Genomic DNA, 56,526 nt, shown 5'->3' on the forward strand with positions numbered 1-56,526 from the left:
GCCCGACAAGGTCGTGATCGGCGTGCCTTACGACACTCCCATCCTCGGTTATCGAAACAACACCGCGAACACGTTGCGGCTGTGGAAGGCCGAGGCGCCGGAGTCGTTCGATTTCTCGACCTTCAATCGCGGCGACTACGGCGGCGCGGTTCGACAGAAGGTCTGGTCGGAAACGTTGAGCAAGGTGCTGTATCCGAACGACGAGCAGATCCAGGGCAAGACCCTGCGCCTGGAGCAGCAGTATTTCTTCGTGTCGGCGTCGTTGCAGGACATGATGCGGATCATGCGCGGACAGAAGGTGCCGCTCGAACATTTCCACGAGAAGTTCGCCGTGCAGCTCAACGACACGCACCCGGCGATCGCGGTCGCCGAGCTGATGCGCCTGCTGGTGGACGAGCACGTAGTGCCGTGGGAACAGGCCTGGGACATCACCTGCAAGACCTTTGCATACACCAATCACACTTTGTTGCCCGAAGCGCTGGAATGTTGGCCGCTCGAGCTGTTCAAATCCGTGCTGCCGCGGCATCTGGAGCTCATCTACGAAATCAATGTCCGTTTCCTCGACGAGGTGCGCATTCGCTTTTACGGTGACGAATCGCGTCTGGCGCGGCTGTCACTGATCGACGAGCATGGCGAGCGTTACGTTCGCATGGCGCATCTCGCGTGCGTCGGCAGCCATGCCATCAACGGTGTGGCGGAGCTGCATTCCGAGCTGCTCAAGCAGGATGTGCTGCGGGATTTCTACGAACTGTGGCCCCACAAGTTCGGCAACAAGACCAACGGCGTGACACCGCGTCGCTGGATGGCGCTGAGCAATCCGCGGCTGACCAGCCTGATCAGCGAGGCGATCGGCAATTCCTGGCTGAAGAATCTGGATGAGCTGAGCAAGCTGGCGCCGCTGGCCGATGACGCGGCATTCCGGCAGCGCTGGCGCGAGATCAAGCATGCCAACAAGGTCGACTTCGCCGAGTTCATGAAGGCGCGCAGCGGCATCGATATCGATCCCGCGTCGCTGTTCGACGTGCAGGTCAAGCGCATCCACGAGTACAAACGCCAGCATCTCAACATCCTGCACGTCATCGCGTTGTATCACCGGCTGCGCTCGGATCCGAACGCGGACCTCCAGCCGCGGACGTTCATTTTTGGCGGCAAGGCGGCGCCCGCCTATCACATGGCCAAGCTGATCATCAAACTGATCACCTCGGTCGCCGATGTGGTGAATCGCGATCCGGCGGTCAGGGATCGGCTCAAGGTGGTGTTCCTGCAGAACTTCAACGTCACCAACGGTCAGCGCGTGTATCCGGCGGCGGAGCTGTCCGAGCAGATCTCGACGGCCGGCAAGGAAGCTTCAGGCACGGGCAACATGAAATTCTCGATGAACGGCGCGTTGACCATCGGCACGATGGATGGCGCCAACATCGAGATTCGTCAGGAAGTCGGCGCCGAGAATTTCTTCCTGTTCGGTCTCACGGCCGAGCAGGTCGCGCAGACCAAGGCGCGAGGCTATCGGCCGCTGGAGCACATGACGCCTGAGCTGCAGGAGGTCATTTCGCTGATCAACAGCGGCTTCTTCTCACGCGGCGATGTGCAGATGTTCCGTGCGCTGACGGACGGGCTGCTGTGGCACGACCCGTACCTCGTGTTCGCGGACTTCGAGTCCTACTCCGACTGTCAGCTGCAGGTGAGCCAGGCATATCGCGATGTCGATCACTGGACGCGCATGTCGATCCTGAACTCCGCTCGCAGCGGCAAGTTCTCATCGGATCGCACGATTCGCGAATACTGCGCGGATATCTGGCGCGCGCCGTCCGTGCCGGTGCGGCTGCTGTCTCAGGAAGACGTGAAAGTCGGCTTCATGCAGTGAGCAGGCGCAGGGCGAACAGCACCCACATCACATACAGCACGATGCTGCTGGCGAAGAACAACTGGAAGCGTCGGATGACGACGTTGCTCGTGAGGTGCACATACGTGTGCGCCGCACGCAGCACGACGTAGCCCCAGGCGCACGCCAGCAGCAACACCGTCGTGAGCTGTGTGATCGCGAGAAAGCCGCACAGCGCATAGAACAGCACGGGCACTTCGAACAGATTGCGGAAGTGGTCGGAGGCCGCCACGTTCTGCATCGTCTCGTGCATCTGCCGGGCGGTCGCCACCTGCTGCGGGTGAATGCGCCGGGCGCGCATCTCGGCGATGCGGTCTCGATACAGCTTGATGAAAACGAGACCGGTGAGCAGGGCGAGGGCGGTGGGTGGTAACAGAATCGCGTGCTGGATCTGCATGGCTCCCTCCACCGCCTTTGGTTCGTTACATCACTTTGACGGGGATGCCGGCGATGCGCTTCTTCCATTCCGCCGGGCCGGTCTCGTGCACCGACTCGCCGCGGGCATCGACGGCGACGGTCACCGGCATGTCCTTCACGTCGAATTCGTAGATCGCTTCCATGCCCAGATCGCCGAACGCGACCACGCGGCTGGCACGAATCGCTTTCGAGACCAGATACGCCGAGCCGCCGACGGCCATCAGATACGCCGCCTTGTGCTTGCGAATGGATTCGATCGCTTCAGGACCGCGCTCGGACTTGCCGACCATGGCGATCAGGCCGGTCTTGCCGAGCATCATCTCGGTGAACTTGTCCATGCGCGTCGCGGTCGTGGGGCCGGCGGGGCCGACCACTTCGCCCTTCACGGGATCGACGGGGCCGACGTAATAGATCACGCGGTTCTTGAAATCCAGGCCCGGCGGCAACGGCTCGCCTTTCTCGATCAGCGTGCTCAAACGTTTGTGAGCCGCGTCGCGACCGGTCAGCATCTTGCCGGACAACAACAAACGCTCGCCCGGTTTCCACGACGCCACGTCCTCGCGCGTGAGCGCATCGAGATTCACTCGACGCGAATCCGCGGATGCCTGGTAGGTGAGTTTCGGCCACAGTTCCAGATCCGGTGGATCGAGCTTCGCGGGACCTGAGCCGTCGAGCACGAAATGCGCGTGACGAGTCGCGGCGCAGTTCGGAATCACCGCGACCGGCAACGACGCGGCGTGCGTCGGATAATGTTTGATCTTCACATCGAGCACGGTGGTGAGGCCGCCGAGGCCCTGCGCGCCGATGCCGAGCGCGTTGATCTTGTCCATGATCTCCAGGCGCAGCGCTTCGAATTTGTCCTGCGGACCGCGCTCGCGAACTTCATGGATATCGATTTCTTCGAACAGGGATTCCTTGGCCATCACCATGGCTTTCTCGGCGGTGCCGCCGATGCCGATGCCGAGCATGCCCGGCGGACACCAGCCCGCGCCCATCTGCGGCACGGTCTTCACCAGCCAGTCGACGATGGAGTCGGACGGATTCAACATCACCATCTTGGATTTGTTTTCCGAACCGCCGCCCTTGGCCGCCACCGCGATGTCGAGCGTATCGCCCGGCACGACTTCCATATGAATCACCGCGGGCGTGTTGTCCTTGGTGTTCTTTCTATCGAACAACGGATCGCCGACGATGGACGCGCGCAGCGTGTTGTCCGGATGGTTGTAAGCGCGGCGCACGCCTTCGTTGATCATGTCGCTGAGCGACATGGTGGCGTCGGCCCATTGCACGTTCATGCCCACTTTCACGAACACGGTGACGATGCCGGTATCCTGACAGATCGGGCGATGGCCCTCGGCGCACATGCGCGAATTCACCAGGATCTGTTTGATCGCATCCTTCGCCGCCGGGCTTTCCTCGCGCTCGTAGGCGGCCGCCATGGCCTGGATGAAATCGGGGGAGTGGTAATAGGAGATGTACTGCAGGGCGTCGGCGACGCTCAGGATCACATCGTCTTGCTTGATGGTCGGCATGGTGCGGTGAGCTGTTCGATGGGGGATCGAGAGGGGGCGGAATCTACCATTCGTGCCCCGGACCGGCCACCACGCCGGCCGCGAACGCAGGCATCACCTTATGCGAAGGCCGGCCAGCTCCCGGATGCGGCTCAGATAAGCCTGCTCGTCGGGCGGCCGACCGGCCCGCTGCGCTTCCCACAGGGCCTCGGCCAGGCGTTCGATGATTTGATGTTCCGCGTCGTGGGGCGAGCTCAGGCGCGCCGCCAGGGCCTCGAACGCGGCCCGGATGCCGGGCGGGCGATCGGTACCGATCTGGTCCCGGACCGCCAGGTGCAGGCCCATGTGCAGGAACGGGTTGGACTGGCCGCCCTCGGGCCGGTAGTCGCGGTCGAGCACGTTGTCCGGGTCTTCGAGCGCCGCCTGATATTCAGGATGGAGCGCGACCACGTCGGCGATCTGCGCCTCGAGCGGTTCCATGGGAATGCCCTCGCGCTGCTTGCGCCAGGCGTTGATGTACATCTGGCGCAGCTGGTCGCGGGATTGGGTGTCGAAGATCGGCATGCGTCGATTCTAGCGGGTTCAGGGCAAGGTGACCCGATACAGCGGGCCGCTGGAGCCTGTCAGGGAATAAGCGACGCCGTCGGCAGCGTGTCCAGCCACTCGGGGTCAGATGAGATGGCGCCGTGTCAATTCCGTCGACATCCGCCATAACTTCGTTGCCATCGCCCGATCGGTTTGTTGTTTGCTCTGAGGCGCTGGATTGCAATCGGCGAAGTATTCGCCATTGACCTGAGCCAATGACGGCTGAGTGGCGACATAACAAACCGTCGCTGCCCCTTGCGTCGGCGACTTCAGATTCGGTGGCGTCGCGCTCGCGGGCAGGTCGCGCCGGATGTTTGTATCCACCGGTCCCGGCGTCAGGCAGTTGGACGTCGCGCGAGTCCTGGCGAGGCGCTGGGACAGCTCCAGTGAAAACAGGCCGTTGGCAAGTTTCGAATGCGCGTAGCCGCGGCGATACCAGTCGCGGCCGGAGAGATCGTTGAACTGAATGCCGCCTTCGGGCGCGTCGCGATGATTGCCGCTGCCCACCACGACCACGCGGCCCTGCGCGGCCGACGTGACACGATCGAGCAGTCGCTGGGTGAGAATGAAATGGCCGAGATGATTGACGACGAATTGTTTCTCGATGCCGTTCACCTGCTGCCAGTCGCCGAGAATGATGCCGGCGTTGAGGATCAGCATGTCGATGTTGACGTTCAGGGTGCGAATGACATTGGCGCAGGCCACGACGGAATCGAAGTCCGTCAGTTCCAGTGCGACCGGCGTCGTTTTGCCGCTGACTTTGCCGCAGGCTTCTTTGCCCTTTTCGAGCGTGCGAGCCGTGCCGATGACATGAGCGCCGCGGCGTGCGAGGACGCGCATGGTTTCGAAGCCGATGCCGGAGTTGCAGCCGGTCACAACGGCTGTTTTGCCGGTGAGATTCAGGCCGGCGGTGACTTCGTCCGCAGTGGAGTCGCGGTTGAACTCACTGTGCGGCGTCTCGGCGTCAGCGCCGATGGGCAGTTGAACGGCGATACCTGCGAGCGCGGCCCGGTAGATGAACGTACGTCGCTGCATCAGGCGCGTTTCTTTCGCAGCTTCCGAGTGAGCTTGGCCTTGGTCGCGGCGACCGTCGGTTTCGTAACCGCGCGCTTGGGTTTGGGCGGCGCGAAGATACTGCGCTTCTCCGGTTTGGTTTCCGGGGGCGTCTTCTCTTTGTACTCACACAAGTCGAGGATCACGCACTCCGGGCACTTCGGTTTGCGTGCGATACACGTGTAGCGTCCGTGCAGGATCAGCCAGTGGTGAGCGTCGTGCGCGAACTCGGGCGGCACGACTTTCACCAGATGATCTTCGACCGTGCGCACGTTGTCGCCCGGTGCCAGGCCGGTGCGGTTCGAGACGCGAAAGATATGTGTATCGACGGCGATGGTCGGATGGCCGAATGCCGTGTTCAAAATCACGTTCGCGGTCTTGCGGCCGACGCCGGGCAGCGCCTCCAGCGCCTCGCGTGATTCGGGAACCTCGCCGCCGTGCTGCTCGACCAGGATGCGACAGGTCGCGATCACGTTCTTGGCCTTGGTGTTGAACAGACCGATGGTCTTGATGTACTTCGACAGGCCTTCGACACCGAGGTCCAGGATGGCTTGCGGCGTGTTCGCATGTTTATACAACTCGCGCGTGGCGAGATTGACGCTCTTGTCGGTGGCCTGCGCCGACAGGATCACCGCGATCAGCAGCTCGAACGGCTTGGAATATTCCAGCTCGGTGGTCGGCTTGGGATTGGCGGCCTTGAGGCGCTCGAACATCGCGACGATTTTTTTTCGGTTCATGATTTCGTGGAATGGCGGGCGGCTGTCCAGTTGCGCGCGGCGATCAACAGGCCCAGGGAGATGAAGGCGCCGGGCGGCAGCATCGCGAGCAGGAAGCCCATGTCGACGCTGAACACTTTGACTTCGAGCCGGTCCGCCCAATGGCCCAGCAGTGCGCCGGCACCACTGAGCAGCGAGCCGCGGCCGACGAGTTCGCGAGCGAAGCCCAGCGCCATCAAGGTCAGTGCGATGCCGAGCGCGATGCGCAGGCTGCGGATGAGCGCCATGCCGCGATCTGCGGCTGGTGTTTGTATCTGATCGATGACGACGATGTTGACCGCCAGTAACGGCAGGAACACGCCGAACGACGCGCCCAGGTCGTGAAACCAGGCGCGCATGAAGAGCTCAGCGGCGGTGACGAGCCCGGCCGTGACGAGCAGGCTTGCGGGAAGCACGATGGCGTCGTCGAGCCAGCGACGGATGGTATTGAGCAGCAGCGTCGCCAGAGGAAATATTGCGAGCACCAGGACGCTGAAGGCGAGCGCTTTGACGACCGTGTCGCTGACCGCGAGCAAGGGGCACAACGCCAGGAGTTGCAGCGTGCTGCTGAACGCGCGGTCACGCACTGAAGATGAAGGTGCTTTGCCCGTCGCGCCCGGCGTCACGATGCTGTCGTTAGATGATGGCGTGCCCGTCGCGCCCGGCGTTTCGCTGCTGATGTTGGACGATGGCGTGCCGGTCGCGCCCGGCGTGACGATGCTGTCATTGGGTGGCCGCGTGCTCATCGTGGCTTGCCATCCTGATACAACCGGTCCTCGTTGCCTTGATAGAACTCCAGCGTGCGACGCACGGCCTTCACGATGGCTCGCGGCGTGATCGTCGCGCCCGTGAACGCGTCGAAGTCGCCGCCATCCCGGCGCACCGTCCAGCGTTGCTGTGGCGGCTGGGTCAGTGACAGGCCGCGAAACCTGTCGAGCCAGCCGGCATCGCGATTCTCGAACGCGTCGCCGAGCCCCGGTGTTTCATTGTGACGAATGACCTGCACGCCGATCAGCTGACCGCCCGGCGCGATCGCCACCAGCAATTCCAGCGGGCCGCGATAGCCGTCGGGCGCGACGGAGCGAATGGCTACGGCCACTGGCAATCCGTCCTTTCGCAGTCGATAGGCAACGACCGGGGCTGCGCCCAATAAATCGGGTGCGGTGACTTCAGTAGTATCGGTGAGCGGGTCGTTGTCGTAACTCTCCGGAGGGACGAGAGCGTCCAGGTGCTGTTTGATCCACGCCTGTTGATTGTGAGCGATGCGGTCACGGGTGACGTTGGCGAAGATCACGAGGCCGACCGTGAGCACGACCGCGATGACGACGAGCGCCGCCGTCGGCATCACGATGTTGCGCTTGTCAGCGGGCGTGGCCATAGACGCGTGGAATCGTGTAGCGGTCGATGAGTGGCACCGACAGATTCATCAGCAACACCGCGAAGGCGACCCCGTCGGGATAGCCGCCCCAGGTGCGAATGACGTAGGTCAGCACGCCGATGCCCGCGCCGTAGATCAACCGGCCGCGATCGCTGGTGGCCGCCGAGGTCGGGTCGGTGGCGATGAAGAATGCGCCCAACAGGCTCGCGCCGGACGTGAGATGAAAGATCGGACCGGCGTACGCGCCCGGATCGACCATGTACATCAGCGACGCGCAAACGACGATGGCACTGAGCATGGCGACCGGGATGTGCCAGCGAATGATGTGCAAGGCGTACAGAACGATGCCGCCGGCCAGTGTCGCCAGATTGATCCATTCCCAGCCGCGTCCGCCGAGCGCACCGAAGACCGGCGCCGCCTGGGCCTCGGCCATGGTCATGCCCATCTTCAAATGGGTTCGTAACGCATCGAGTGGCGTGGGCGACGTCACCGCGTCCCAGGTGAGTCGCGATGGGAGCGAGCCGGTGAGAATGGTTTGCAAGGTCTCGCCGATGGAAAGCCTGGTTTGTTCGATGTCCATGCCTGAAGGCGGCAGCCATTGCAGCAGCTGCACGGGAAACGAAACCAGCAGCACGGCGTAGCCGACCATCGCGGGATTGAAAGGATTGCGCCCGAGCCCACCATATAAATGTTTCGCCAGCAGAATGGCGAACGCCGTGCCACTCACCACCAGCCACCACGGCGCGAGTGGCGGCAGGCACAGCGCCAGCAGTACCGCCGTGACAATGGCGCTGCCGTCTTTCAAGAAGGGCTCGATCGGCTTCTGTCGAAGCCGCAACGCCAGCGCTTCCGTCAGCAGCGCCGTCGCCGCTCCGAGTGCGATCTGCACCAACAAGCCCACGCCGAAGAACACGACGTGCAACGCCACCGTCGGCACCAGCGCATATAAAACGATGCGCATGACCCGCCCGACGCTGTCGTGAGCGACTACATGCGGCGCGGGTGCGGTGGGAAAAGTCATGTGGAGGAGGGCTCGCCTTTGGGCCGTCGCTTTTCCGCCAGTTTCGCACGATGTTCGGCTTCGAGGCGCGCCAGGCGTTCGTTGCGGGAGTGGAAGCGGGCGCGGGCGGCGTCGGCGGTGAGGTGAGCGTCGAGCTCGCGAGCGAGCAGGGGCTTGGCCTCACGGAAACGTTCGGCGAGCGGGATCTGGCTCGGGCACACGTAATCGCAGCAGCCGCATTCGATGCAGTCGAGCAGGCCATGACGTGAGAGTTGCTCGCTGTCGAACGGTTGCAGGTACCAATGCAATTGCTGAGGCAGCAGGAACGCGGGGCACGCCTGCGAGCAGTTGCCACAGCGAATGCAGGGCATCTCCGGACCGCGCGGCTGCAGATCGAGCGCGGAGGCGGCGATGATGCAGTTGGTCGCTTTCACGACCGGCAGATCGTCGTGAGGCAACGAGGTGCCCATCATCGATCCGCCCATGATCAATCGTGACATGCGTTCGGTGTAGCCACCGCTGTCGGCGATGAGGCTGGAGAACGGTGTGCCGATGCGCGTTTCCCAATTGCCGGCTTCGCTCACGCCGTCGCCCGTGACGGTCACGATGCGACTCACCAACGGCTGTCCATCGCGAATCCAGCGGGCGATGGCGGCGGCGGTACCGACGTTCTGGCAAACGACGCCGATGTCCGCGGGAAAACCGTCGTGAGGCACTTCGACGCCGAACACCGTCGCAATCAGTTGTCGCTCGCCACCGGCAGGATAAATGGCCGGCACGACTTTGATTCGAATCCGGGCATCGGCCGCCTTCTCGATGGCGAGTCGTAACGCGGTCTGCGCTTCCGGAACGTCGTCTTCGATCGCGATCGTGCAGTTCGGCGCGCACAGCGCGTGGAGCAAGGCCCGCGCCCCGAACACGATGTCGTCGGCGCGCTCGCGCATCAGCATTTCGTCACAACTGATGTAGGGCTCGCACTCAGCGCCATTGAGCAGGAGCTGCGGGCCGTTCTCGCACAACGAGCTTTCGAGCTTGTTCGCTGTTGGAAACGCCGCGCCACCCAATCCAACGATGCCACCACGCGCGATGTGCTCACACGCTTCGGCGGGTGATATTTGTTCGAAGGAAACAACGGCCGCGGCATTGTCGAAACGCTCGTCCCGGCCGTCGTTGGCGATCACGATGCTCATCGTCGGCGCGCCGAGGCGATGCGGTGCCGGCCTCGGTTCAATGGCAAGCACTTCGCCCGACACGGGCGAGTGCAACCACGCACTGATCCCAGGCGCGGGTTGCGCGATCGGTTGAAACATTCGAACGCGATCCGCGGGTTTCACCAGCGGCAGGGCAGGCAGGCCGGAGTGCTGGTCGAGCGGAATCACATAACGCTCGATCAGGCGCGCCGCACGAACCGATGCCTTGGTGGAGCGCCGTTTGTGCGCCTCGATGCGCAGACCGCCGGTGAGGAGCTCCGTCGTGGTCATCGTGCGGGCGCCGGCTGCATCACGATGCAATCGACCGGGCAGGGCGGAATGCACAGCTCACATCCCGTGCAGTCCGCGGCGATCACCGTGTGCATGTAACGAGACGCGCCGACGATGGCATCGACGGGGCAGGCTTGAATGCACTTGGTGCAACCGATGCAGGACTCTTCTTTGATGAAGGCAACCGCAGGATAGTCGGGGACGACGCCGTATTCCTTGCCGACCGGTTTGGGCGCCACGCCCATGAGGCTTGCCAGCGCTTGCGCCGTGCGCTCGCCGCCGGGCGGACATTGGTTGATATCGGCTGCGCCTTGCGCAATGGCTTCAGCATACGGGCGGCAACCCTCGAACGTGCAGCGACGACATTGAGTCTGCGGCAGCAGGGCGTCGATGCGATCGACCAACGCGATCTCCCTGGGCGCGCCGCGCGTGGCGACAGTCGCCACGCCCGCCAGCGCGGCGAGAATGATGACTGTGAGCAGCGCGGTAATCATTCCTGAATCAGCCCGGTGAACCCCATGAACGCCAGCGCCATGATGCCGACACTGACCAGCGCGAGCGGCGCGTCCCGAAACACGCTGGGCACCTCGGCATGCTGTAAACGTTCGTGCATGGCCGCGAACGCCAGCATCAGAAATCCCAAGGCTGCCGCCATCGCGATGGAGAATGACACGGCGTCGACGATGTTCTGCATCCGTGCGTCCACTATCAGGGCGATGCCGAGGACGGCGGAGTTGGTGGTCACTAGCAGCGTGAAGCCGGGACGTTGCGGTTGCAGGCGACTGTTGCGTCGGAGCACGAATTCAACCAGCGGCACCACGGCCACGGCGACCACCACGAATACAAACGTTCGCAGATAGCCGAGCTCATTCGGGTCCAGCAGCCAGTTCGACAGCGCCCAGGTGATGGTGGCGACGGCCGGCACGGCGAGCAACGATGCGATGGCCAGTCCCTGCGCGCCCTTGAAGGTACTCGTGACGGCCTCGAAAGGCCGCCACGAGGGCATGCGCGTCAGCGCCATCACGTTGACCAGGACGGCGCTGAGCAGGATGAGCAAGAGCGCTGACATGGTTTCAGCGAGGCCGCCGCGTTGCTATTTCACCTTCATGCCTGCGGTCGCGCCGCTGTCGGGCGAGAGCAGGAAGATATCTTTGCCGCCCGGGCCCGCGGCCAGCACCATGCCTTCGGACGTGCCGAAGCGCATCTTGCGCGGCTTCAGGTTCACCAGGACCAGCGTGAAGCGCCCGACCAGCTGCTCGGGCGCGTACGCCGAGCGAATGCCGGAGAACACGGTGCGCTGACTGTCGCCCACGTCCAGCGTGAGCTTCAGCAACTTGTCCGAGCCCTCGACGCCTTCGGCCGCCAGGACCTTGGCGATGCGCAGGTCGATCTTGGCGAAGTCTTCGATGCCGATTTCACCGACCGCCTCGTCGGCGGCCGTTTTGGTTTCAACCTTGGCGGGCGTGGTGGATGCGACGGTCGTGGCTTTCGCGGCGGGCTTCACTTGCGGCTCGCCGGTATCGAACAGCGCTTCCAGCTGTTTCGGGTCGACGCGCTGGAGCAAATGTTCGTACTGACCGATCTCATGACCCGCCGGCAGCCACTGATGCTGACCCCAGCGCATCTGCTCGTCGGTGAGGCGCAGGAAGCTCTGCACCTTGCGCGCCGTTTCCGGCAGCACCGGTGTCAGCAGCACGGTGAGGTACCAGAAGAAGTTCAGGCTGGTCGAGCAGACCTGATGCAGGCGCTGTTCTTCGCCCGGCACCTTCGCCAGTTCCCACGGCTTCGCCGAGTCGATGTATTGATTCACGCGGTCGAGCAGCGCGCCGATCTCGCGCATCGCCTTGCCGAACTCGCGGCCTTCATACAGTTCGCCGATGCGATTCCAGCATTCGCGGTCGCTGACGAAGTCCTGCTGCAACTGTTGAGCGGCCGGGTCGAGCGCACCGAGCCTGCCGGCGAAGCGTTTGGTGATGAAGCCGGCGCAACGGCTGGCAATGTTCACGTATTTGCCGACCAGGTCCGAGTTCACGCGCGCGACGAAGTCCTCGGGATTGAACTCGATGTCCTCGACGTACGCGTTGAGCTTGGCGGCGAGGTAATAACGCAGCCACTCGGGATTCATGCCGAGATCCAGGTAGCGCACCGGGCTCAAGCCGGTGCCGCGCGACTTCGACATCTTCGCGCCACCGATCTGGATGAAGCCGTGCACGTACACGTTGTCTGGAATCTTGCGACCCGCGAACTTCAGCATCGCCGGCCAGAACAGCGTGTGGAAATAGATGATGTCCTTGCCGATGAAATGGATCTGCTGGACATCGTCCGCGGTGATGAACTGCTCGAACGTGCGCGGCTCGCCGTTCGCCTTCGCCTTGCCGGTGGTGAAGTAGTTCTTCAGCGACGCGAGATAGCCGACCGGCGCGTCCAGCCATACATAGAAATATTTGCCCGGCGCGTCCGGAATCGGAATGCCGAAGTAGGGCGCGTCGCGCGAGATGTCCCAGTCACCCAGTTCTTGCTCGCCCTTGCCGCTGAGCCATTCGCCGGCCTTGTTGGCGACCGAGGGCTGCAAACGTTTGGTCCACTCGGTGAGGAACTCCACACAGCGCGGGTCGGACAGCTTGAAAAAGAAATGATCCGAGGTCTTGCGCACCGGCGTGGCGCCGGACAGCGTCGAGTAGGGATTGATCAGATCGGTCGGCGCGTAGACGGAGCTGCAGTTCTCGCAGGCGTCGCCGTACTGGTCCTTGGCGTGACAGTTCGGGCACTCGCCTTTGATGTAACGATCGGCCAGGAACATGTTCTTCACCGGATCGAAGAACTGCTCGACCGGCTCGTGATAGATCAGATCGTTGGCCCTGAGGGCGCGATAGATCTCCTGGGACAGCTCGGTGTTCTCGGGCGAGTGGGTCGAGTGCCAGTTGTCGAAGCTCAGCAGGAAGCCGTTCAGCGAGCGCGGGCGGCCGGCGGCGATGCGCCCGACCAGCTCCTCCGGCGTGATCCGCTCGGCCTCGGCCTTGAGCATGATGGGAGCGCCATGCGCGTCGTCCGCGCCCATCCAGTGGACCTTGTGCCCCTGCAAGCGCTGGAACCGCACCCAGATATCGGCCTGGATGTACTCCATGATGTGACCGATGTGGAACGGTCCATTGGCGTACGGCAGGGCGGTCGTGACGAAATAATTACGAGGTGCGGCAGTCATTTAGCGCAAATCGGGCGGCGGCAAAGGGCGGAAATTATGCCACGGAAGGCGGCGGGCGACGCGTCGCCTTGGCTATGCGGTAACGCCGCCCTCTGTTCATGCCGCGGCGCTGGCCCGGAGGAACGGGTCGGCTTGGCTATGCGATAACGCGGCTATTCTTGAATGGTGCCGCGCTGGCCCGGAAACAAGTCTTTGCGGGCGACGCAAGGACCGGTCCCTTGGCGGCCTTGCGCGGGCGCCAAGGGCGCCGTGCAAGCAAGGCAGTGAGAAAACCTCCGCGGCTGGGGCGGGCCGCCGCGCGGCGTCAGCCCACGTCCTTGTACTGCTCGAACTTCGCCTTGTTGATGGCCTTCTGGTAGGCGTGTTTGCCGCTGATGACGGCTTTCTCGAGCAGGTCCTGGATGGCGCTGTCCATCAGGCGCATGCCGAAGGCGGCACCGCTTTGCATGGCGTTCTCGAGCTGGTCGAGCTTGCCCTGGCGGATCAGGTTGGCGACGGCCGGGGTGTTCACCAGGATTTCGTGGGCGGCGACGCGGCCGGGCTTGCCGGCGCGGGGGATCAGCTGCTGCGAGATCACGCCTCGAAGCGAGGTTGAAAGCATGGCTCGTACGTGCGACTGCTTATCCGCGGGGAACGCATTCACGATGCGGTCGACCGTCGGCGCGGCGCCGTTGGTGTGCAGGGTGCCCATCACCAGAATGCCCATCTCGGCCGCGGTCACCGCGATGCTCATGGTTTCGTAGTCGCGTAACTCGCCGACCAGAATCACATCGGGATCTTCACGCAACGCCGAGTGCAGCGCTTCGGCGAACGACGGGCTGTGCGTGCCGATCTCGCGCTGGCTCACCAGGCAGTTCTTGCGTTGATGCACGAATTCGATGGGGTCTTCGATGGTCAGGATGTGACCTTTCAAGCGCGCGTTCATGTCGTCGATCATCGCGGCCAGCGTGGTCGACTTGCCCGAGCCGGTCTTGCCGGTCACCAGGATCAGGCCATTGTTCACTTTGCACAGATTGCGGATCGCATCCGGCGCATTGAGCTGATCCAGCGTCAGGGCCTTGGACGGAATGGCCCGGCACACGCAGCCGAATCCATACAAATGCCGCATGACGTTGACGCGAAAGCGCGAGACGCCGGGAATGATGTACGCGAAGTCGGCGCCATGTTTTTCTTCCAGGCGCAGCAGCGCGGCGCGCGGCATGATCTCTTTCAATGTTTCTTCGACGAACTGCGGCGCCAGCGGCTCGGGCCGCAGGTTGTGCAGCTCGCCGTACAGCCGGATGCGCGGCGGATCGCCGGCGATGAAGTGCAGGTCCGAGCCGTTCTTGCTCAGCACTTCCTTCAGGAATTCGTCGATCTTACGCGGCACATACGTGCTCTGCGTGGCGGCGACTTGGCTGGATTCTGTACTCATTTGATACTCGGGATCGGGCATCCTGCCACGACCCTGGTGCGAGACTGGCAAAAAGGCGTGACTTTTTGCCGCTCGCCGCCGCCTGTGGCGGCGGGGTACATCCATGTACCCACAGGGGTAGTTGAATGCCGCTGCATGGTCAGCCCGGGGCCAGATCGAGCTTGGGCAATACGCTGGTGTCGGTGACGAAGCGCGCGAACAGTTTTTTATCGTTCGCGTACACGTAGGCGTCGTCGGGATCGATTTCCTTGGCCTGCACGTTGGCGAGCAGCGACTGATCGAGCATCTGCATCCCCAAGTCCTTGCCCATCTGCAGCTGCGAGGGAATCTGGTGGGTCTGGTCGGTCTGGATCAGCTTGCCGATCGCGCGGGTGACCACCATGATTTCGCAGATCGCCTTGCGGCCGCGCTGGTCGGCGGTTTTCACCAGCACCTGCGTGACCACGGCGATCAGGCTGTTCGCCAGGAACGCCTTGGTCTGTTCGCGCTCGTCGGCCGGCAAGGCGTCGACGACGCGGTCGATGGTCTTCACCGCGCCGGTCGTATGCAGCGTGCCGAGCACGAGGTGGCCGGTTTCGGCGGCGGTCATCGCCCAGCGGATGGTATCGGCATCGCGCAACTCGCCGACCAGGATCACGTCGGGATCTTCACGCATGGCGGCGCGCACGCCTTCGGAGAAGGACGGCAGGTGCGTGTTCAACTCACGCTGGATGACCTGGCTTTGTTTGCTCTTGTGCACGAACTCGATCGGATCTTCCAGGCTGATGATGTTTAGCCGGCGGGTCGAGTTGAGGTAATCGATCATGGCCGCAAGCGTGGTCGACTTGCCGGTGCCGGTGGAGCCGGTGACCAGGATCATGCCCTGGTGGTTGTCGCACAGCTTCTTGACGATGGGCGGCAGCGACAGCCGATCGATGGTCGGCACGTCGGACGGAATGGCCCGGAACGTCGCGCCCACGCCGGTTTCCTTGCGGAATACGTTGACGCGGAAACGGCCGCCGTTGCCCGAGACGTACGAGAAGTCGACGTCATGGCCCCGGCGCAGCTGTTCCTGATGCGCGCGACTCATGATCTCGACGATGTAGCCTTCCAGTTCGGCCTGGCTCAGGTCGCGGAATTTGATCGGCAACAGGTCGCCATGCATTCGCAACATGGGCGGCAGGCCGACCGCGAAATGAATGTCGGAGCACCCTTGATCGGTGCCGAGCTTGAGAAAGGCGTCTATTCGGGCCATGCAAAGAACTTGAGGTCCGTGGCGGGCGGGAGCCTACCGTGTAAGGGCGGGTCGCCGCCACTCAGATTCAGACCAACGGGCCGTGGCGGGCGATCAGTGGTCAGGCCCGCGCCGTCAGAAATCCGGCGCGAGGTCAGGGAATCGCTCAGGCGAGCGCTTGTTCCAGCGCCAGCCGCAGCTCGTCCATGCTCTGGAAGCGCTTGGTTTTGTCCACCGCCATGGCCTTGCTGACCAGCTCGGACAGCGGCCGCGGCAGCTGCGGGTTGACCTCGATGGCCGACTTCGCCTTGCCCTGCACGTGCTGGTACATGACCGACATGTGGTCGCCGCGGCTGTAGGGCGGCACGCCGGTGATCATCTCGTACATGATCACGCCGACGCTGTAGATGTCGGCGCGGTCGTCCACTTTCTTGCCGAGAATCTGCTCGGGCGCCATGTATTTCGGCGAGCCGATCACATAGCCGGTCTTGGTGAGCTGCGTGTCGCCTTCCTTCTGCGCGGCGGCCACGCCGAAGTCCACGATCTTCAGCAGCCCTTCGTTGTTGATCAGGATGTTCGCGGGCTTCAAGTCACGATGCACGATGCCGGCGTGGTGGGCGACCGTCATGCCGGTGCAGATGTCGATGCCGTACTGAATCGCGCGCGGCAGGGCCAGCGGCTTCTCGTTGACGATTTCGCTGCCCAGCGTGTGCGACGGGAAGTACTCCATGGAAATGGCGTAGTTGCCGCGCATGTACAGGAAGTCGTAGATGCGGATGACGTTCTTGTGCGTGATCTTGCGCGAGTAGCGCAGCTCGTGCACGAATCGTTTCATCATCTCTTCGTCCTGCGCCACGTTCGGGTTCAGGAACTTCAGGATCAGCCGCTCCTCGACCACCGTGTCTTCCATCAGCAGCACGGTACCGAACGCGCCCTTGCCGATCTTCTCGATGAACTTGTAGCGGCCTTCGACCACGTCGCCCGGCTTGAGCGTGCCGATGTCGAGCTTGGCGGTGGCGGCGGCCGATTCCTCGGCCTTCTTGATCACCTGTTCGACGTCGCCGCGCTCGATGAGCAGCGTGCGCGCAGGTTCCGCGCCCATGGTTCGACCCGCACCACGCGCCGGCTCGGTGCCGGTGCGGCCGGCCTTGATGGCGGCGGCGACCGCGGTGCTGGAGTAACGCAGATCGATATCTTCGATGGCGCGGATGGCGGCATGCTCGATCGTTGGATCGGCGGCGTTGGAGCCCGCGGCCTGGATGTAACTGCGCACGGCATCGGCGCGCTTGTCGTCGGCGAGACGGGCGAGCGCGTTGATGGCCTCGACCTTGATCTCTTTCTCCGGCCGATCCAGCAGATGCACCAGCGATTCGATCACCCGCGTGTCGCCGAGCTTGCCGAGGGCGCGCGCGACGGTCGGCAGTGAGCGCGTGTTGTCTGTTTTCAGCAGATCCATCAGTGCCGGCACGGCCTTCTTGCTGCCGATTTCGGCGAGCGCATCGACGGCGCGTTCGCTGACCCACCAGTCCTTGTCCTTGGTGGCTTCGATCAGGAAGTTGATGGCGCGCTCGTCCTTGGTCTGATTCAGGATCTCGATGGCGGCGCGACGCACGTCCTCGTCTTCATCGCGAATCAGCTCGATGACGGCGTCGACGACGCGCGGGCCGCCGATCTTGCCGAGCGCATCGGCGGCGCGGGTGCGCACCCACCAGTCGTCGTCCTTGATGACCTGGAGCAGATGTTTGATGTCGTTGGCGGTGCCCAGATGGTTCAGCACTTCCACGCCGGCGCGGCGGGCGTACTCGTTCTCGTCCTTGAGCACCTCGATCAGATATTTCATCGTGTCCGGATCGTTCGCGCGCACCACCACGTCGATGGCGCGGTTGGCGACTTCCAGATCCGGGTCGCGCAACAGCTGACAGATCGGTCCGATGTTGAGCGGGCCGTCCATCTTCGACAGCGCGTTCAGCGCCGCTTGCCGAATCATCTTATTCGGATCGCGCAGCTGAGTCTGAATGGCCTGCGACACCTCGGGGCGGTTGAAGCGGGCCAGGATGTTGATGATGTGGATGCGCGCGACCGAGTCCTTGCCCTCGACGCGGCTGATCAGCTCGGGCAGCGCCGACTCGTCGGCCAGCTCGCCGACGATCTTGAAGAGCGCGGCCTTCTCGTTGGCTTCCTGGCTGTAGGCGTGCTGCAGCAGGTCGCGTACGGTGAAGCGGCCTTTCTGGCCGGCGATCACCTCCAGAATGGTCGGCTTGGGCATGTCGTCCCGGCCGAGCAGCTCGATCAGCAGGGCGGCGCTGTAGTTGCGGCTCGCGGCCAGCGCCTGGCCGATGGCCTGGATGGTGCGCGGGCTGCCCTCGACCATGCCCTGGACCAGGATGGGAAAGCTCTTGTTGTCGATCAGCTGGGTCAGGAGGTCGACGTAGACGGCCGTTTCCTTGCGATCGGCCACGGCCAGCGCGTCCAGGATCTTGGGAATGGCTCCGGGGCCGATCTTGACGAGCTTCTGTAGCGCTTTTTGCGAGTCGGGATGCAGCGGGTCCCCAATCCCGCGGATCTCGACGATCAGGCGCTCGGCTCTGAGATCGGAAAAAAAACTCATCTAGAAATCCGGTATCCGTTTCTTAGTAGGCGCAGCTGCCGTGCGCACTGCATATTGCCGCGCATTATGCCACGGCTGACGTGCAGCAAGTTCAGGTCGGGCATTTCCCCTCCAAAAGGACCATTCCACCATCGGCCGAAAGCCTCACGGCCTGGGCCCTGTTCCGGGGGGCAATCCGCTACAATCCGCGGCCCGCCGCCTTGCCCCGAACGGCTATTTCGATGAGCTCCAACACCACTGTGCACGAATCCGAGCTGCGCCAGCTACTGGGCGCGTACCAGGACCCCTATCTCGGTCTGACGCTGGAGCGCGCCGGTAGCCTCAAGACCGTTCAGGTCGCCAACGGCGACGCGGTCGTGGGCGTCGAATTGGGCTTTCCGGCCGGCCGCTATGCATTCGAGCTGGCCGCGGAGCTGGAGCGGCGGGCGCGGTCGCTGAGCTGGCTGAAACAGGTCAAGGTCAATGTCGGTTCGCGCATTGCTTCGCACAGCGTGCAGAACAACCTCAAGCCCATCCAGGGTATCCGAAACATCATCGTGGTGGCGTCCGGCAAGGGCGGCGTGGGCAAGTCCACGACCGCGGTCAACCTGGCGCTCGGGCTGGCCCATGATGGCGCGGCGGTCGGCCTGCTCGATGCCGACATCTACGGGCCGAGTCAGCCGCAGATGATGGGGCTGGCGGACCAGAAACCCACCAGCCCGGATCAGAAAACCATGATCGCGCCCGAGGCTTACGGCATCAAAGTGATGTCGATCGGGTTCCTGGTGGACGTGGAGCAGCCCATGGTCTGGCGCGGCCCCATGGTCACGCAGGCGCTGGTTCAGCTGCTGGAGACCACCCGCTGGGGCGAGCTGGACTATCTGATCGTCGACATGCCGCCGGGCACCGGTGACACGCAACTCACGCTGTCTCAGCGCGTGCCGGTCAGCGGCGCGGTGATCGTGACCACGCCGCAGGACATCGCCCTGCTGGATGCGCGCAAGGGGCTGCGAATGTTTCAGAAGGTCGCGGTCCCGGTGCTGGGCGTGGTCGAGAACATGAGCACGCACGTCTGTTCGAACTGCGGCTTCGAGGAACACATCTTCGGTGCCGGCGGGGGCCGCCGCATGGCCGAACAATATGGTGTCGAGCTGCTGGCCGAGCTACCGCTCGATATTCGAATTCGCGAGCAGGCCGATGGCGGCAAGCCCACCGTGGTCACCGAGCCCGACAGCAAGCTCGGCCGAGCCTATATCGACCTCGCCCGTCGCACGGCCGCGCGCCTGGTGGTCGCCGGGTTGCAACCGGCGGCCGCGTTTCCCAATATTTCGACCGAAGATACCTGAGCTACTATTCAAACATGAGCATCAAGTCTGATCGCTGGATTCGTCGCATGGCCGCGCAGGGCATGATCGAGCCGTTCGAAGCGGGGCAGGTTCGTACCGCCAATGGCGGCAAGATCATTTCTTATGGCACTTCGAGCTACGGCTACGACGTGCGCTGCGCGAGCGAGTTCAAGATCTTCACCAACATCAATTCGACCATCGTCGATCCGAAGGACTTCGATTCCAAGAACTTCGTCGATGTGATCTCGGACGTGTGCATCATCCCGCCGAACTCCTTCGCGCTGGCCCGCACCGTCGAGTATTTCCGCATTCCTCGCAACGTGCTGACCATCTGCCTCGGCAAGTCCACCTATGCCCGCTGCGGCATCATCGTGAACGTCACGCCGCTCGAGCCGGAATGGGAAGGCCACGTCACGCTCGAGTTCTCCAACACCACCAATCTGCCCGCGAAAATCTACGCCAACGAAGGCGTCGCGCAGATGCTGTTCCTCGAGTCCGACGAAGTCTGCGAGACCTCGTACAAGGATCGCGGCGGCAAATATCAGGGCCAGAAGGGTGTGACCCTGCCTCGCGCCTGAAGTCATGGCCTCCAGTCGTTCGGGGCGCCGCGGGTGAGACTGGCATCGGCGATCTCGGAAGGAACATTCGAGTGGGCCAGTGTTTGCACCACTCGGCCGCGTCCGACCATCGCGCCCGCGATGGCGGCGATCAGAGAAATGAGCATGGCGCCGAAAGTGATCCACGCGGCCTTGGTTGCTCCTTTTTGCGCCCGGTCCGCCATCGCCGGTAGCTGCGCGCGAGCACGTTCCATCATCTGAGCCGTGCCATCGCGTACCGCGGCGGCGGCGGCCTCCGGATTGTCCCTGGCAGCTTCGACTCGCTGCGACACTTCGGCCAGGCGTGCGCGAACTTCCTGCTCGGGCATGCCGGTCGCGGCGGCCAGCGTGCTGGCTGTACGCGGGTCATCGAGCCGCTGACGGATTTGCTGTACATCGCCGGCGGACAGATCCTCCATGCCCGCGACGGTGGCGCCGATCGTCTGACCGATGCCGCCGAAGAGACTGGATATTCCGCTCGCGACCAGTTGCACGCCGCTGCCCGCCAGCCAGAGCACGACTAGAAAACTCAGCACCCACACCAGCGCGCCTTCGAACGCGCCGGCGGCGCGATCGAACACCATGCCCAGGCGTGTCGCTGCCATTCCGCCTACAAACAGCGCGATCAATAGCGACAGGCCGCTCCATATCGCGGCGCCGGTGCCGAGCGTGCCGGCCTGAGTCCGTCCTGGATTGACCGCCGCGATGCCGATCGCGAGACCCAGTGCCGTAAGGAATAACAAGGTGCCCATCACGGTCAGCACACCGGCCCAGATGCCGCCCCAGGAAATCTTGAATCCTGCGACGGGTACGACATCGAGATGTTCGTGAACGATGGTGGCCATGACGCGATCTCCACAAGCGCTGTGTCTGTGCAATGGGTCGCAATCAAACAAGTTCCACCGGTCCGACTAGCGTCGGGATGTGCCGCGGCCGGGGTTCCGGCTGTGATGGCGGACGACCAGAATTCTTACGTCGTTGCCAACGATGCGGAATAGCAAGTGGTAGGGAAATCGAGGCAGGTTAACGCGGCGCAGATCGCGTTTCAGGAGCCGGTAGCTGCGCGGTGCCTCGCAAGCTTTCAGGAAAGTTGCGCGAACCTCGGCGTGAAATTCCTTGGCCAGATTGAGGCCGCCAAGATTTTCGTAATGTTTGATGATCTGAATGATGTCAGATGCGACGTCTCGATGAAACGTCAGTTGCATCAGCGACGGCGGTTGTTGATCGCGGCGTCCAGATCGTCGAGGGAGATGGTCTGTTGGATACCATCGTTGAGTTCCGCGTCGCGCCGCAGCGCTTCAGCGATTCCTTCGTCCTGATCCGTCAGCACGGTGGGCAATGAGGCCAACAGATTGGCGACGAGCCGCGTCCGCTGCTCGTCGGGCAGCTTCATTACGATGCTCGTCAGCTCGTCCATTGCGATGGCCATGGGGCCGAGTATAGATCACCTGATCTGGAGCGCCAGTGCGTTTTTCGGCAGCTCAAATTGATGCTCCGCGCGCAACGCGCGCGGAGTTGCCGCGGCTATTGCGAGCGGCGGCCGGTTTGTTGCCAGCGGCCGGGATTGAGGATGACTTCACCGGCCTTGCTGAATCTCACTAACAGGGGATAGCGGCTCGGGACAGTGAATTCGTTCTGGGTGACAGGTTGCAGCTCGATGGCGTCGGTGCGTTTGATGGCGAAGACGTCGCGAGGGCCGGTGGCTTGGGCGAAGAGTTTGTGGTCGCGCGTGGTGATGCGGAGTCTGGCGAATTCGCTGAACGTATATTCGCCGACGTAATTTTCCAGCTCGCTCGCGGCAAGCCTCAGTCGCGGGCTCGCCTTCGGGGCCGCGGGCTGTTCGGGGACGGAGGCGAGGATGGCGTCCCACATCACATCGGCGGCGATGACGCCGATGTCCACCGGCGTGACGGCCGAGCCTTCTTTCTTTTCCAGCTCGCCGGTCGACACGGCATATAAAACATCGCCGTCGAACTCGGTCGCGAACGGTTGAATGCCGCGCGCCATGGACGTGTGAACCTGCACGGCGAGGCGGTTCAATTCCGCGTAGCTCATCTTTTGATTCACCACCAGCAGGCTGATGGTGGTGTTGGCCCGCTGGTCCTCATCGAGCGCCTTGCCAGTCCAGCCGGGCTTGCGGCTGTCGGGCGAGCCGTCGGCGAGATCGAAGGCGGACAGGTTCTTGGGCCACGAAGCATCGCGGAAGCAGGCGGCGATCGAGCCGTCGCGTCTGGTGATCACGCCCATTGCATTCACCACCGTGAACGCGGCGATTTTCAGATCACCGATTTGTTTGAACGCGCCGCCCTGGCCGGAGTGAGCGTTGCAATTGAAGTAGCCGCCACTCTTCGCCATGCGGCCGGCGCCATACGCGCCGAGTGGAAACACGCCAGGGCGCGCGGCACGAAAGGCGGCCTGGGCGAGTTTCTTGTCGGGATAGACTTCGTTGAGGCGTCGGTCGCCGAAGTCATAAATGATGGAACCGACCGCCAACGCCACATTGCCCCAGCGCGCGTCCCGCAAGCCGTCGTCTTTGAGTGCGGTGGCAACAGCGGTGGTGGATTCCAGTCCATACCACGAGCCGCCGGACAGCACGATGGCGTCGAGCTTCGGCACTTCATAGCCCAGCCGCAGATAATCCGAGTTCACCGTGCCCGGCCCGCCGCCGCGCGCGTCGATCGCGACCAGCGAGCGCTTCTGAAAATGAAACACGGTGACCCCAGTCGGGCCTTCCTCGTACTCGCCGGTGCCGACACGAATGGTCGGCCAGTCGAATTCGAGCGTCTTGCCGGCCGCGTTAATGACCGGCGTCAGATCCTGCTCGGCCATTGCCGAAGAGTTGCCGCTGAGGATAGAGGCGCCAAGTGCCGCCGTAAGCGCGAACCGGATGAGGTGGTGCATGCGTCGTGACCGAAAACCAGGTGACGACATTCAATCACGCCAGCAACGGGCGGGGGATGACTACGAGATCAACGCCGGTGACGAATCGTCACCAAGCCATGCCATCGAGCCTCATCGCAGCGGCCAGGCCCAGTGCGCGCAGAACAGCTGGAAACCAACGGCTGCATGATGAGGCGCAGTTCCAGTCGACGACGCGTCACCAGAAAGCCAATGGCCGCGTTGTGAGGTGGCGTTCCGAGCCGGCGGGGCGTCGCAAACAAATCAGTGGCGTTGATGCGAGCCAGTAACTCCGGGCCCGCGAAGCGCCACAATAAAATCCAGTGGCTGCGTTATGAGATGGGCAGGCGAGCCGGCGTCATTGCACCGACTGCAGCACCATCACCGTCTCGACCTTGCCTTTGCGGATCTGCTCCGCGCGGACGGCGAGATATTCCATCTTGGGGACCATCCAGAAGCGCGAACGACGATCCGAGCCCTGGCGGGTGCTTTCGTAGATGACGGCGTCGAGCTTGCCGAGCTTGGTGTCGATCTGGGTTGTGTCTTTCTTGGCGTAGTCGTAGCGCTTGATGCGATTGTCGTCGATCAAGGGAATGACCCCGATCGGCTCGCCTCGCAGCAGCGAAGTGACCACGTCGATCTGGATGGACAGACGATCCTGCGTGCCGGACTCCAGCGTCAGATCGATCTTTTCGCCTTCGATCACGCCGGTCGCGACATTGCGGTCCCAGTCGAATTTGAGGTGGCCGTCCTTGTCGGTGCTGGACTTGCCGTCCTCGAATTGCCATTCGAGCGGGCGCACGCCGTCCGGTCCGATCTCCATGACGGTTTTTTCCATCGCCGCGCGGCTGATGAAAAAGCGCGCGAGCATGGAAGGATCGGCGGTGGTTTCGTATGTATAACGGCCGGTCGCGTCGTCCCGCGACAGCTTGAGTGTCAGCACGCCGGCGCGCATGCCGCGATAGCTGACTTCGTAGACGGCCGTGAAGGGTTTGGGAGCGATGGCCTCGGACCTCGCCGCAGTTGCCAGCAGCAGTGTCGCGATCACAAACGTGGTCAACTGAGCCAGTCGCCGCATTCAACACCTCGTCAAGCGCCCGCGGTGTGAATTACCGGAGCTTCCAACGGTTGGCCATCGAGCCAGGGGCCTTGCTCGCGGAGCTCGAGGCGTCCGCGGGCAAACCAGTCGATGGCTTCCGAATAAATCCTGTGTTCTTGCTGCTGAACTCGCGCTGAAAGCGTGCTTTCGCTGTCACCGGGCAGGACTTTCACCCGCGATTGAATAACGAGCGGCCCCCCGTCAAGTTCCTCCGTGACGAAGTGCACGCTGCAGCCGTGCAGGAGATCGCCCGCTTGGAGCGCACGGCGGTGGGTGTGCAGGCCTCGATAGAGAGGCAACAGCGAAGGATGAATGTTGAGGATGCGATCGGCGAACGTCGCGATGAAACCGGGGCTGAGAATGCGCATGAAGCCGGCCAGCACGACCAGCTTGGGCTCGAAGCTCTGGACGAGTGTGGCCAGCGCGGCGTCATAAGTCGGCCGGTCCGCGAACTCGCGAGCCGACAGCGAACGAGTGGGAATATTCATCGCGGCGGCAGCTGCAAGACCTGGCGCGTCGGCCTTGTCGCTGATCACAGCGCGAACTTCGACGGGAAGCTCGCCGTTCGCGGCGCGCTCCGCGATCGCGAGCATGTTACTGCCGCGACCGGAGATCAGAATGACGATGGGTAATTTCTGCTGCGGCTGGCTGCCGCCGACGGCGGTCATCAGCTGCGAATGACCACGCCGGCATCGCCACGGCGCACTTCGCCGATCACCACCGGCTTCTCGCCATGTTCGGTGAGCGAGCGCATCGCCTTGTCGGCATGTTCGGCGGCCACGCACACCGTCATGCCGATACCGCAGTTGAACGTGCGATACATTTCGGCGGCCGGAATGCTGCCGGCCTTTTGCAGCCAGTCGAACACCGCCGGCTGCTGCCAGGTCTGCGAGCTCAACAGCACTTCCAGGCCATTCGGGATCACGCGAGGAATGTTTTCAGTCAGGCCGCCGCCGGTGATGTGCGCGAAGCTGCGCACCGGCACGATCTTCGCCAGTTCGAGCAGCGGCTTCACGTAGATGCGCGTCGGCGCGAGCAGGGCGTCGTACAACAGGCCGCCATCGATCTTGGTGGTCGGCGTGGCCTTGGCGGTCTTGATCAGTTTGCGGATCAGCGAATAGCCGTTGGAATGCGGGCCCGAGGAGGGCAGGCCGATGATCACGTCGCCAGGACGTGTATTGCGGCCGTCGATGATGCCGTCCTTCTCGACGATGCCGACGCAGAAGCCGGCGAGGTCGTAGTCGCCCTCGGCATACATGCCCGGCATTTCCGCCGTCTCGCCGCCGATCAGCGCGGCGCCGGCCTGAATGCAGCCCTCGACGATGCCTTTGATCACGGTCTCGGCGACATCGACGCTGAGCTTGCCGGTGGCGTAGTAGTCCAGGAAGAACAAGGGCTCGGCGCCGCCGACGACGACGTCGTTGGCACACATCGCGACCAGATCGATGCCGATGGTGGCGTGACGCCCGGTCTCGATGGCCAGGCGCAGCTTGGTGCCGACGCCGTCGGTGCCCGATACCAGTACCGGCTTCTTGTAACGGTCCAGCGGGATTTCGAACAGCGCGCCGAAACCGCCCAGGCCGCCCAGCACCTCGGGGCGCATCGAGCGTTTGACCGCGGGCTTGATGCGCTCGACGAGTTCGTCGCCAGCTTCGATATCGACGCCAGCGTCTTTGTAGGTGATCGGCTCGGAGGGTTGCATGGTCCGGAGGAATCGGTCGATGGGGGGTGTGTTATTTTACACGTCGTTGCCAAGGCGTGGGACTCGCCGTTCAGTATGGGCGTTGCAGGATGGGCTGCGAGAAAGATGAGTAGGACCAAGGCGTTGATCCGCTGGCTGTCATTGTGCATGGCATGGGCGCTCCTGGCGTCCGCGCTGCCCGTGGGCGCCGTGACGCTCGGCAACCTGTACGAAACCGATCAGCCGGTGCTGAACAACGCGCGGGAAGCGGCGTTCGTGGAGGCGCTGAAGACGGTGGTGATCCGAGTCAGCGGCCAGCGCGATGCCCCGGCGAAACTGGGGTCCGCGCTGAACGATCCCCGTAAATATGTCCAACGCTTCGGCTTCACCGAGAACAACGTTCTGCAGGTGGGTTTCGACAGCGTGTCGGTGGACAGGATGCTGCAGGACGCGGGCCTGCCGATCTGGGGCCGGGAGCGGCCCGCCACCCTGGTGCTGTTGAATGTGATCGATCCCAGCGGCTACAGCTACTGGATCAGCGGCGACCAGCCCAATACCCAAAAAGACCTGGTCGAAAAAGTCGCGCGCGATCGCGGTCTGCCGCTGAAGTGGCCGGCGGTGGCCCCGCAGGGCATCGATGAGGCAACCGCGCTTCAGGAAGCCGAGCGCTACGGTGCCAACGCGGCGCTGCTCGGTCGCTCGCAAGGCGGATCGGTGCGCTGGACGATTGTGTCGAGCGAGGGTTCGTCACAGGCCAGCGGTGGCATGGATGAAGGGGTGCATCTGGCCGCCGACACGTTTGCTCGCGTGTTCGCCGCCTCGGGCTCCTCGCTCGGGAATGTGGTGGTCGAGGTGTCCGGCATCGGCGATCTCGACGCGTATGCGAGCACGCTGAACTATCTGGAAGGCATGACCCTGGTGCGCGCGGTTGCGTTGGAACAAGTGTCCGGCGACACCATGCGTTTCAAGCTCGCCGTGCGCGGTGACGCGGCCACACTGCGTCGGGCCATCGCGCTCGACAGCCGGCTGGTATCGCAAGACGAAGGCGCGGCACCCGCCGGTGGGCGTCTCTCGTTCCGATATCGCCCCTGAGCCTTCCTGCAACCACAGGCACGCGTCCATGCGGCACATTCCCAATGCACTGTGCATCTTGCGCATGCTGCTGGTCGTGCCCATCGCCTGGCTGCTGAGCGCGGGCGAATATCAGCTCACGCTGTGGATCTTCGCGCTGGCCGGCTTCACCGACGGCCTCGACGGCTTTCTCGCCAAACGCTGCGGCTGGATGTCGGAGCTGGGCAAGGTGCTCGATCCGCTCGCCGATAAAATTCTGCTGGTCAGCGTGTTCATCATTCTCGCGGTGCTCGGCATCGTGCCGGTGTGGCTGGCGGTGACGGCGGTGGTGCGCGATGTGACGATCACGGCGGGCGCGATCAGCTACAACGCGCTGTATGGTTATCCGCATGGCAATCCGACGGTCATCAGCAAGATAAACACGCTCTGCCAGATCGTGTATCTGCTGCTGGCGGTGGCGGCGAAGGCGGGCAACTGGCAGCCCGACATCGCACTGATGATTCTGGGCGCGCTGGTGTTCGTGACCACCGTGGTGAGCGGCCTCGACTACGTCGTCACGTGGTCGCGCAAAGCCCTCGACGCCAGCCGTCAGCAACGCGGGCTCGCCGGATGATTCAGTCCCCGCAGTTATCGCTGGGCATTCGACTGCCGGACAGCTCGGTGTTCGAAAGTTATTACGCCGGGCGCAATCGACCGGTCGTCGATGCGCTGCTGGCTTTGCAGGGAGGCGAGCGCCCTCGCGCGCCGACGTGCACCTGGATTCATGGCGCGACCGGCACCGGCAAGACGCACCTATTGCAAGCTGTTTGTGCTCGCGCGAGCCGCGATGGACGCACGGCCGCTTATCTCCCGCTGCTTGAAGTGATCAATCTCGGCGAGGAGTTGCTGGCGGGATTCGGTGAGCTGTCCATCGTCTGTCTCGACGACGCGCAGGTGCTGGCTGGTCGCGAGCAATGGGAGCGCGCTTTGTTTCGTTTGCATGTCGAGCTGGACGAGCGCGGCGGCAAGTTGCTCGTCGCGGGGACGGCGCCGCCGGCGTCGTTGCCGTTCAAGTTGCGCGATCTGGGCTCGCGACTGAATGGCGGATTGGTGCTGACGTTGCAACCGTTGGAAGAGTCCGAGCAGATCGCGGCGTTGCAGTTGCGGGCGCAGCTGCGCGGTCTGGAATTGCCCGACGACACCGCGCAGTTCATGTTACGAAGATTGCCTCGTGACATGACGCATCTCTATGCCGTGCTCGATGAGCTCGACACGGCGTCGCTGGTGGCACAGCGTCGCTTGACCGTGCCCTTTGTGAAAGAAGTGCTCGACCGGCGCGTCGCTTCTTAAGCCTGTCCGCGCGTAAAGCGCAGATACGCGATCAACAAAACAAACAACACAAAAGCGACGACCAGGCACAGCGCCGCCCAGACGCGTCCGGCGGGATTGGCGACGGCTTCAGTGATGGCCACGACCAGAAAAGGCGTGACCGCCAGCGTCATCCACGCATAGGTGCGTCGGTGACCTCGCAGCAGGCGGGGCAGCGCGATCAACAAAGGCAATGTCAGCACAACGATGAGCGCGGCGTCGCCGACGGAAAACCCCGTCAGGACGCGCCAGGCGATCAGCGCCGCGATCAGAATGCCGATGGTGACGACGACCGCGAACCGGGCTCGCGCGATCAAGGCTTCGTTGCTCAAGACGGATGCGCTCAACGCTCGGGAGACAGACGGACCGCGAGCTCGGCGACGCGTTTACCCAGCAGTGATGCCAGCAGCCGTTCGTCGTCGGTGAGCTTGCCGGGGCTGAGCCCCGCGACGTGACTGGCACCGTATGGCGAGCCGCCGGAGCGAGTGTGGGTCAGCGCCGGTTCCGTGTAAGGCAGGCCGACGACATACATGCCGTGATGGATCAGCGGCAGCATCATGCTGACGAGCGTGGTCTCCTGACCGCCGTGCATGGTCTGCGTGGAAGTGAATACCGCGGCGGGCTTGTTGGCGAGCCCGCCACTGGCCCACAACGCGCTCGTGCCATCGAGAAAGTATTTCAGTGGCGCAGCCATGTTGCCGAAGCGGGTCGGGCTGCCCAACACCAAACCGTCACACTCGCGCAGGTCATCGTGCGTGGCGAATGGTGGGCCGTCGCTCGGCACGGCCGGCTCCAGTTGCTCGATCACCGTCGAGACTTGCGGAACCGTGCGCAATTTAGCCTTCGCGCCGGGCACGGACTCGATGCCCCGGCACACTTGCCGGGCCAGCTCGGCGGTCATGCCTTTGCGTGAATAAAACAAAACCAGGATTTCAGCCATGCGCGCGGATGCTCCAGAAAACCTTTGGCTGCGCGCGTGATGTGGGTGGAATGCAACGTGGGGCTCGCAGCCGGGGCGCGTGCATTGTATTCAGCCGCTCCTTGACGGTGTAGGGCGCGATTGCTACGGTCAATTGAAAAAATCGCCATGGTAAGTCAGTCATCCCGCCGTAGTTTGACGTTACTCGTGCTCTGCATGGGCCTGGCCGCGTGCGCGGGTGCTCCTGTGCAGGAAATGAGCAATGCCCGCCAGGCCATCAAGGCCGCGCGCGATGCCTCGGGTCCCGCCGCTCCTGCTTCCCTGATCGAGGCCGAGTCTTTATTGAATCGCGCCGAGGACAACCTGCAGAAGCGCGCTTACAAACAAGCCCGCCGTGATGCCATTGCCGCCCGGGGCAAGGCCGCCGAAGCGCTCAGCTCCACCCGCACCGTCGACGACCGCAACGGCGCCAGCTGAGCCACCCCACAGGGTTATCATCCGGCGATGACCACTCTCATCGCACGTCGCTGCTTTGTGTCCGGCCGGGTTCAGGGCGTGTTCTATCGTGCCTCGACCCGTCATAAGGCCACCGAGCTGGGCTGCGCCGGCTATGCGCGCAATCTGCCCGATGGGCGGGTGGAGGTGCTGGCGGTCGGTGAACCGCAGTCGGTTCAAGGGCTGCTGGACTGGCTCTGGCGCGGTTCGCCCGCCTCGGAAGTGAAGCTGGTGGAAGTTCAGGAACTGGCGCTCGAGTCGCTGGACGACCTGCCGGTTGGCTTCGCCCAGCGCTAGCGGTACTGCCAGCGGTTCGCCAGCCGGACCAGCACCAGGTCGGCGTAGTTGCGGCGGCCGACGCTGCCGTTGTAGCGGGCCAGCGCCTTGGTGTAGTCGCCCTTTTCCCGCTCCAGGTAGAACTTCAGGATGGTGCAGCCCATGCGTACGTTCTGGGGCGTACGGACCAGCTCCGCATTGGTCATGCCCAGTTGATTGGGCCAGAACGGCATCACCTGCATCAGGCCGACCGCGCCGGCCGAGGACACGGCCCAGCGATCGAAGCGGCTCTCCACGTCGATCACGGACATCACCAGCCCGGGGGGCAGTTCCAGGCGCCGGGCCTCGCAGAACACGTGATGCAGGATTTCGGCGCGCTCCTGCTCGTCCCTGACCACCTTGATCAGCTTCGGCTCCATGGCCGCCAGCCAGACCTTCTTCTCGAACTCGTCCTCGAAGCAGGGGCTCTCGGTCAGGGTCTTTTGCAGGAATCTGCCGAGCGCGGGGTCCTGCTGCCGGTCGGCCCAGGCGGGCAGGGCAAGCAGGCTCAGCAGTGTAAGCAGCAGGCTGCGGAGGGCAGTCACTCTTTGACCGTGTAGGTTGTGCGCGTTGCGGGCCGCACAATATCATGCGCGCAAACTGCGATGGATCGAGCGCGTCACACCAGCCATCCTATTGGTTGATAAGGGCCAGGAACCTGGCGCGCGGCGACACATTCATTCTGCATCGGCCGCCCCAGGGACAGGCCTGAACCAACCGGAAACACATGAGCGCCGAATACCACAGCAGCGACGTCGAGCAGCCGGCCGAGACCCGGCGGCCTAGCCGCGGCGTGTACTGGCTGCCCAATCTGTTCACCACCGGCACGCTGTTCGGCGGCTTCTACGCCATCGTCGCGGCCATCGACGGCAATTTCTCCAACGCCGGCATCGCCATTTTCGTGGCCATGGTGGCCGACGGCCTGGACGGGCGCGTGGCCCGCTGGACCAATACGCAGAGCGACTTCGGCAAGGAGTACGACAGTATCTGCGACATGGTCGCCTTCGGCCTGGCGCCGGCCATCGTCGTGTACCAGTGGGGCATCGAACGGATCTACGACTACGGCAAGTTCTGGGGCCGGTTCGGCTGGCTCGCCTGCTTCTTCTACGCGGTCGCCGCAGCGTTGCGCCTGGCGCGCTTCAATACCCGCTCCGCCGCCGACAAGCGCTACTTCGAGGGTTTGCCCAGCCCGTCCGCTGCGGCCACGGTCGCGAGCTTCATCTGGCTGGTCAGTGAATTTCCAGTCACGGGCGTGGTGGCATTGTCGCTGGCGTTCGCCATCACCATCTGTATCGGCGCCTTGATGGTCAGCAAGTTCTCGTACTGGAGCGGCAAAGAGCTGAACATGCGCGGCCGCATCCCCTGGGTGTACGCGGCGCTAATCCCATTGATTTATGTGGTGGTGTCGCTGGCGCCGGTCTCGCTGTTCACCTTGTTCGGCCTCTATGCAGCATCGGCGCCGCTGTACTGGGTGTGGCGCAAACTCACGCGCAAGAAGCGGGTGACCGAGAGCAGCTAAGGCATCGAAGCACACCCGGACAACTCGACTTCCCTGAGCCTGATGGCTCCACCGGTCGTAAGACCTATTCAATCGAAGCTACCTCATCAGGGGAAGCAACCTGGGGCCGTAGGTGAATACGATTGCCGATGGTCTAGTGGGGCGGGTGCCGGTAAGCTTCCCCCAAACCATCTACAGCGCACCGTTTCGCAATGGATTCCCGCCGCCTGGCCTACCTGAAGGCACTCGATATCGACGTCTGGGAACGTCGAGACGGCAGCGCGCGCCCGGCGGTTGCGCGGGTCGAAACGGTGGCCGCGCCGGCCGTGCGAGCCCGGACGATTCAGTCGCCGCCCCCGGCCGTCGAGCCGAAGATCCAGCTGCCAGACGATGACGGCGGTGTCTCCAGGCTCGGCTGGGAGGAGCTTGCAACCGCCGTCCGCTCGTGCACGAAGTGCCCATTGCACGCCACTCGAACCAATGGTGTCTTCGGCGTGGGGGACCGTACTGCCCGCTGGATGATCGTCGGCGAAGCGCCCGGCGCGGACGAGGACCGGCAGGGCGAGCCGTTCGTGGGACGCGCGGGCATGTTGCTCAATTCCATGCTGAAGGCCATCGGGCTGGCGCGGGAACAGGTGTTCATCGCGAACATCTTGAAATCGCGTCCACCCAACAATCGCGACCCCAAACCCGAAGAAGTGCGCGCCTGCATTCCCTATCTGTATCGGCAGATCGAGCTGGTGAACCCGGCGCTGATCCTGTGCGTTGGGCGTATCGCCGCGCAGACCTTGCTCGATGTCGATACGCCGATTGGCAAGCTGCGCGGCACGGTGCATAGAATTGCGGCCAATCGCCCGATGGTGGTTACCTACCATCCGGCCTATCTGTTACGCAGCCCGGTGGAGAAACGCAAATCATGGGCCGATCTGTTATTGGCCATGCGTACCTTCGAGACCTTGCAAAGTGGGGCGACGGCGTGAGCGCCGAGCTCGACCGAAGCGCGCTCTATCAAGCGGTGCGCTTCCGGCCGATGACGCTCGTCGATGTGCCTGCGGTCGTGACGGTCGAGCGGGCCTCGTACCTGTTTCCCTGGAGCGAAGGCGTCTTTCGCGACTGCGTGCGCGTCGGCTATCTGTGTCGCGTGGTCGAGTTCGACGGGCAGGTCGCGGGTTACGGCATCATGTCGTATGGCGCCGGCGAAGCTCACATCCTGAACATTTGCATTCGCAACGACCTGCGCGGCGTCGGCGTCGGCCGGCGCCTGATGGATTTCCTGCTCGGGCGGGCCAAGGAAGCCGAGATGCAGGACGTGTTCCTGGAAGTGCGGCCGTCCAATCCGGTCGCCATCAAGCTGTACGAGTCGCTGGGGTTCGTCAAAGTGGGCATCCGCAAGGCCTACTACCAGGCCGCCGGCGGCCGCGAAGATGCGCTGGTCTACAAGCGCGTGCTCGCCACGGCTCCCTGAAACGTTAAGCAGTTCCCCGTTGCCTGTGACCCATGCCCTGCCCTTGCCGGCGGGGCCTGGGTATCGTCGTCTCGATGCACGCCCTCGCTTCCCCGGAAAAACAACCGGCTCTGCTCGCCACGGCCCGGATCCTGCTGATCATGCTGGTCGCGGCCGATCTCGCGTTCATCGTGCTGCACGTGATCTATGTCGAGACCTCGCTGCTGCGGGGCCGGCCGTTCTCCCTGGAGGCCGACAACGGCCTGCCCGAGGCCTATCAGTACGTCAAACAATTCTGGGTCGCGCTGTGCATGATCGGTCTGTACCGGCGCACTCGCGAGATCACCTATGTCGGGGTGGGCGTGGTGTTCGCCTTCCTGCTGATGGACGACGCGTTCCAGATCCATGAGCACTTCGGCAAATGGCTCGCCGCTCAGTACACGCTGCCGGTGGCGTTCGGGCTGCGTCCCGACGATATCGGTGAGCTGCTGTTCGCGGCGGGCATCGGTGTCGTCACCTTCTCGCTGATCGGCATCGGCTACTGGCGCGGCGGCCCGGACGCACGCATCGTGACGCGCGACATCTCGATCCTGATTCTGCTGCTTGCCGGACTCGGGGTAGGCGTGGATGTCATCCACGTCATCAGTTACTTCAAGGCACCGCTGCTGGCCCAGTTCCTGCTGATCCTGGAGGACGGCGGCGAGATGATCGTGGTCAGCATGACCGCGGCCTACGTTTTCAACGTCCTGATCCACGAAGGACGTGCGCCCGTGGACTTGTGGGCTATCATTCGCGACTTTGCCAGCCAACGCTTGCTCCGCCGCGATGCCGGAAGATTGCGCCAATAACCCGGTGCCCGGGAGATCAGCAAAGACGAAGTCTTGCCATCGTCATCCACCCGGATGTTTTCATCCCAGCAAAGCATCGCCAGCCCGCGACGAGTCCTTCACGAAACGATACGTAAGGACACGAGTACTCCTCGCGCTCGAGGAATTCTTCCAGCTCTGCTCGAGAGATCTGCTACGAGAGCTATGTAGCTCGTTACCACCAACGCCGATTCCAATGAGCCGACCGGAAAGGGTGCTCCGCTCCCGCTCCCTTACAACGTCATTCATCCGGTGTGTGCGTCATTTGCAACGACACGCAGGTCTACCTGCGCTGGCTCAACGACAAGACCGGGCCGGCGCCGGGCCAATCTGATCGAGACGTTTGGCGGGTTGAAACTCCCCACCGGCTAAAGAAATATTTTTTGCGCATGCAGCCGTCTGTTCCCGTCTATATGCTGCCGCATGTCCGACTCGTTGCAGGATTGGTTCAAGCGAGAAATCGTCGTGCACGAGGGCGCGCTGATTCGCTATATCCGCAGTGTTTGGCTGCAGCTCAGCGAAGTCGAGGATATCCGGCAGGAAGCCTACATCCGCGTCTATGAGGCCGCAGCCCTGGGGCGGCCTTGTGCCCCCAAGTCTTTTCTCTTCACCGTCGTGCGCAACATCATGGCCGACCGTATCCGGCGCCGCCGTATCGTCTGCATCGAGGCGACGGATGATCTCGATTCGCTGAATGTTCTGATCGACGAGCACTCGCCCGAGCATTGCGTCGGAGTCAGGGAAGAGTTTCTGCGACTGGCAGCGGCGTTCGAAGCCTTGCCAAGCGAATGCCGCGACGTAGTCTGGCTTCGCAAGGTGGAGCGCCTCACGCAAAAGGACGTCTCAAGTCGGCTCGACGTGCCGCAAAGAACGATCGAGAAGCGCCTCGCCCGCGGCATACGGCTGCTTGCCAAAGCCGTCTTCGGGGAGGTTTCCGGCCACGAGGTCGTCCAGGGAAAAGTTTCCGAGGACTGTAAGGAGCGAGCACATGGATAGTCGCGAGCACATCGAACAGCAGGCCGCCGAGTGGCTGGCCAAGCGCGACAGTGGACAATGGTCTGATCAGGACCAGTCCGCCCTGTCCGACTGGCTCGCCGCCTCGACCGCGAACATGGTCGAATTCCTGAGGCTCGAGGCAGTTTGGGACCAGGCCGATCGATTGCGGGCGATGGGTACTGAACTGGAGTCTGGCACCGTGCTCTCTTTCGAGACGCGCAGCTGGGCGCCGGCCTTCACGCATGCGCGGACGTCGCTTCCTGAAGTACCAGTCACCACCGATAAAAGGGCAGGAGGTGGGTGGAGAGCTGCGGCATGGGCGGCTGGGATCATTGTGTGCGTTGTACTGGGCTCCTACAGGTACTGGCATCGAAACACCTACGCGACGGAGATTGGCGCGACTCGCGCCGTTGCTTTGCCAGAAGGATCGATCGTCACGCTGAACACTGCGAGCCATATTCACGTCGACCTGCGAGATACACAAAGAACGATCGAGCTGGACCGGGGCGAGGCCTATTTTGAGGTTGCAAGGGATGAGGACCGGCCGTTCGTCGTCATTGCGGGCAAACACCGGATCACGGCGCTGGGCACGGCGTTTTCCGTACGCCGGAGCACTTCGGACGACGTTCGAGTGACGGTTGCCACGGGGCGGGTTTCAGTCGTCATTGCCTCGGAGGCACGAGCCGAGAGCGGCGAGCGCATGCATACACCTGTCGAGCTGGAAGCCGGCTCAGTCGCCGAGGCGTACCGCAAGAACGTCAGCGTCGTGAAGCGACCGCTGGCTGAGATCGAAGAGGCGTTGAGCTGGCGCAGCGGCTTTCTGGTATTCCATGACACACCGCTGATCGATGCCGTGGCTGAGTTCAATCGCTACCACACTCGACAAGTCGTCATTCGAGATCCCTCGCTCGCGGCAATCCCGGTGAGCGGCAGCTTTCGTGCCGCCAACTTCGATGCGTTCGCGCGGCTCATGCAGATCGGCTTCAAGATTCAAGTCACCGAAGAGGACGGCCGCATCCTGCTTCAGAGCAAATGATTTGCAGATCCGAAGGGGAGTTTCTCCACGTCGATCGTCCCGGTGATACACGGCAGTGTTGTCGATGAGCGCGCCGCCGCTCGCAGCTTTGTAGCACCGCACGATAACGGGGAGAAAACGTGGATATAAGAAGAATCGTAGTTGGCGTGGTGGCGTTGGCGCTCACCAGCATGTCAGCCATTGCCGGTGCGCAGAATGCGATAACGGTCAGTATCCCATCCGGAGATCTGGCGGCGGCGCTGGAGGCCTTTGCGAAACAGGCCGGGATCGAACTGGTGTTCCGGGCGGATCAACTGAAGGGAATCCACACGGAAGGCATCTCGGGGACATTGACGCCGCGGGAGGCCGTGGAGCGATTGTTGAGAGGGACTGCGTTCGTCGCGCAATCGGATGCAGCGACAGGGGCGATGTTGATCACTCCCGTCGAGCGCACGACTTCGAATGGCAGATCTGCCAACGAGCCGGTGGAAGAGATCATCGTGACCGCGACCAAACGTGCTGAGAGCATTCAAGACGTGCCGCTCAGCATTACGGCCATCGGCAATGCAGATATTGAAAGCCGCGGCTTGAAGGGCATGGGGGACTACCTGGCGGCGGTTCCCGGCGCCAGCTTCATCGAGACGAATTCGGTCTCCAGTGCCATCGTCATCCGCGGCATCGAAACCGCGGCGCAGTACCAGAATTTCGGCTCGGGGACCACGGTAGCCAGCTATTTCGGCGAGACGCCCATCACCAATTCAGCCGGCATCCTGGGTGGCAGCGGAGTGGATTTGAAGCTGGTCGACATAGAGCGTGTCGAGGTGCTGCGCGGTCCCCAGGGAACCTCATTTGGAAACTCCTCTCTGGGAGGCGCGGTACGTACGATTCCAGTGGCGCCGAAACTCGATAGATTTGGCGGCAAGGCCGCTGCGAGCTATTCGGTTACGGGTAAGAGCGGCGGTGGCAACCAGATGTGGCAAGGTGTCCTCAATGCACCTCTCGTTGCAGATAAATTGGCCGTTCGGGCCGTAGCCTATGAGTACGACAACAGCGGTTACTACAAGAATGTATCGGGCTCCGACCCCGCCATGCAGGCTTACGTGGCCTCCTTGGGGCCTCGTGCGGTGTCCTTGGCGACCAACGCGGATGACAGAGGTCAGGATCGGACTCGGGGAGCGCGCGTCGCGCTCCTATGGCAGGCCACCGATGACTTGAAGCTCTCCTTGTCATATCTCTATCAGAAGATAGAGCAGGACGGTTTCACCTCGTCGCAAGGTTTGGATAACGGCTACGGCTATGTCGCGTTGAGGATTTTTCCATCGCATGCTTTGCGGGGCAGTGTCGATAGCATCTACGACAATCGTATCGGCATCGCCAACTCCACACTGGAGTACAACTTCGGCTGGGCTGCGCTGGTGACTGCCGCATCCTGGGTCGATTCCAAGACCCAGTACACGGAAGGCGGAAACATCGACGCACCTTACGATGGCGCCTACCGCAGTCCCCATACGGCCTTTTCCGGTGAAATGCGCCTGGCGTCCAAGCTGGATGGGCCTTGGCAGTTTCTGGCGGGTCTGTTTCATGAGAAACAGAACGATGTCGCTCATGAGAGAAACAGCTCGCTGGAGGTTCCCGCCTTGAACCCGTGGGGCGATGGCATCAACGAAGTGCTCGGCATATTCGACACCACGCGCGAGTTGACACAAGACTCGGTGTTCGGCGAGTTGTCCTATGACTTGAGGAGCAACCTGACGCTGACCCTCGGTGCGCGAGCGTACCGCTTCGATAGAAGCAACCAACTGGTCTCCAGTGGCTGGTTTACCGGAGTGCCGCTGGATGCTCCCGATGTGGCCAGATCGAGCATCAGCAAATCGGGGAACACCTACAAGGCCAACCTGAGCTACAAACCCACCGACAAGGCGCTTGTCTACGCCAGCTTTTCGCAAGGGTTCCGTTTGGGGCGGCCGGCAACCGGGCTCATTCCGGGAATCTGCGATACAGACAACGACGGGGTGGTGGACGGCAGCAATGTCACGATCGCTGCCACGCGAGTGATCGACTCGGATACGTTGGATAATTTCGAGCTGGGTGGGAAGTTCACGCTGCTCGATGGACGTCTTGCAGTCGACGCCAGCGTGTATCGAGCGAACTGGCAGGGGCTTCCCACGAACGCCAGAGCGACCTGCCGTGACCTGGGCTATTTCTATGTCGCCAATGCCGGAGAGGCGACCTCCCAGGGAGTTGAAATTCAAACGAGTTACCGCCTTGCCCGGGGACTTAAAGTCGACCTCGGAGGTTCGTATACGAATGCTGAGCTGAGCGTAGATGTCCCGACTCTCGATGCGGTCGCGGGCGATCGTTTGCCGGGTTCGCCGAGGGTGAATGCCAGTCTCGGCATCCAGTACGACACCGACATTGCCGGGCGCGCTGTGTTTGCCCGCGCGGATGGCGCTTACCGGGGAACGTTCTTCGGCAACTTGGCGCAGACACCGTTGACCGAGGCAGGGGGCTACGTCACCGCGAACGTGCGCGCTGGCGTCACGATCAGCAGCGTCAACCTGGAGTTGTTCGTGAACAATCTGACCGACGCGAGTGACTACGTCTGGAGAGGCACGGGAAACACCGATCGCGGCTATGGTTATCGCCTGCGGCCCCGCACGTTGGGGCTGCAGATGAGCTACAACTTCTGATATGGCCTTCTTTGTCAATCGGAGCCACGAGGCTTTCTCGTGGCTTCGCGAAGGATGGAGGGTTGGACAGGGATGTATGGCGTTGATACCGAAGCGAGAACGCGGCGCGCGGGTGAGGCGTGCGACGATGGATCATTCTGATATCCGCGGATTGGCTACCGCATTTCATCATTTCTTCGCGGGGCTGCCTCGCTCTAGTAGCGGAGATCACTCGCAGAACTGGATAGGTTGGGTACGAGGCTCACATAAAACTTTCGAGGATTCCCCTCATCGGTCCCACGCGCCGTGTTTTCGGTTCGGCGTCAGGCTGTGGATCGGCAGTGCCGGTGGTCGATCTCCTGGGGTCAATGGCGGGGCAAGGGAGCGATCAGGAGGCGATTTTGATGTGTCGTGCGACACCCCAAGTGAAGCCCGCCAGCTCACGAGCGATAGCGACGCAGATCTTGTTTTGATTGAGCTTGCGTCCCATGCCGAGGCTTCGCCAGCGTTTGGAGAGTCGCAACTGTGCCTTCCAGGTGATGTCACGGACGATCTTGGGCTGACCCTGCTGGCGCACCTCGAGCGTGCGAGTGACCTGCGCTTTGAAGCGGTTGTTCCAGGCAGCCTCGATCAGAACGCGGCGCGCGTGTTTATTGCCGCAGCGAGTGATGGCGCCTTGACGGCGCGTGGGGCCACTGGAGTACTCCGAAGGCACCAGCCCCAGGTGCGACATGAGGGCGCGCGGATGCGCAAAGCGGCTCAGATCGCCGAGTTCGGCAACGAATGTCACGGCGGTGACGAAGTCGAAGCGCTTCAGACACATCAGCGCTTTGATCACCGGCTGCATACGCCAGTGCTCACAGAGCTCGCGCAGCGCTTGCGTGATTCGCTCGACGCGCTCGTCCGCCTCTTTGGAAGCCAGGCGATATTCACCAAAGGCGATCTCCTGCGCCGGATGATCGAAGCGAATGGTGGACAGATGCCGCTCGTGAGCCTGGCTGCCACAACGAGCCCGCACGTAGTCGCGGCCGTGACGCAACAGCATGGCTTTCATCTGCTGACGCACTCGCAAGCGAGCGGCCACCGCATCCTCTCGGGCACGCGACAAATCCCGAAACGCCTCATCGCGCTCATCAGGAAAGATCGCCGGCACGCGAGTGCCGGGCGAGCATCAATGTCTAGTGTCGATTCCATATCACGAGCTGACGGGTAGCACATGCAACGCATCGCAAAGATGAAGCGGCAATCGCAAAGAACCTGCATCTGCGGACTGACGATGATGCTCGCGGCGGTGGCAGCCAGTCTGCTCGCCAGCCGGAGTGCCGATGCGTCGGAGCCGAGCAGCGGATACGATCCTCGCAAGACGATTGCCGCGGAGCATGCGCTGCCACGTGACGGTCTCGATGAAATGCGTGCCATTCCTGTCAATGGCACGCAGCAGTGGATCAGCGTACGCGGTGCGCGGGCGGACAATCCGATCCTGCTTTATATTCATGGCGGTCCTGGCGCGCCGATGATGGCCGAGAGCTGGACCTTCCAGCGTCCCTGGGAGGACTACTTCACCGTCGTCCAATGGGATCAACGCGGGGCCGGCAAGACTTTTTCTGAAGCGCGTCGCCAATGGGATGTGAACACAACGGTCGATCAGCTGGTCGACGATGCAGAGCAGGTCGCGCTCCATCTCCGCCGCCAGTACGGGAAGCAGAAGATTTTCCTGCTCGGCCATTCCTTCGGCAGCATTCTTGGCGTCCGGCTGGCGCAGCGGCATCCGGACTGGTTTTACGCTTATGTCGGTCTTGGCCAGATCGTCAATGGGCGACGCAATGAAGCGGCCGGCTACGAGTGGACCTTGTCAGAGGCAAAGCGCAGGGGCGACGCACGGGCGGTCAAGGAACTGGAGGCTATCGCTCCGTACCCTGAACGCGACGGCACAGTCCTGCCCAACAAGACGCAGATCCAACGCGGCTGGGCAGTGCGCTACGGAGCGATGCTGCATGGGCAAATCGAAGATGACGAATCGCGTCGCCGGGCGCTCAGTCCGGCTTACAACGATTACGACCTGAGATCAACGCAGATCGGCCAGGATCTGTCCGGCGAGCGGCTGTGGATTGAAGCCATGAGAACCGACTTCGACCAGAAAACGCATTTCGAATGTCCGGTGATCCTCATGGGAGGTCGCTACGACAACATCACCGCCACGACAGTTGCACGAGCCTGGTTCGAGACGTTGAAAGCGCCGAAGAAAACCTTCGTGCAATTCGACCGCGCTGCGCACTACGTGGTGAACGAAGTCCCTGGCGAGATGCTGATCGCCCTCGTCACTCAAGTCCGCCCTCTCGCGGGCGCCGACCTGCCTGCGCCCTGATCGAGCCTCGGAAGTAATTGCGCCGACTGGGAGCTTTGGATCGTACGGAGGGGCGCTGACGAATCATGGTTGAATTGTCGCTCTGCGTAACGCTCGGCTACAGATCCTCTTTCGATCCGTCGGCGCGGCAATGATCAGCGCCACTCTTTATGCAGAATCGCGTACTGCATCGTATTCTCATAGATGGGAATCCCGTCATCGTCTTTCCTGACGCAGAAGGTGTCCTCTTCCGGAACTGCGAACAGATCACCTATCAGCCTGTCGGATTCTTTCAGGCAGATGGCGATATGCTCATCGCCGCCGCCGCGTCGCTCGGCTTCAGCTTCAGTCTGGCTCATATTGTTGAGCGCAAGCGACAAGAAGCGACTCGCGACAGGCTCATGCAGATACTCGAAGAGCCTGGCAGTGTCATGCTTCCGAAAATTCCTCAGGACTAGCCGTTCAGTTTCAATCTCTTTCATGGCGAGGTCTTCGACACAATAAATTCTGCAGGACCGAAGCTATGCGGGTCACGGCCTGCGGCTGAAATCGGCCGCGAGACTGCACGCGTGCGACATGTGGGGCCTCGGGACCAATCAATTCATGAGCACGCCAACGACGACTGCTGTGGGCCGCTCGGGATGGGGAGCGCCAGTCGGCTCAGCATGACCGCCGCCTATGTCTTCAACGTCCTGATCCACGAAGGGCGTGCGCCCGTGGACTTGGGGGCGATCATTCGCGAATCAGTCCGGCGAGGAATGTCGCGAAAGGTTTGATGTCCTGCCCGACGCTCGCGGCTTCCAACGCAGCCATGTAATCGGCACGCCGTTCGAGCGGAACGATCGTCCAGGGATAGCCGCCGGACGCAAGCATCAGATTCATCATGAAACGTCCCATGCGCCCGTTGCCGTCGAGGTACGGATGGATGTAGACCAAGACGAAATGCCCGAGAACTACGCGAACCGCGGGCTCCGGCTCTTGTCGTAACAACTCGAAGAACGTCGGCATGAGTTCACGCACGGCTTCGCGGCCTGGCGGGACATGCATCGAGCGACGGATGAAGACCGGGCCATTGCGATAGCCGGCCAGATCGCTCGGCTTCAGGATACCGGCGGTCACGCTGGGGCCGAACAATTCGCGATACCACGTTGCATGGTCTTGGTCGGCGACCGCGCCGGCTTGCGCGCCATCGAGCACTTTCTCGATGCTCCGCCCGACCGTCTGAAACGCCTGCCAATAGCCGCGCGCGGCGAGAGCATCGCGCTGATCGCGATCGCCCTTGATGCTGTCCGGATTCCAGGAGCCCGATCGCACCCGCTCGATCAACTCGGCGCTCACCTTGTAACCTTCGATCGACAGCGAGTTGTAGGCGTCGGCGACGTAAGCGGCGTTCACTTGCTTGATGTACGCGTCGACATCGGTGGCGATGCCAGGGGCGGGCGGAAAGATCGGAATGATGTCGGCGCGCATGCGCATCCAGCTCATCCGGAGGCGGTTCACATACGGAGATGTTTCTCGCGCACCGAACGGCATCGGCGACGGATCCACGAACGGATCGGTTTCATTGATGGTATAGCCGGCCGATTGCATGGTCGCCACGATGTTGTCGGCGATCTGGTCGCGCCCGATGTTTCGAAAAGCGCCGGCCAGCCGGGCGGCGACTTTGCTATGGCCGCCATCGAGCAGTCGCCCGAGAACTTCCGATGCATCGGAAACCATCGCGAGCGCGGCTCGGAGCGTCGAGGCGTGCGTGGGAAAGTAAGATGGCGCGCAGCTGATCAATGCGGCTGGTAAAGAGTAGATGCGCATGCCGCCAATGATGCTGACATCGTTCGGCGGCGGCAGCTCCAGCTGAACATCGAAAATGGATGTGTCGTGGATGAGCTGTGTGGGTTTGTTGCCGCCGCGCGGGGAGCGAACCAGCAGCTGTCTCGGCACCGTCCAATCACCGGTATGAAGGCTGATCGACTGCTCCGCGCCGAGACACCAGGCATCGCCGAATCGCTCGGTCAGATAGGCCGAGGAAAAATCCCAGAACGAGGCGTACCAGGACGTGCTTTCTCCCTGCGGCTCGTCGGGACGGGAAGGGATGTACCAGCCCTTCATGACCGGGCGGATGAAACCGTTGGCTTGCAGGCGCTCGCGGTGGGTCCGCGACAGGTCGGCAGCCCGGATCGCGATTCGTCCCTGGTCCTGAAACGCTTTCAGGACGCCCAGGGATTCGGCGAGCTTGTCGGTGGGCGCGGCCATGGAGTTCCGGTTTCTAGGGTTTCGTGTCTTCCCATTTCTAGGTTATTGCGTTTTACTGTTTCTAGGTTATCGTGTCAACCCATTTCTAGGTTATCGTGCGCGCCGAGTTTCGGGGTATCCTGTCGCGCTAATTTTTCGAGGTTCGATGACGATGACGAATGGCCCGCTCGGCGAGGAAATCGGCAAACGCCGAACTTTTGCCATCATCAGCCACCCTGACGCCGGTAAAACCACGCTGACCGAAAAGCTGCTGCTGTTCGGCGGTGCCATTCAGCTCGCCGGTACCGTCAAGGGCCGCAAGGCGGCCCGGCATGCGACCTCGGACTGGATGGCGCTGGAACAGCAGCGCGGTATCTCGGTCACCTCCTCGGTCATGCAATTTCCCTACGACGGCCACATGGTGAATCTGCTCGATACCCCGGGCCACGAGGACTTCTCCGAAGACACGTATCGCACGCTGACCGCGGTCGACTCGGCTTTGATGGTCATCGACTGCGCCAAGGGCGTCGAAGAGCGCACCATCAAGCTGATGGAAGTCACGCGTCTGCGCGACACGCCCATCATGACCTTCATCAACAAGCTCGATCGCGAAGGCCGCGAGCCCATGGAGCTGCTGGATGAAATCGAGAAGGTGCTGAAGATCTCCTGCGCGCCCATCACCTGGCCGATCGGCATGGGCCGCGAGCTGCAGGGCATTTATCACCTGATCGAAGATCGGATTTATATCTATCAGGCCGGCGAGAAGGGCCGTGCCGGTACCACCGCGACCATCGACAAGCTGGACAGCGAGGCCGCGACCGAATTCCTCGGCGCGCGGGCGCAAGCGTTTCGCGATGAAGTGGAGCTGGTGCGAGGCGCCGCACCGGAATTCGACCTGAAGCAATATCTGGCCGCGAAGCAGACGCCGGTGTTCTTCGGCTCCGCCATCAGCAACTTCGGCGTGACGGAGCTGCTGGCGTCCTTCGTCAGGAATGCGCCGGGACCGAAGCAACGCGAGACGACCGGGCGGGTGGTCGAGCCGCAGGAAGAAAAGCTCACCGGTTTCGTGTTCAAGATCCAGGCGAACATGGATCCGGGTCACCGCGACCGTATTGCTTTCATGCGCATCTGCTCCGGCAAATTCACCAAGGGCATGCGCCTGTTCCATGTGCGGCTCAAGAAGGAAATGCGCATCAACGACGCGCTCACCTTCCTCGCGGCCGATCGTCAGCACACCGACGAAGCCTTCGCGGGCGACATTCTCGGCTTGCACAATCACGGCACGATCAACATCGGCGACACCTTCACCGAAGGCGAGCAGCTGATGTTCACGGGTATTCCCAACTTCGCGCCGGAAATGTTCCGTCGCGTGGTGTTGCGCGATCCGCTGCGCATGAAGGCGCTGCAGAAGGGGCTGGATCAATTGTGCGAAGAGGGCGCGACGCAGGTGTTCCGTCCGCTGCGTAACAACGATCTGATCCTCGGCGCGGTCGGTCAGCTCCAGTTCGACGTGGTCACGTTCCGACTGCAGGACGAATATTCGGTGCAGTCATCGTTCGATAACGTCAGCGTCTACACCGCGCGCTGGGTGTACGGCAAGGATGCGAAGAAGCTCGAGGAGTTCCGTACCAAGGCGTATGAGAACCTCGCGTTGGATCATTCCGGCGCGCTAGTGTATCTCGCACCCACGCGGGTCAACTTGCAGCTGACGCTGGAACGCTGGCCGGATCTCGATTTCCGCGAGACCCGCGAGCATCTGGCCGCGGCCGCGTAGCGAACAAGGACAGCATGAAGTCCCCGCTCATCACCAAGAAAGTGTTCGCCTGGGCGTTATACGACTGGGCGAACTCGTCGTTCGCGACCACGGTGATGGTCGTGTTCTTTCCGCTGTTCTTCAAACAATTCCTGACCCCGGGTCAGGACGCGACCACCAGCACGTTCTGGCTGGGCATCGCCAATGGCGTGTCGAGCTTCGTGCTGGCGATCATGGCGCCGTGGCTGGGCGCGCTCGCCGATCGCGGCGGCAAGCATCTGCGCTTCCTGGCGGCGTTCACCGCGATCGGTGTGATTCCAACGGCGATGCTCGCGTTCGTCGGAGTCGGCGATTGGCAGGCCGCGGCGGTGTTGTTCGCGATTGCCTCGCTCGGCTTCTGGGGCGGTCTGATCTTCTACGATTCCATGCTGGTGAAGGTCGCGCCCGCCAAGCGGCTCGATTCTGTCTCGGGCTTTGGTTACGCGCTGGGCTATCTCGGCGGCGCGCTGCTGCTCACCGTCAACGTGCTGATGTTCGCGAAGCCGGCGATGTTCGGTCTGGCCAATCCCGAAGCGGCGATTCGCGCCTCGTTCCTGTCGGTCGCGGTGTGGTGGATCCTGTTCGCGATTCCGCTCTTGCGCAGCTCGCCGGATTTGAACGAGCGTGCGCCGGTCGCCGCTGGCAGCGCAATGCGTGAGGGCTTCGCGGAACTGGCGAAGACCTTCCGGGAAGTGCGCAAGTACCGCGCGGTGATTTTGTTTCTGCTCGCTTACTGGATGTATATCGACGGCGTGAACACCATCATGAAGATGGCGGTGGACTATGGCCTCGCGCTCGGCTTTCCGGCGGACAGCCTGATCTCGGGCATCCTGATGATCCAGTTCATCGGCTTCCCGGCCACGTTGCTGTTCGGCGCGCTCGGCGATCGCATCAGTCCGCTGGTTGGCATTTTCGTCGGCATCGGCGTGTATGCCGCCGTGACCTTCTATGCCGTGTTCATGACCAGCGTCTCCGAGTTCTACATCATGGCGGCCGCCATCGGTTGCGTGCAGGGCGCGACGCAGGCGATGAGTCGCTCGTACTACGGACGGTTGATTCCCATGGATCGGGCCGGCGAGTTCTACGGTTTCTACAACATGATGGGCAAGTTCGCCGCGGTGCTGGGCCCGTTGCTGATGGGATTCACGGCGCTGCTCACCGGCAATTCGCGCCTGGCGATTCTGTCGGTAGCGATCCTGTTCGCGGGCGGCGCGGTCGTGCTGGTGATCGCGGCACGAGCGGCGCGCGGTGTCACGCCTCCAGCTGGTTTACCAGAAACTTCAGCCGGCTGAGCTGAGTTGGCAGCGGCGTCGGGCCGTAGCGTAATCCCACATAGACCGATCGAACTTCCGCCAGCTGCGCGGCCAGTTCTGGCCGCGCCTGCGCCGCGCGCTCCACATAGTCATTCGGTCCTTCGTGCGCCTGTCGCGGCACGCCGAGCTTCGCGAGCTTGCGGCACAGCTGTTCATAGACATGCGCAACGGGATCGCGCGATCGCGGCTTGAACTTCCACGCCAGATACGCCGACAGGATCAGGAAGAAGCCGACCAGGCCGAGCACCAGCCCCACGCCGAGATATTCCCAACGCGGGTCCTTGATGTTGAATTTCTCCAGCAGCCAGCGCTGCTGAGTCTCGCCGAACTCCACGACCTGGTTGTTCCAGAACGTGTTGGCCGTGTCCCAGGCCATGCGGATTTTCGAGAACAGCGCGCTCTGACGCAGCACTCTGCCAGGAACGTCTTCTTCCGCTGAAATCGCGGCGTCGAGTCCGCGCTCGATGCGTTCCGGCGCGATCGCGGCGGTCGGATCGATGCGCTGCCAGCCACGGCCTTCCAGCCAGACCTCCGACCATGCATGCGCATCGGACTGCCGGACGATGAAATAACCGCCCATCGAATTGAACTCGCCGCCCTGATAGCCGGTCACCACGCGCGCCGGAATGCCGACGCTGCGTGCCATCACCGTGAAGGCCGAGGCAAAGTGTTCGCAGAAGCCGCGCTTGGTGTTGAACAGGAAGTCGTCGACGGAGTTCAAGGCCAGCGTCGGCGGGTCCAGCGTGTAGTAATACTCCTCGCTGCCGAACCTGGTGAGCACGGACTGAATGAAAGCTTCGTCGCTGCCCGCGCTCTCGCGTATCTGTTTCGCCAGCTCGATGGTGCGTGGATTTCGATCGCGGGGAATGTACGTGTCCACACGCCGCAAGTCCCGGCGCAGCTCACTGGTCGTGACATAGGTGGGCGACGATTCCAGATCGTACGAGGTCAATACCGAAATCTGTTCCTGGCGTGCCTTGAGCTGGAAATCCTCGCCGCGAAAGGCTCGCTGGCGGTCCCACCGTGTGACCATGTCGAGCGCATAGATCCAGTTGCGCGACTGCGGTTCCAGAGAAATTCGATACCGGTACGTCGAGCCCGAGGAGGCCACTTCCTGCTGCGAGAACGTTGCGCCGAGCTGTCGCCAGGTGCGCCCGTCGAACATGTGCATCACCGGGCCTCGCCAGTAGCGCTCGCGCGGCGGCGGCGGCTCGCCTTCGAACTTCACACGAAACGCGATGGCGCTGGACAGGCTCAAGTCGGACACGTCGCCGGGTGTCATTTCGTCGCTGAGGCCGCTGCGAGCCTGCTCGCGCGGCGGCACGGCCCAGAACTGGCCGGGCAGGCGCGGGAAGAACAGAAACAACAAAGCAGCCAGTGGCAGGGCCTGAAGAAACATTTTAGCCGTCGTGGTCGCAGCCTCCCGGATCGGCATCGGCTCGCTCTGGTGGATGCGCATCAGGGTCATCGTGAGCAGCCCCGCCGTGAACACCATGTACGGCAGCAGTAGCATGTTCTGGTTGTAGAGGAAGGCCGCGAACAGCGCGAAGTAGGAAAGGAACACCACCACGGTGAGATCGCGGGCCGTGCGGCTTTCCAGCAGCTTCATGCCGGACATCACGATCAGCAGCGAGGTGCCGGCGTCGATGCCATTGAGCGTCTTGTAACTGAGCAGCACGCCGAGCAGGGAGGCGAACGCGAACCCTGTGTTCACTGCTTTCGGCGGCAATGGCCAGCGCTTGATCTCGATCGTCATGCGAAGCGCCGTGGCCACCGCGGCGAGCAGCAGCGTCCAGATCGCGATGTGACCGAAATGCGGAGCCACCGCGAGCGCCAGGCCCGCGATCACCCAGACCAATCGCTGCCCGAAAGGCGTGAGTTGCTGCAACCGGGTGTCCAGCACCGCGCTCATGGCTCGAACATCGCCAATGCGGTCAGACATCGTTGCCGATGGCCGGGGCCGACGTTGGCTGGAATATCCAGGCCCGGCAGCTTCAAGGCAAAGGCGCGGCCTCCGGCGTAGGCATCCTCGACCCATCGGCACAGTTGTGACAACCGCGCTTCAGTGTCGAGGCCGGCGAGCCCGTCCCAATCGAACACATGCGACGTGACCGCCGTGCCCGCGTAGAGCTTCACCTGCAGTCCTTGCTCGCGCGCATAGGCTTTCCATGCGATCCGGCGCGGCGAGTCGCCAGGATGGAACGGTCGGAAGCCTGCGAACTCTTCATCGCCTCGAACCGAGTCCTGCGCTCCGCCGGTGTCCGTTTCGACGGGCGGCGGCGTCAGGCCGCGAGGCGCGGGCTTTGGATAGACCACGCACGTCATATTCATATGAACGTGAGTCCAGGCGCGAAACAGACTGAAAGGATGCCGCGTGACGATTTCGAAATGATCCAGTATCAGCAAGCCACGACGCGGTGCTGGCAGCTGCAGAGTGAACACGGCGCGTCCGTTGGCGGGAACGAGCTGCGGCGGCGAGGTGCCTGCCTCGTTCGCAACGATCATTTCATGACGGGCGAGCGGCGCGGTGTTTTCCAGTGCGATATGAAATGTCGCGTCGTCGCCGGCGAACACCGGCTCGGTGCTGGCGGAACGAATCACCAGGCCGGCCAGGTTGCGATGACAGTAATGCATGGCGGTGAGCGCCAGCGAGCCGAGCAGGAACGTCAGTCCCAGCGCCAGATTGTTTGCATAGTTCATCGCGCCGATGAACATGGCGGCCAGCATCATGGCGAACGCGATGCCCATCCCGGTCGGGATGATGTAGATGCGGCGGGTGGCGAGCGTCAGCGGCTCGGGATCGACGCCGTGACGTTGGCGCGCCCAGCGGCGGGCAAGCAGTCGCAGCCGGCGAGCGAATCCGAAGTCGAGATTGATGGCGAGGTTCAAGGCACCGCGACTTCTTTCAGGACGAACTGCCCGATTTCCGTGGGCGTTTTGGGCGCGGTGTCATCGCGAGGCTTGAGTCGATGGCCGACCACGCCGGCGAGCACAGCCTGCACGTCCTCGGGCATCACGCCGGGATGCCCATGGATCAACGCCCATGCCTGAGCCGCACGCAGCAAACCGATCGAGGCACGAGGCGAAATGCCCGCTTCGAACAACGGTGATTCGCGGGTGTAACGAACGATGGCCTGCACGTAATCGAGCAAGGCGTCGGACACGTGCACCTTGGGCACCATCGTTTGCATCAACAACAATTGCTGAGGCGACAGCGTGGGCGCGAGCGTCGCCAGCAGATCGCGACGGTCCTGGCCGAGCAGCAGCTGACGTTCCAGCGATGGATCGGGATAGCCGAGCTCGATGCGCATCAGAAACCGATCCAGCTGGGATTCGGGCAAGGGATACGTGCCGATCTGATACACCGGATTCTGGGTGGCGATGACGAAGAACGGCGCGGCCAATGGATAGGTCGCACCGTCCGCGGTCACCTGGTGTTCTTCCATCGCCTCGAGCAGCGCGCTCTGTGCCTTGGGCGTCGCGCGATTCACTTCATCGGCGAGCACCAGTTGTGAGAACACCGGGCCTTTGTGGAACTGGAACGAGCTGGTCTCACGATCGAACACGGAGACGCCGATGATGTCGGCCGGCAGCAGGTCGCTGGTGAACTGGATGCGTTGATAGGACAGGCCGAGCGACTCGGCCAGCGCGTGCGCGAGGGTGGTCTTGCCAACGCCGGGAATGTCTTCGATGAGCAGATGACCGCGGGCGAGCAGGCAGGAGATGCACAGCCGCAGCTGATGCTCCTTGCCCAGGATCACCCGATTGAGCTGCGCCGTCGTGGCGGCAATCAGCTCAACGGGGTCGGCCTGCGTGATCAGAGTTGGGATGGCGGAATTCATGCGCTCTCCAGCTTCGCTCGCGGGCAGTGTCGGCAGTATGGCGCGAAATGCAAGTAGGTAGTTCGCATTCGCGCCAGCGCGCATGACAGATTCGCCAGAAGCCGACAGTCCTCTGGCGTGAGCGGCTTACAACTCGCCGATCCCTTTCTCCTGCTCCTCGAGCTGAGCAATCTGCCGTTTGAATTCGGCGATGCGCTCGTGGCCCAGCGCGACCACTTCGGGCTTGGCGTTGGCGACGAAGTTCGGGTTGGCGAACTTGGCCTCTTCCTTCTTCAAGTCCTGCTCGACCTTGGCCTTGCGCTTTGCCAGCCGCGCCAGCTCCGCCTGCGGGTCGGAGATCAGGCCGGCCAGCGGCGACGAAATGGTGCGACGGTCGATGATGGCCGTGGCCGACGGCGGCAGGGCGGCGTCGCTGGGAAGAAATTTCAGCTCGCTAATCTTGCCCACGCCGCGGACCACGTTGAGGCTGGCCGTCAACGAGGCTTCATCGGACGCTTCCGGTGTTTGATAAGCGACGGTGATCTCACGTGCCTGGGGGATCTCCAGCTGACCGCGAATCTGACGCGCGCCAAGAATGACCGCCTTGATTGCAGTGATCTGAGCTTCGGCGGCTGCATCACGCGGGAACTCCGCCGCAGTCGGATATGACTGCAACATGATCGTGTCGCCCTTGCGGCCGGCCATCGGCGCCACTGTCTGCCAGATCTCTTCGGTGATGAAAGGCATCAGCGGATGTAACAGACGCAGATACGCTTCGAGCACGGCGGCCAGCGTTTCGCGCGTGCCCCGCTTCTGTGCATCGCTCGACTGCTCGGACTGCAACGTCGGCTTCGACAGTTCCAGATACCAGTCGCAGTACTCGTACCACGCGAACTCATACAGCGCTTGCGACGCGAGATCGAAACGATATTCGGCCAGGCGGGCACGCGTTTCTTCGATCGTTGCGCCGAGGCGCGAGCGGATCCACAGATCGGCGGGAGAATATTCCACCGGACCGGTCGCGGTGGCCGGCGGCGCGCTCTCCAGATTCATCATCACGTAACGCGCGGCATTCCACAGCTTGTTACAGAAGTTGCGGTAGCCCTCGATGCGGCCCAGGTCGAAGCGAATGTCACGACCCATCGTCGCGAGCGCGCAGAACGTGAAGCGCAACGCGTCGGCACCGTACGACGGCATGCCGGTCGGGAACTGCTTGCGCGTGGCTTTCTCGATCTTGTCCTTCATCTGCGGCTGCATCAGCCCGGAGGTGCGCTTGGCGACCAGCGACTCCAGATCGATGCCGTCGATCAGATCGAGCGGGTCGATGATGTTGCCCTTGGACTTGGACATCTTGTCGCCGTTCTCGTCGCGGATCAGGCCGGTGATGTACACCTCCCGGAACGGCACGTCGCCGGCGAACTTCAGGCCCATCATGATCATGCGGGCCACCCAGAAGAAAATGATGTCGAAGCCGGTCACCAGCACGCTGGTCGGATACAGCGACTTCAGTTCTTTGGTTTGGTCCGGCCAGCCCAATGTGGAGAATGGCCACAGCGCGGACGAGAACCACGTGTCGAGCACGTCTTCGTCACGCTTGAGGGTCACATCGCGGCCCAGCTTCAGGCGCGCTTGCTGATAAGCCAGGTCGTACGTGCGGGCGACGTAGTGATTGCCTTCGTCGTCGTACCACGCCGGAATCTGATGGCCCCACCACAGCTGGCGGCTGATGCACCAGTCCTGGATGTTCTCCATCCACTGGTAATAGGTCTTGGACCAGTTCTCCGGCACGAACCGAATGCGGCCGTCCTTCACGCACTCGATCGCGGGCTCCGCGAGCGGCACGATGCGCACGTACCATTGATCGGTGAGCCACGGCTCGAGCACCGCGTTGCTACGATCGCCGCGCGGCACTTTCAAGGCGTGCGGCTCGATCTTCTCGACCAGGCCGAGCGCTTCGAGATCGGCCACGATCTGCTTGCGCGCGACGAAACGATCCAATCCACGGTAGCTCTCAGGCACTGCGTCGTTGAGCGCCGCGTTGGCGTCGAACACATTGATCAGTGGCAGCGAATGACGCTGACCGATCTGGTAGTCGTTGAAGTCGTGCGCCGGCGTGATCTTCACGCAGCCGGAGCCGAACGCCGGATCGACGTAATCGTCGCCGATGATCGGAATCAAGCGGTCGGTCAGCGGCAGACGGATCTGCTTGCCGATGAGATGTTTGTAACGCTCGTCCTCCGGATGCACGGCCACGGCGGTATCGCCGAGCATGGTTTCCGGCCGTGTCGTCGCGACCACGATGTGCTGGTCGCTGCCGTCGATGGGATAACGGAAGTGCCACAGCGAACCTTGCTCGTCGGTCGGCAGCACTTCGAGATCGGACAGCGCGGTGTGCAGCACCGGGTCCCAGTTCACCAGGCGCTTGCCGCGATAGATCAATCCTTCTTCATGCAAGCGCACGAACACTTCGGTGACCGCTTCGGACAAGCCGTCGTCCATCGTGAACCGATCGCGCGACCAGTCCACCGAGTTGCCGATGCGACGCTCCTGGCGGGAGATCGTGTCGCCCGACTGCGCTTTCCATTCCCACACGCGTTTGGTGAATTCCTCGCGACCGATGTCACGACGATGCACGCCCTGCGCGTTGAGCTGTCGCTCGACGACCATCTGCGTGGCGATGCCAGCGTGATCCGTGCCCGGTTGCCACAGCGTGTTCTCGCCCTGCATGCGGTGCTGCCGGGTGAGCACGTCCATCAGCGTGTGCTGAAAGGCGTGACCCATGTGCAGGGTGCCGGTGACGTTCGGCGGCGGGATGACGATGCTGTAGGGCGAGCCCTGGCCCGACGGCTTGAACCAGCCGTGCGACTCCCAGCGCTGGTAGGTGCGTTGCTCGATGTCCTTGGGGTCGTAGGTCTTCTGCATTTCTGGCCAGTCGGAAAGCGGGAAAATAGCGGGCAAGTATAGCCGCCATGTCAGAAATGCGGGCTGGGGCCTTAAGCGTGGATTGGCCGGCTATGTAGTCGCACGGTTGGGCGTGGACCGCTGTTCTAGCCCGTACAAGCTGCGGGCCGGCTCTGCCGGCCCGCTCCTACCCAGGCCGCTGCTTACAGGAACATGCCGCCCGATGCCTCGATGCGCTGGGCATTGATCCAGCGGTTCTCCGGCGACAGCAGCGAGGCCACCACGCCGCCGATGTCCTCCGGCCGGCCGACCCGGCCCAGCGCGGTTTGCGAGGCGATCATGTCGTTCACCTGCTTGTTGTCCCGGACCAGGCCGCCGCCGAAGTCGGTCTCGATGGCGCCGGGCGCGACGATATTCACCGCGATCCCGCGACTGCCCAGTTCCTTGGCCTGATAGCGGGTCAGCACTTCCATGGCGCCCTTCATGGCCGCATAGGCCGAGTAGCCGGGCAGGGCGAAGCGGGCCAGGCCGGAAGAGATGTTCACGATACGCCCGCCGTCCGCCAGCAGCGGCAGCAGCTTCTGGGTCAGGAAAAACGGGCCTTTGAACTGGATGTTCACCAGCTCATCGAACTGCGCCTCGGTGGTTTCGGCAAAGGACGCATGAATGCCGATGCCCGCGTTGTTCACCAGGTAATCGAAGCGGTCGCGCTGCCAGCGATTCTTCAACACCTCGCGGACCTGCTCGACGAACGATGCGAACGTGGAGGAGACGCCGACATCCAGCTGCAGCGCCGCTGCCTTGCGCCCCGACCGCTCTATTTCAGCGACGACGGCCTCGGCTTCCTTCTGATTGCTTCGATAGGTCAGTACGACGTCGACGCCGCGCGCGGCCAACGCCTGGGCCATATTCTTGCCGAGGCCTCGGCTGCCGCCGGTAACGAGGGCGATGGGGGTGTTCATGGGCGAGCTCCTTGGGAGGTGATGATCGGGCGAAGGAGAGCTTATTAGTCGTTTAAGAGTGGATAAACTGGCCAATTCTGAGCGTAGTGTTCGTATAATACGAACAATGAATCAACTCGAAGCCATGCAGATCTTCGTCCGCGTCGCGGAGCTCGCCAGCTACACGCGGGCGGCGGAGAGTCTCGGGATGCCGAAGGCCAGCATGTCCACGGCGGTCCAGCAGCTGGAGAGCGAATTCGGCACTCAGCTTCTTCATCGCACGACCCGGAAAGTTCAGATGACCCTCGACGGCCGCGCCTGTTACGAGCGCTGCAAGGATCTGCTGGCCGATATGGATGAGCTGCGCTCGATGTTCCAGCAGGGGCCGCAGGCATTGAGAGGACGGTTGCGCGTGGATATGCCCACCGGCATCGCGCGCACCACGGTCATTCCGCATCTGCCGACGTTTCTACGCCAGCATCCCCGGCTCGAAATCGAACTGAGCTGCACGGATCGCAAAGTCGATCTGGTGCGCGAGGGATTCGATTGCGTGATGCGGGTGGGCTCGGTGGACGATGTGAGCTTGATCGCGCGTCCGCTCGGCGCGTTTGTTGTAACCAACTGCGCGAGTCCCGAATACGTGCGCACGCATGGCATGCCACGCACGGTGGAAGATCTCGCGCATCATCAGCTGATTCACTATGTGGGCACGTTCGGCGCGAAGTCGATGGGATTCGAATATCACGACGGCGTCGCCTATCGCATGGTGGACATGCCTGGCGTGATCACGGTGAATAGCGCGGAGGCGTATCAGGAAAGCTGTCTGGCGGGGCTGGGCATCATCCAGGCGCCCGGGCCGGGCATGCTCAAGCTGATCGAGCAAGGGCTGCTCGTGGAAGTCGCGCCTGAGTTGCGGGCGGAGCCGATGCCTGTCTGGTTGCTGTACGCGCAGCGACGCAATCTGTCACAGCGAGTGCAGGCGTTCATGTCCTGGATCGCGGAGCTGTTGAAGCCGCATTTGTTGCCGCTCTCCGGCTGATTGCGCGCGTTATGATGCTGCGATCGAGAGTCGAGGGACGATGATGAGCCGGTTCAGATATCTGCTGCGAACCCGATATAACGAATGCGACGCGCAGAAGGTCGTGTTCAATGCGCGTTACGGCGATTACACCGATCTGGCGACGGCGGAGTACTTTCGGGCGCTCGGCTACGAAAAAGAAATGCAGACCGGCGAGCTCGACTTTCAACTGGTGAAACAGACGACCGAGTGGCGCGCGCCGGCGCGGTATGACCAGGTGCTGGAGATTTCGGTCGCGACCAGACACCTCGGCAATACGTCGTTTACGTTGGCGACGGAGTTTCGTTTGGCCGGAGAGGAAAGGGTGATCGTCACCGTGGAGACGGTGTACGTACACGTCGACCACCACACGTTACAGAAGATGCCACTGACGCCGGCGCTGCGCGCGGCGCTGGAGCGTGGCGCGGCGAATGTGACGATCGATCACGCCGCGTATCTCACTTAAAGCAAGAAAGGTTCGGCACGGGACGAGAGTGACCGCTGCCGCCAGCACTGCGCGACGATGGTGAGGCTCTTAGTGGCTGACAATTTACACTGAAGCGTGAGGCGTCGCGCCGAGGGGTATTCCTCCTCCCGGCAGATTCGAAATACAGGGACGTGTTTTCGTATCAGCGCACATCAGGGGCTCGGCGGTGCCTTTCAGCGAAGCATGCTTCGCTCCGCCGAGCGGGTGTATATGGACGTACACCCTGGGCTTGCTCGGAGCAGGACTGCGCAGAGCAATGGGCGCCTCGGAGCGCAATGCGCGACGGGCGAGCGCGGTGCCGGGAGGAGGAATACCCCTCGGCGCGGCGCTGACCACCGACACCGCTCTCTTAGAGGTTGTGCGACTCCATCGCACAGCCCTGTTCGCGATAATGCTTATATCTTTCGCGAGCAGTGCGTTTCCGTTCCGGGTCGACGTCGACAATCTCAGCGATACGATCATACGCATTGACGTCGGATGGCATCGAATCCGTGAGATTGATGAGCAATCCGCGGTGTGATTGCGGGCCCAACTCCGAGCCAACCATCACCTTCACCCTGGCATGCGCCGCCTCCTGCCCACGATAGATCTCGTGGGGCAGGAAGCTGCCGTCGCTGAACGTCCACAGCATGTCGTCGAGTCGTTGCACATCCGGCGTCTGGATATATACCTGACACCCTTGCTCGACGGCGCGCTCCGCCAGCCTGCACGCGTAGCGCAGGCGGGCGTCGGGGGCGTCCGCGGAGAGGACGTAGAAGTCCACTCGACTCATGGCGGATCGTTATTTCTTGTTGATGAGGTAATCGACCAGCAGCGGCACCGGGCGGCCCGTGCTGCCCTTGGCGGAACCGCTCTGATACGCCGTACCCGCGATGTCCAGATGCGCCCAGCGCAGGCCATCGGTGAAC

The 56,526-nt window shown here is 62.7% G+C and carries 55 protein-coding genes (2 of these 55 running past the window's edge); 20 read left to right on the forward strand and 35 right to left on the reverse strand.

Annotated elements, in window-relative coordinates; all coding sequences use genetic code 11:
• Nucleotides 1–1,864, forward strand: partial view of a glycogen/starch/alpha-glucan phosphorylase gene (locus tag EKO19_RS14915; protein WP_129777163.1) — the 3' portion only. 662 nt of this gene lie to the left of the window's left edge; 1,864 of the gene's 2,526 nt are visible here — the last part of the coding sequence; its start codon lies off the left edge, out of view; its stop codon occupies nt 1,862–1,864.
• Here EKO19_RS14915 and EKO19_RS14920 read toward each other — a convergent pair.
• The 15 genes from EKO19_RS14920 to EKO19_RS14990 all read right to left on the reverse strand — a co-directional run bounded on the left by EKO19_RS14920 (nt 1,854) and on the right by EKO19_RS14990 (nt 18,499).
• Nucleotides 1,854–2,279 (reverse strand): MAPEG family protein, encoded by a 426-nt coding sequence (locus EKO19_RS14920; protein WP_129777164.1) that lies wholly within the window; start codon nt 2,277–2,279, stop codon nt 1,854–1,856. The genes EKO19_RS14915 and EKO19_RS14920 overlap by 11 nt on opposite strands.
• A gap of 25 nt (nt 2,280–2,304) precedes the next feature.
• A complete protein-coding gene (locus EKO19_RS14925) occupies nt 2,305–3,831 on the reverse strand; it encodes a fumarate hydratase (RefSeq protein WP_129777165.1) in 1,527 nt (508 codons plus the stop codon).
• Nucleotides 3,832–3,924: 93 nt separating this feature from the next.
• On the reverse strand, nt 3,925–4,374 hold the full coding sequence (locus EKO19_RS14930) for a DUF1841 family protein (RefSeq protein WP_129777166.1): 450 nt from the start codon (nt 4,372–4,374) through the stop codon (nt 3,925–3,927).
• Between the two features lie 105 nt (nt 4,375–4,479).
• Nucleotides 4,480–5,430, reverse strand: coding sequence for an SDR family NAD(P)-dependent oxidoreductase (locus tag EKO19_RS14935; protein ID WP_129777167.1), 951 nt, complete (start codon nt 5,428–5,430; stop codon nt 4,480–4,482).
• Nucleotides 5,430–6,185, reverse strand: a complete 756-nt coding sequence (nth, locus tag EKO19_RS14940) for an endonuclease III (RefSeq protein ID WP_129777168.1) — start codon at nt 6,183–6,185, stop codon at nt 5,430–5,432. Before nth ends, EKO19_RS14935 begins: the two co-directional genes overlap by 1 nt.
• A complete protein-coding gene (locus tag EKO19_RS14945; RefSeq protein ID WP_129777169.1) occupies nt 6,182–6,949 on the reverse strand; it encodes an Rnf-Nqr domain containing protein in 768 nt (255 codons plus the stop codon). Before EKO19_RS14945 ends, nth begins: the two co-directional genes overlap by 4 nt.
• Complete coding sequence (rsxG, locus tag EKO19_RS14950) at nt 6,946–7,581, reverse strand: electron transport complex subunit RsxG (protein ID WP_129777170.1); 636 nt, start codon at nt 7,579–7,581, stop codon at nt 6,946–6,948. The genes EKO19_RS14945 and rsxG overlap by 4 nt, the downstream gene beginning before the upstream one ends.
• On the reverse strand, nt 7,565–8,602 hold the full coding sequence (rsxD, locus tag EKO19_RS14955) for an electron transport complex subunit RsxD (RefSeq protein ID WP_129777171.1): 1,038 nt from the start codon (nt 8,600–8,602) through the stop codon (nt 7,565–7,567). The genes rsxG and rsxD overlap by 17 nt, the downstream gene beginning before the upstream one ends.
• On the reverse strand, nt 8,599–10,062 hold the full coding sequence (gene rsxC, locus EKO19_RS14960; protein WP_129777172.1) for an electron transport complex subunit RsxC: 1,464 nt from the start codon (nt 10,060–10,062) through the stop codon (nt 8,599–8,601). The genes rsxD and rsxC overlap by 4 nt, the downstream gene beginning before the upstream one ends.
• Nucleotides 10,059–10,556 (reverse strand): RnfABCDGE type electron transport complex subunit B, encoded by a 498-nt coding sequence (locus EKO19_RS14965; RefSeq protein ID WP_129777173.1) that lies wholly within the window; start codon nt 10,554–10,556, stop codon nt 10,059–10,061. The genes rsxC and EKO19_RS14965 overlap by 4 nt, the downstream gene beginning before the upstream one ends.
• Nucleotides 10,553–11,131, reverse strand: coding sequence for an electron transport complex protein RnfA (locus EKO19_RS14970; RefSeq protein WP_129777174.1), 579 nt, complete (start codon nt 11,129–11,131; stop codon nt 10,553–10,555). Before EKO19_RS14970 ends, EKO19_RS14965 begins: the two co-directional genes overlap by 4 nt.
• A 24-nt stretch (nt 11,132–11,155) precedes the next feature.
• Nucleotides 11,156–13,264 (reverse strand): methionine--tRNA ligase, encoded by a 2,109-nt coding sequence (metG, locus tag EKO19_RS14975; protein WP_129777175.1) that lies wholly within the window; start codon nt 13,262–13,264, stop codon nt 11,156–11,158.
• Between the two features lie 304 nt (nt 13,265–13,568).
• On the reverse strand, nt 13,569–14,678 hold the full coding sequence (locus tag EKO19_RS14980) for a type IV pilus twitching motility protein PilT (protein ID WP_129777176.1): 1,110 nt from the start codon (nt 14,676–14,678) through the stop codon (nt 13,569–13,571).
• A 139-nt stretch (nt 14,679–14,817) separates the two neighbouring features.
• Entirely contained in the window at nt 14,818–15,912 is a 1,095-nt protein-coding gene (locus tag EKO19_RS14985; RefSeq protein WP_129777177.1) for a type IV pilus twitching motility protein PilT, read from the reverse strand.
• A gap of 145 nt (nt 15,913–16,057) precedes the next feature.
• Nucleotides 16,058–18,499, reverse strand: coding sequence for a HEAT repeat domain-containing protein (locus tag EKO19_RS14990; protein WP_129777178.1), 2,442 nt, complete (start codon nt 18,497–18,499; stop codon nt 16,058–16,060).
• Nucleotides 18,500–18,720: 221 nt separating this feature from the next.
• On the opposite strand from EKO19_RS14990, the gene apbC reads away from it, so the two are divergent.
• A complete protein-coding gene (gene apbC, locus EKO19_RS14995) occupies nt 18,721–19,824 on the forward strand; it encodes an iron-sulfur cluster carrier protein ApbC (protein ID WP_129777179.1) in 1,104 nt (367 codons plus the stop codon).
• A 14-nt stretch (nt 19,825–19,838) separates the two neighbouring features.
• Nucleotides 19,839–20,402, forward strand: coding sequence for a dCTP deaminase (dcd, locus tag EKO19_RS15000; RefSeq protein ID WP_129777180.1), 564 nt, complete (start codon nt 19,839–19,841; stop codon nt 20,400–20,402).
• Between the two features lie 2 nt (nt 20,403–20,404).
• On the opposite strand, the gene EKO19_RS15005 is transcribed toward dcd, so the two are convergent.
• The 7 genes from EKO19_RS15005 to purM form a co-directional block, all read right to left on the reverse strand.
• A complete protein-coding gene (locus EKO19_RS15005) occupies nt 20,405–21,265 on the reverse strand; it encodes an MCP four helix bundle domain-containing protein (protein WP_129777181.1) in 861 nt (286 codons plus the stop codon).
• Between the two features lie 66 nt (nt 21,266–21,331).
• Nucleotides 21,332–21,625 (reverse strand): type II toxin-antitoxin system RelE/ParE family toxin, encoded by a 294-nt coding sequence (locus EKO19_RS15010; protein ID WP_129777182.1) that lies wholly within the window; start codon nt 21,623–21,625, stop codon nt 21,332–21,334.
• Nucleotides 21,625–21,813, reverse strand: coding sequence for an addiction module protein (locus EKO19_RS15015; protein WP_217705354.1), 189 nt, complete (start codon nt 21,811–21,813; stop codon nt 21,625–21,627). The genes EKO19_RS15010 and EKO19_RS15015 overlap by 1 nt, the downstream gene beginning before the upstream one ends.
• Before the next feature lie 131 nt (nt 21,814–21,944).
• Nucleotides 21,945–23,249: a P1 family peptidase gene (locus EKO19_RS15020; protein ID WP_217705355.1), complete on the reverse strand. Its 1,305-nt coding sequence runs from the start codon at nt 23,247–23,249 to the stop codon at nt 21,945–21,947.
• A 427-nt stretch (nt 23,250–23,676) separates the two neighbouring features.
• On the reverse strand, nt 23,677–24,396 hold the full coding sequence (locus tag EKO19_RS15025; RefSeq protein WP_129777185.1) for a DUF3108 domain-containing protein: 720 nt from the start codon (nt 24,394–24,396) through the stop codon (nt 23,677–23,679).
• 11 nt (nt 24,397–24,407) lie between these two features.
• Nucleotides 24,408–25,085: a phosphoribosylglycinamide formyltransferase gene (purN, locus tag EKO19_RS15030; RefSeq protein WP_129777186.1), complete on the reverse strand. Its 678-nt coding sequence runs from the start codon at nt 25,083–25,085 to the stop codon at nt 24,408–24,410.
• Nucleotides 25,085–26,119 carry a phosphoribosylformylglycinamidine cyclo-ligase gene (gene purM / locus EKO19_RS15035; protein ID WP_129777187.1) on the reverse strand — a complete coding sequence of 345 codons (1,035 nt, stop codon included), beginning with the start codon at nt 26,117–26,119 and terminating at the stop codon, nt 25,085–25,087. The genes purN and purM overlap by 1 nt, the downstream gene beginning before the upstream one ends.
• Before the next feature lie 105 nt (nt 26,120–26,224).
• Between purM and EKO19_RS15040 the strand changes: the two genes are divergently transcribed.
• The 3 genes from EKO19_RS15040 to hda are packed head-to-tail and all read left to right on the forward strand — an operon-like array spanning nt 26,225 to nt 28,498.
• Nucleotides 26,225–27,190 carry a DUF2066 domain-containing protein gene (locus EKO19_RS15040; protein WP_157995268.1) on the forward strand — a complete coding sequence of 322 codons (966 nt, stop codon included), beginning with the start codon at nt 26,225–26,227 and terminating at the stop codon, nt 27,188–27,190.
• Between the two features lie 28 nt (nt 27,191–27,218).
• Nucleotides 27,219–27,782 carry a CDP-alcohol phosphatidyltransferase family protein gene (locus tag EKO19_RS15045; RefSeq protein ID WP_129777189.1) on the forward strand — a complete coding sequence of 188 codons (564 nt, stop codon included), beginning with the start codon at nt 27,219–27,221 and terminating at the stop codon, nt 27,780–27,782.
• On the forward strand, nt 27,779–28,498 hold the full coding sequence (gene hda, locus EKO19_RS15050; RefSeq protein ID WP_129777190.1) for a DnaA regulatory inactivator Hda: 720 nt from the start codon (nt 27,779–27,781) through the stop codon (nt 28,496–28,498). Before EKO19_RS15045 ends, hda begins: the two co-directional genes overlap by 4 nt.
• Here hda and EKO19_RS15055 read toward each other — a convergent pair.
• Together EKO19_RS15055 and wrbA are read right to left on the reverse strand one after the other, a co-directional pair.
• Complete coding sequence (locus EKO19_RS15055) at nt 28,495–28,848, reverse strand: DUF2069 domain-containing protein (RefSeq protein WP_157995269.1); 354 nt, start codon at nt 28,846–28,848, stop codon at nt 28,495–28,497. The genes hda and EKO19_RS15055 overlap by 4 nt on opposite strands.
• Nucleotides 28,849–28,859: 11 nt before the next feature.
• Nucleotides 28,860–29,456: an NAD(P)H:quinone oxidoreductase gene (gene wrbA, locus EKO19_RS15060; protein WP_129777192.1), complete on the reverse strand. Its 597-nt coding sequence runs from the start codon at nt 29,454–29,456 to the stop codon at nt 28,860–28,862.
• Nucleotides 29,457–29,690: 234 nt separating this feature from the next.
• On the opposite strand from wrbA, the gene EKO19_RS15065 reads away from it, so the two are divergent.
• Both EKO19_RS15065 and EKO19_RS15070 read left to right on the forward strand, forming a co-directional pair.
• Nucleotides 29,691–29,912: a DUF4398 domain-containing protein gene (locus EKO19_RS15065; protein WP_217705357.1), complete on the forward strand. Its 222-nt coding sequence runs from the start codon at nt 29,691–29,693 to the stop codon at nt 29,910–29,912.
• A gap of 27 nt (nt 29,913–29,939) precedes the next feature.
• Nucleotides 29,940–30,227 (forward strand): acylphosphatase, encoded by a 288-nt coding sequence (locus EKO19_RS15070; RefSeq protein ID WP_129777194.1) that lies wholly within the window; start codon nt 29,940–29,942, stop codon nt 30,225–30,227.
• Here the strand turns inward: EKO19_RS15070 and EKO19_RS15075 are convergent.
• A complete protein-coding gene (locus EKO19_RS15075) occupies nt 30,224–30,790 on the reverse strand; it encodes a transglycosylase SLT domain-containing protein (RefSeq protein WP_129777195.1) in 567 nt (188 codons plus the stop codon). The genes EKO19_RS15070 and EKO19_RS15075 overlap by 4 nt on opposite strands.
• 182 nt (nt 30,791–30,972) lie before the next feature.
• Here EKO19_RS15075 and pssA point away from each other — a divergent pair, with 182 nt between their 5' ends.
• The 7 genes from pssA (at nt 30,973) to EKO19_RS15110 (ending at nt 38,754) form a co-directional block, all read left to right on the forward strand.
• Nucleotides 30,973–31,764, forward strand: coding sequence for a CDP-diacylglycerol--serine O-phosphatidyltransferase (gene pssA, locus EKO19_RS15080; protein ID WP_129777196.1), 792 nt, complete (start codon nt 30,973–30,975; stop codon nt 31,762–31,764).
• 191 nt (nt 31,765–31,955) lie between these two features.
• The gene (locus EKO19_RS15085; protein ID WP_129777197.1) at nt 31,956–32,723 is read left to right on the forward strand and encodes a uracil-DNA glycosylase; all 768 of its coding nucleotides are present in this window, start codon (nt 31,956–31,958) and stop codon (nt 32,721–32,723) included.
• Nucleotides 32,720–33,208 carry a ribosomal protein S18-alanine N-acetyltransferase gene (rimI, locus tag EKO19_RS15090; RefSeq protein ID WP_217705358.1) on the forward strand — a complete coding sequence of 163 codons (489 nt, stop codon included), beginning with the start codon at nt 32,720–32,722 and terminating at the stop codon, nt 33,206–33,208. Before EKO19_RS15085 ends, rimI begins: the two co-directional genes overlap by 4 nt.
• A 74-nt stretch (nt 33,209–33,282) precedes the next feature.
• Nucleotides 33,283–34,035: a hypothetical protein gene (locus EKO19_RS15095; RefSeq protein WP_129777198.1), complete on the forward strand. Its 753-nt coding sequence runs from the start codon at nt 33,283–33,285 to the stop codon at nt 34,033–34,035.
• A gap of 441 nt (nt 34,036–34,476) precedes the next feature.
• Complete coding sequence (locus EKO19_RS15100; protein WP_129777199.1) at nt 34,477–35,049, forward strand: RNA polymerase sigma factor; 573 nt, start codon at nt 34,477–34,479, stop codon at nt 35,047–35,049.
• A complete protein-coding gene (locus tag EKO19_RS15105) occupies nt 35,042–36,085 on the forward strand; it encodes a FecR family protein (RefSeq protein ID WP_129777200.1) in 1,044 nt (347 codons plus the stop codon). Before EKO19_RS15100 ends, EKO19_RS15105 begins: the two co-directional genes overlap by 8 nt.
• Nucleotides 36,086–36,204: 119 nt before the next feature.
• The gene (locus EKO19_RS15110) at nt 36,205–38,754 is read left to right on the forward strand and encodes a TonB-dependent receptor (RefSeq protein WP_129777201.1); all 2,550 of its coding nucleotides are present in this window, start codon (nt 36,205–36,207) and stop codon (nt 38,752–38,754) included.
• Nucleotides 38,755–39,121: 367 nt separating this feature from the next.
• Here the strand turns inward: EKO19_RS15110 and EKO19_RS15115 are convergent, their stop codons facing one another.
• Entirely contained in the window at nt 39,122–39,886 is a 765-nt protein-coding gene (locus EKO19_RS15115; RefSeq protein ID WP_129777202.1) for an IS110 family RNA-guided transposase, read from the reverse strand.
• 123 nt (nt 39,887–40,009) lie between these two features.
• Between EKO19_RS15115 and EKO19_RS15120 the strand changes: the two genes are divergently transcribed.
• Nucleotides 40,010–41,098: an alpha/beta hydrolase gene (locus EKO19_RS15120; protein ID WP_157995270.1), complete on the forward strand. Its 1,089-nt coding sequence runs from the start codon at nt 40,010–40,012 to the stop codon at nt 41,096–41,098.
• A 134-nt stretch (nt 41,099–41,232) separates the two neighbouring features.
• On the opposite strand, the gene EKO19_RS15125 is transcribed toward EKO19_RS15120, so the two are convergent.
• Together EKO19_RS15125 and EKO19_RS15130 are read right to left on the reverse strand one after the other, a co-directional pair.
• Nucleotides 41,233–41,559 (reverse strand): GNAT family N-acetyltransferase, encoded by a 327-nt coding sequence (locus tag EKO19_RS15125; protein WP_129777204.1) that lies wholly within the window; start codon nt 41,557–41,559, stop codon nt 41,233–41,235.
• Between the two features lie 250 nt (nt 41,560–41,809).
• Nucleotides 41,810–43,327 (reverse strand): Fic family protein, encoded by a 1,518-nt coding sequence (locus EKO19_RS15130; RefSeq protein WP_129777205.1) that lies wholly within the window; start codon nt 43,325–43,327, stop codon nt 41,810–41,812.
• A 151-nt stretch (nt 43,328–43,478) separates the two neighbouring features.
• On the opposite strand from EKO19_RS15130, the gene EKO19_RS15135 reads away from it, so the two are divergent.
• Both EKO19_RS15135 and EKO19_RS15140 read left to right on the forward strand, forming a co-directional pair.
• Nucleotides 43,479–45,080 (forward strand): peptide chain release factor 3, encoded by a 1,602-nt coding sequence (locus EKO19_RS15135; protein ID WP_129777428.1) that lies wholly within the window; start codon nt 43,479–43,481, stop codon nt 45,078–45,080.
• Nucleotides 45,081–45,094: 14 nt separating this feature from the next.
• Nucleotides 45,095–46,390 (forward strand): MFS transporter, encoded by a 1,296-nt coding sequence (locus EKO19_RS15140; protein ID WP_129777206.1) that lies wholly within the window; start codon nt 45,095–45,097, stop codon nt 46,388–46,390.
• On the opposite strand, the gene EKO19_RS15145 is transcribed toward EKO19_RS15140, so the two are convergent.
• From EKO19_RS15145 to EKO19_RS15165, 5 genes are all read right to left on the reverse strand, one after another.
• Entirely contained in the window at nt 46,350–48,323 is a 1,974-nt protein-coding gene (locus EKO19_RS15145) for a transglutaminase TgpA family protein (protein WP_175597059.1), read from the reverse strand. The two genes, EKO19_RS15140 and EKO19_RS15145, sit on opposite strands and share 41 nt — an antisense overlap.
• Complete coding sequence (locus EKO19_RS15150; protein WP_129777208.1) at nt 48,320–49,300, reverse strand: DUF58 domain-containing protein; 981 nt, start codon at nt 49,298–49,300, stop codon at nt 48,320–48,322. The genes EKO19_RS15145 and EKO19_RS15150 overlap by 4 nt, the downstream gene beginning before the upstream one ends.
• A complete protein-coding gene (locus tag EKO19_RS15155; protein WP_129777209.1) occupies nt 49,297–50,253 on the reverse strand; it encodes an AAA family ATPase in 957 nt (318 codons plus the stop codon). Before EKO19_RS15155 ends, EKO19_RS15150 begins: the two co-directional genes overlap by 4 nt.
• Before the next feature lie 126 nt (nt 50,254–50,379).
• On the reverse strand, nt 50,380–53,154 hold the full coding sequence (locus tag EKO19_RS15160) for a valine--tRNA ligase (protein WP_129777210.1): 2,775 nt from the start codon (nt 53,152–53,154) through the stop codon (nt 50,380–50,382).
• Between the two features lie 182 nt (nt 53,155–53,336).
• Nucleotides 53,337–54,095, reverse strand: coding sequence for an SDR family NAD(P)-dependent oxidoreductase (locus EKO19_RS15165; RefSeq protein ID WP_129777211.1), 759 nt, complete (start codon nt 54,093–54,095; stop codon nt 53,337–53,339).
• Nucleotides 54,096–54,201: 106 nt separating this feature from the next.
• Between EKO19_RS15165 and EKO19_RS15170 the strand changes: the two genes are divergently transcribed.
• A complete protein-coding gene (locus tag EKO19_RS15170) occupies nt 54,202–55,113 on the forward strand; it encodes a LysR family transcriptional regulator (protein ID WP_129777212.1) in 912 nt (303 codons plus the stop codon).
• A 43-nt stretch (nt 55,114–55,156) separates the two neighbouring features.
• Nucleotides 55,157–55,597: an acyl-CoA thioesterase gene (locus EKO19_RS15175; protein WP_129777213.1), complete on the forward strand. Its 441-nt coding sequence runs from the start codon at nt 55,157–55,159 to the stop codon at nt 55,595–55,597.
• Between the two features lie 370 nt (nt 55,598–55,967).
• Here EKO19_RS15175 and EKO19_RS15180 read toward each other — a convergent pair whose 3' ends face one another.
• Entirely contained in the window at nt 55,968–56,390 is a 423-nt protein-coding gene (locus EKO19_RS15180; RefSeq protein WP_129777214.1) for a DNA polymerase III subunit chi, read from the reverse strand.
• A 9-nt stretch (nt 56,391–56,399) separates the two neighbouring features.
• Nucleotides 56,400–56,526, reverse strand: partial view of a leucyl aminopeptidase gene (locus EKO19_RS15185; protein WP_129777215.1) — the 3' portion only. The gene runs 1,361 nt beyond the window's last position; only the last 127 of its 1,488 coding nucleotides appear in the window; its start codon lies off the right edge, out of view; the stop codon is at nt 56,400–56,402.

The organism is Peristeroidobacter soli, assembly GCF_004138485.1.
GTDB lineage: Bacteria > Pseudomonadota > Gammaproteobacteria > Steroidobacterales > Steroidobacteraceae > Steroidobacter > Steroidobacter soli.

Excerpts from the sequence above, each read along its gene's own strand:
- EKO19_RS15130 (WP_129777205.1), bottom strand. The coding sequence starts at position 43,327 with ATGGCCGCGCCCACCGACAAGCTCGCCGAATCCCTGGGCGTCCTGAAA.
- EKO19_RS14935 (WP_129777167.1), bottom strand. The coding sequence starts at position 5,430 with ATGCAGCGACGTACGTTCATCTACCGGGCCGCGCTCGCAGGTATCGCC.
- EKO19_RS15010 (WP_129777182.1), bottom strand. The coding sequence starts at position 21,625 with ATGCAACTGACGTTTCATCGAGACGTCGCATCTGACATCATTCAGATC.
- EKO19_RS15155 (WP_129777209.1), bottom strand. The coding sequence starts at position 50,253 with ATGAATTCCGCCATCCCAACTCTGATCACGCAGGCCGACCCCGTTGAG.
- EKO19_RS15160 (WP_129777210.1), bottom strand. The coding sequence starts at position 53,154 with ATGCAGAAGACCTACGACCCCAAGGACATCGAGCAACGCACCTACCAG.
- EKO19_RS14920 (WP_129777164.1), bottom strand. The coding sequence starts at position 2,279 with ATGCAGATCCAGCACGCGATTCTGTTACCACCCACCGCCCTCGCCCTG.
- EKO19_RS14965 (WP_129777173.1), bottom strand. The coding sequence starts at position 10,556 with ATGATTACCGCGCTGCTCACAGTCATCATTCTCGCCGCGCTGGCGGGC.
- EKO19_RS15065 (WP_217705357.1), top strand. The coding sequence starts at position 29,691 with ATGAGCAATGCCCGCCAGGCCATCAAGGCCGCGCGCGATGCCTCGGGT.
- nth (WP_129777168.1), bottom strand. The coding sequence starts at position 6,185 with ATGAACCGAAAAAAAATCGTCGCGATGTTCGAGCGCCTCAAGGCCGCC.
- EKO19_RS15125 (WP_129777204.1), bottom strand. The coding sequence starts at position 41,559 with ATGAAAGAGATTGAAACTGAACGGCTAGTCCTGAGGAATTTTCGGAAG.
- rsxG (WP_129777170.1), bottom strand. The coding sequence starts at position 7,581 with ATGGCCACGCCCGCTGACAAGCGCAACATCGTGATGCCGACGGCGGCG.
- EKO19_RS14990 (WP_129777178.1), bottom strand. The coding sequence starts at position 18,499 with ATGAGTTTTTTTTCCGATCTCAGAGCCGAGCGCCTGATCGTCGAGATC.
- EKO19_RS15120 (WP_157995270.1), top strand. The coding sequence starts at position 40,010 with ATGATGCTCGCGGCGGTGGCAGCCAGTCTGCTCGCCAGCCGGAGTGCC.
- EKO19_RS15020 (WP_217705355.1), bottom strand. The coding sequence starts at position 23,249 with ATGGCCGAGCAGGATCTGACGCCGGTCATTAACGCGGCCGGCAAGACG.
- rsxD (WP_129777171.1), bottom strand. The coding sequence starts at position 8,602 with ATGACTTTTCCCACCGCACCCGCGCCGCATGTAGTCGCTCACGACAGC.
- EKO19_RS15070 (WP_129777194.1), top strand. The coding sequence starts at position 29,940 with ATGACCACTCTCATCGCACGTCGCTGCTTTGTGTCCGGCCGGGTTCAG.
- wrbA (WP_129777192.1), bottom strand. The coding sequence starts at position 29,456 with ATGGCTGAAATCCTGGTTTTGTTTTATTCACGCAAAGGCATGACCGCC.
- EKO19_RS15180 (WP_129777214.1), bottom strand. The coding sequence starts at position 56,390 with ATGAGTCGAGTGGACTTCTACGTCCTCTCCGCGGACGCCCCCGACGCC.
- EKO19_RS15045 (WP_129777189.1), top strand. The coding sequence starts at position 27,219 with ATGCGGCACATTCCCAATGCACTGTGCATCTTGCGCATGCTGCTGGTC.
- EKO19_RS15140 (WP_129777206.1), top strand. The coding sequence starts at position 45,095 with ATGAAGTCCCCGCTCATCACCAAGAAAGTGTTCGCCTGGGCGTTATAC.
- EKO19_RS15175 (WP_129777213.1), top strand. The coding sequence starts at position 55,157 with ATGAGCCGGTTCAGATATCTGCTGCGAACCCGATATAACGAATGCGAC.
- EKO19_RS14970 (WP_129777174.1), bottom strand. The coding sequence starts at position 11,131 with ATGTCAGCGCTCTTGCTCATCCTGCTCAGCGCCGTCCTGGTCAACGTG.
- EKO19_RS15105 (WP_129777200.1), top strand. The coding sequence starts at position 35,042 with ATGGATAGTCGCGAGCACATCGAACAGCAGGCCGCCGAGTGGCTGGCC.
- metG (WP_129777175.1), bottom strand. The coding sequence starts at position 13,264 with ATGACTGCCGCACCTCGTAATTATTTCGTCACGACCGCCCTGCCGTAC.
- rsxC (WP_129777172.1), bottom strand. The coding sequence starts at position 10,062 with ATGACCACGACGGAGCTCCTCACCGGCGGTCTGCGCATCGAGGCGCAC.
- EKO19_RS15040 (WP_157995268.1), top strand. The coding sequence starts at position 26,225 with ATGAGTAGGACCAAGGCGTTGATCCGCTGGCTGTCATTGTGCATGGCA.
- purM (WP_129777187.1), bottom strand. The coding sequence starts at position 26,119 with ATGCAACCCTCCGAGCCGATCACCTACAAAGACGCTGGCGTCGATATC.
- EKO19_RS15165 (WP_129777211.1), bottom strand. The coding sequence starts at position 54,095 with ATGAACACCCCCATCGCCCTCGTTACCGGCGGCAGCCGAGGCCTCGGC.
- EKO19_RS14985 (WP_129777177.1), bottom strand. The coding sequence starts at position 15,912 with ATGGCCCGAATAGACGCCTTTCTCAAGCTCGGCACCGATCAAGGGTGC.
- EKO19_RS15095 (WP_129777198.1), top strand. The coding sequence starts at position 33,283 with ATGCACGCCCTCGCTTCCCCGGAAAAACAACCGGCTCTGCTCGCCACG.
- apbC (WP_129777179.1), top strand. The coding sequence starts at position 18,721 with ATGAGCTCCAACACCACTGTGCACGAATCCGAGCTGCGCCAGCTACTG.
- EKO19_RS14930 (WP_129777166.1), bottom strand. The coding sequence starts at position 4,374 with ATGCCGATCTTCGACACCCAATCCCGCGACCAGCTGCGCCAGATGTAC.
- EKO19_RS14945 (WP_129777169.1), bottom strand. The coding sequence starts at position 6,949 with ATGAGCACGCGGCCACCCAATGACAGCATCGTCACGCCGGGCGCGACC.
- hda (WP_129777190.1), top strand. The coding sequence starts at position 27,779 with ATGATTCAGTCCCCGCAGTTATCGCTGGGCATTCGACTGCCGGACAGC.
- EKO19_RS14980 (WP_129777176.1), bottom strand. The coding sequence starts at position 14,678 with ATGAGTACAGAATCCAGCCAAGTCGCCGCCACGCAGAGCACGTATGTG.
- EKO19_RS15135 (WP_129777428.1), top strand. The coding sequence starts at position 43,479 with ATGACGAATGGCCCGCTCGGCGAGGAAATCGGCAAACGCCGAACTTTT.
- dcd (WP_129777180.1), top strand. The coding sequence starts at position 19,839 with ATGAGCATCAAGTCTGATCGCTGGATTCGTCGCATGGCCGCGCAGGGC.
- EKO19_RS15005 (WP_129777181.1), bottom strand. The coding sequence starts at position 21,265 with ATGGCCACCATCGTTCACGAACATCTCGATGTCGTACCCGTCGCAGGA.
- EKO19_RS15085 (WP_129777197.1), top strand. The coding sequence starts at position 31,956 with ATGGATTCCCGCCGCCTGGCCTACCTGAAGGCACTCGATATCGACGTC.
- EKO19_RS14925 (WP_129777165.1), bottom strand. The coding sequence starts at position 3,831 with ATGCCGACCATCAAGCAAGACGATGTGATCCTGAGCGTCGCCGACGCC.
- purN (WP_129777186.1), bottom strand. The coding sequence starts at position 25,085 with ATGACCGCCGTCGGCGGCAGCCAGCCGCAGCAGAAATTACCCATCGTC.
- EKO19_RS15170 (WP_129777212.1), top strand. The coding sequence starts at position 54,202 with ATGAATCAACTCGAAGCCATGCAGATCTTCGTCCGCGTCGCGGAGCTC.
- EKO19_RS15015 (WP_217705354.1), bottom strand. The coding sequence starts at position 21,813 with ATGAAGCTGCCCGACGAGCAGCGGACGCGGCTCGTCGCCAATCTGTTG.
- pssA (WP_129777196.1), top strand. The coding sequence starts at position 30,973 with ATGAGCGCCGAATACCACAGCAGCGACGTCGAGCAGCCGGCCGAGACC.
- EKO19_RS15145 (WP_175597059.1), bottom strand. The coding sequence starts at position 48,323 with ATGAGCGCGGTGCTGGACACCCGGTTGCAGCAACTCACGCCTTTCGGG.
- EKO19_RS15025 (WP_129777185.1), bottom strand. The coding sequence starts at position 24,396 with ATGCGGCGACTGGCTCAGTTGACCACGTTTGTGATCGCGACACTGCTG.
- EKO19_RS15100 (WP_129777199.1), top strand. The coding sequence starts at position 34,477 with ATGTCCGACTCGTTGCAGGATTGGTTCAAGCGAGAAATCGTCGTGCAC.